The sequence below is a fragment of the Nisaea sp. genome, from assembly GCF_039990255.1.
Taxonomy (GTDB): Bacteria; Pseudomonadota; Alphaproteobacteria; order Thalassobaculales; family Thalassobaculaceae; genus Nisaea.
Genome location: NZ_JBDXGG010000007.1, coordinates 1 through 55749, shown reverse-complemented (window position 1 = coordinate 55749; position 55749 = coordinate 1). Strand labels below are relative to the sequence as shown.

Annotated in this window: 62 protein-coding genes (1 of these 62 only partly in view); 26 read left to right on the top strand and 36 right to left on the bottom strand. The window is 59.7% G+C overall.

The features are described 5' to 3' along the window. Positions 1 to 35 carry the 3' portion of a hypothetical protein gene (locus ABJ076_RS05010; protein ID WP_348187247.1) on the top strand. It extends 352 nt beyond the left edge of the window, so 35 of the gene's 387 nt are visible here — the last part of the coding sequence; the start codon falls outside the window, past its left edge; the stop codon is at positions 33 to 35. A gap of 29 nt (positions 36 to 64) precedes the next feature. On the opposite strand, the gene ABJ076_RS05005 is transcribed toward ABJ076_RS05010, so the two are convergent. From ABJ076_RS05005 to ABJ076_RS04990, 4 genes are all read right to left on the bottom strand, one after another. Beyond that, entirely contained in the window at positions 65 to 709 is a 645-nt protein-coding gene (locus tag ABJ076_RS05005) for a hypothetical protein (protein WP_348187249.1), read from the bottom strand. 204 nt (positions 710 to 913) lie between these two features. Then, complete coding sequence (locus ABJ076_RS05000) at positions 914 to 1291, bottom strand: hypothetical protein (protein ID WP_348187251.1); 378 nt, start codon at positions 1289 to 1291, stop codon at positions 914 to 916. Between the two features lie 67 nt (positions 1292 to 1358). Then, on the bottom strand, positions 1359 to 1808 hold the full coding sequence (locus ABJ076_RS04995; protein WP_348187253.1) for a hypothetical protein: 450 nt from the start codon (positions 1806 to 1808) through the stop codon (positions 1359 to 1361). Positions 1809 to 1866: 58 nt separating this feature from the next. Continuing rightward, complete coding sequence (locus ABJ076_RS04990; protein WP_348187255.1) at positions 1867 to 2352, bottom strand: response regulator; 486 nt, start codon at positions 2350 to 2352, stop codon at positions 1867 to 1869. A gap of 353 nt (positions 2353 to 2705) precedes the next feature. On the opposite strand from ABJ076_RS04990, the gene ABJ076_RS04985 reads away from it, so the two are divergent. Next, entirely contained in the window at positions 2706 to 3401 is a 696-nt protein-coding gene (locus ABJ076_RS04985) for a gamma-glutamylcyclotransferase (RefSeq protein WP_348187257.1), read from the top strand. A gap of 123 nt (positions 3402 to 3524) precedes the next feature. Here the strand turns inward: ABJ076_RS04985 and ABJ076_RS04980 are convergent, their stop codons facing one another. Next, a complete protein-coding gene (locus ABJ076_RS04980) occupies positions 3525 to 4337 on the bottom strand; it encodes an alpha/beta hydrolase (protein WP_348187259.1) in 813 nt (270 codons plus the stop codon). A 52-nt stretch (positions 4338 to 4389) separates the two neighbouring features. Between ABJ076_RS04980 and ABJ076_RS04975 the strand changes: the two genes are divergently transcribed. Beyond that, positions 4390 to 4716 carry a metalloregulator ArsR/SmtB family transcription factor gene (locus tag ABJ076_RS04975; RefSeq protein ID WP_348187261.1) on the top strand — a complete coding sequence of 109 codons (327 nt, stop codon included), beginning with the start codon at positions 4390 to 4392 and terminating at the stop codon, positions 4714 to 4716. On the opposite strand, the gene ABJ076_RS04970 is transcribed toward ABJ076_RS04975, so the two are convergent. Beyond that, complete coding sequence (locus ABJ076_RS04970) at positions 4713 to 5729, bottom strand: GNAT family N-acetyltransferase (protein WP_348187263.1); 1017 nt, start codon at positions 5727 to 5729, stop codon at positions 4713 to 4715. The genes ABJ076_RS04975 and ABJ076_RS04970 overlap by 4 nt on opposite strands. 74 nt (positions 5730 to 5803) lie before the next feature. Here ABJ076_RS04970 and ABJ076_RS04965 point away from each other — a divergent pair, with 74 nt between their 5' ends. Beyond that, positions 5804 to 5980, top strand: a complete 177-nt coding sequence (locus ABJ076_RS04965; protein ID WP_348513293.1) for a hypothetical protein — start codon at positions 5804 to 5806, stop codon at positions 5978 to 5980. Here ABJ076_RS04965 and ltnD read toward each other — a convergent pair whose 3' ends face one another. From ltnD to ABJ076_RS04945, 4 genes are all read right to left on the bottom strand, one after another. Beyond that, positions 5981 to 6892 carry an L-threonate dehydrogenase gene (gene ltnD / locus ABJ076_RS04960; RefSeq protein ID WP_348187267.1) on the bottom strand — a complete coding sequence of 304 codons (912 nt, stop codon included), beginning with the start codon at positions 6890 to 6892 and terminating at the stop codon, positions 5981 to 5983. A gap of 9 nt (positions 6893 to 6901) precedes the next feature. Then, positions 6902 to 7651 (bottom strand): SDR family oxidoreductase, encoded by a 750-nt coding sequence (locus ABJ076_RS04955; protein ID WP_348187269.1) that lies wholly within the window; start codon positions 7649 to 7651, stop codon positions 6902 to 6904. A gap of 93 nt (positions 7652 to 7744) precedes the next feature. Further along, positions 7745 to 8230 carry an isoprenylcysteine carboxylmethyltransferase family protein gene (locus ABJ076_RS04950; RefSeq protein WP_348187271.1) on the bottom strand — a complete coding sequence of 162 codons (486 nt, stop codon included), beginning with the start codon at positions 8228 to 8230 and terminating at the stop codon, positions 7745 to 7747. Between the two features lie 45 nt (positions 8231 to 8275). Next, on the bottom strand, positions 8276 to 8860 hold the full coding sequence (locus tag ABJ076_RS04945; RefSeq protein ID WP_348187273.1) for a nucleotidyltransferase family protein: 585 nt from the start codon (positions 8858 to 8860) through the stop codon (positions 8276 to 8278). Between the two features lie 166 nt (positions 8861 to 9026). Here ABJ076_RS04945 and ABJ076_RS04940 point away from each other — a divergent pair, with 166 nt between their 5' ends. From ABJ076_RS04940 to ABJ076_RS04930, 3 genes are all read left to right on the top strand, one after another. After that, on the top strand, positions 9027 to 10064 hold the full coding sequence (locus tag ABJ076_RS04940) for an AbrB family transcriptional regulator (protein WP_348187275.1): 1038 nt from the start codon (positions 9027 to 9029) through the stop codon (positions 10062 to 10064). 86 nt (positions 10065 to 10150) lie between these two features. Further along, on the top strand, positions 10151 to 11341 hold the full coding sequence (locus ABJ076_RS04935; RefSeq protein ID WP_348187277.1) for an acyl-CoA dehydrogenase family protein: 1191 nt from the start codon (positions 10151 to 10153) through the stop codon (positions 11339 to 11341). A 277-nt stretch (positions 11342 to 11618) separates the two neighbouring features. Next, entirely contained in the window at positions 11619 to 12167 is a 549-nt protein-coding gene (locus tag ABJ076_RS04930) for a peroxiredoxin (protein WP_348187279.1), read from the top strand. Between the two features lie 110 nt (positions 12168 to 12277). Here ABJ076_RS04930 and acs read toward each other — a convergent pair whose 3' ends face one another. Continuing rightward, complete coding sequence (acs, locus tag ABJ076_RS04925) at positions 12278 to 14218, bottom strand: acetate--CoA ligase (protein ID WP_348187281.1); 1941 nt, start codon at positions 14216 to 14218, stop codon at positions 12278 to 12280. 132 nt (positions 14219 to 14350) lie between these two features. Next, a complete protein-coding gene (locus ABJ076_RS04920) occupies positions 14351 to 14956 on the bottom strand; it encodes a RecX family transcriptional regulator (RefSeq protein ID WP_348187283.1) in 606 nt (201 codons plus the stop codon). A gap of 116 nt (positions 14957 to 15072) precedes the next feature. On the opposite strand from ABJ076_RS04920, the gene ABJ076_RS04915 reads away from it, so the two are divergent. Together ABJ076_RS04915 and ABJ076_RS04910 are read left to right on the top strand one after the other, a co-directional pair. Then, on the top strand, positions 15073 to 15909 hold the full coding sequence (locus ABJ076_RS04915) for an ABC transporter permease (RefSeq protein WP_348187285.1): 837 nt from the start codon (positions 15073 to 15075) through the stop codon (positions 15907 to 15909). A gap of 74 nt (positions 15910 to 15983) precedes the next feature. Next, complete coding sequence (locus ABJ076_RS04910) at positions 15984 to 17129, top strand: 2'-deoxycytidine 5'-triphosphate deaminase (RefSeq protein ID WP_348187287.1); 1146 nt, start codon at positions 15984 to 15986, stop codon at positions 17127 to 17129. Between the two features lie 62 nt (positions 17130 to 17191). Here ABJ076_RS04910 and ABJ076_RS04905 read toward each other — a convergent pair whose 3' ends face one another. Further along, the gene (locus ABJ076_RS04905; protein WP_348199367.1) at positions 17192 to 18514 is read right to left on the bottom strand and encodes a hypothetical protein; all 1323 of its coding nucleotides are present in this window, start codon (positions 18512 to 18514) and stop codon (positions 17192 to 17194) included. A gap of 305 nt (positions 18515 to 18819) precedes the next feature. On the opposite strand from ABJ076_RS04905, the gene ABJ076_RS04900 reads away from it, so the two are divergent. Then, complete coding sequence (locus ABJ076_RS04900; protein WP_348190229.1) at positions 18820 to 19002, top strand: hypothetical protein; 183 nt, start codon at positions 18820 to 18822, stop codon at positions 19000 to 19002. Positions 19003 to 19016: 14 nt separating this feature from the next. On the opposite strand, the gene ABJ076_RS04895 is transcribed toward ABJ076_RS04900, so the two are convergent. After that, positions 19017 to 19187: a hypothetical protein gene (locus ABJ076_RS04895; RefSeq protein WP_348190231.1), complete on the bottom strand. Its 171-nt coding sequence runs from the start codon at positions 19185 to 19187 to the stop codon at positions 19017 to 19019. 376 nt (positions 19188 to 19563) lie between these two features. Between ABJ076_RS04895 and trpS the strand changes: the two genes are divergently transcribed. From trpS to ABJ076_RS04870, 5 genes are all read left to right on the top strand, one after another. Beyond that, entirely contained in the window at positions 19564 to 20607 is a 1044-nt protein-coding gene (gene trpS / locus ABJ076_RS04890) for a tryptophan--tRNA ligase (protein ID WP_348190233.1), read from the top strand. Between the two features lie 165 nt (positions 20608 to 20772). Beyond that, positions 20773 to 21945 (top strand): aspartate aminotransferase family protein, encoded by a 1173-nt coding sequence (locus ABJ076_RS04885; protein ID WP_348190235.1) that lies wholly within the window; start codon positions 20773 to 20775, stop codon positions 21943 to 21945. Positions 21946 to 22010: 65 nt separating this feature from the next. After that, positions 22011 to 22913, top strand: coding sequence for an ornithine carbamoyltransferase (argF, locus tag ABJ076_RS04880; RefSeq protein WP_348190237.1), 903 nt, complete (start codon positions 22011 to 22013; stop codon positions 22911 to 22913). A gap of 28 nt (positions 22914 to 22941) precedes the next feature. After that, positions 22942 to 23904, top strand: a complete 963-nt coding sequence (locus ABJ076_RS04875; protein ID WP_348190239.1) for an Hsp33 family molecular chaperone HslO — start codon at positions 22942 to 22944, stop codon at positions 23902 to 23904. Between the two features lie 76 nt (positions 23905 to 23980). Further along, positions 23981 to 24565 carry a hypothetical protein gene (locus tag ABJ076_RS04870; RefSeq protein ID WP_348190241.1) on the top strand — a complete coding sequence of 195 codons (585 nt, stop codon included), beginning with the start codon at positions 23981 to 23983 and terminating at the stop codon, positions 24563 to 24565. Positions 24566 to 24622: 57 nt separating this feature from the next. Here the strand turns inward: ABJ076_RS04870 and ABJ076_RS04865 are convergent, their stop codons facing one another. Both ABJ076_RS04865 and ABJ076_RS04860 read right to left on the bottom strand, forming a co-directional pair. Continuing rightward, entirely contained in the window at positions 24623 to 25105 is a 483-nt protein-coding gene (locus ABJ076_RS04865) for a peroxiredoxin (protein ID WP_348190243.1), read from the bottom strand. 105 nt (positions 25106 to 25210) lie between these two features. Then, positions 25211 to 27310, bottom strand: a complete 2100-nt coding sequence (locus tag ABJ076_RS04860) for a protein-disulfide reductase DsbD domain-containing protein (RefSeq protein WP_348202628.1) — start codon at positions 27308 to 27310, stop codon at positions 25211 to 25213. A gap of 181 nt (positions 27311 to 27491) precedes the next feature. Between ABJ076_RS04860 and ABJ076_RS04855 the strand changes: the two genes are divergently transcribed. After that, the gene (locus ABJ076_RS04855) at positions 27492 to 28082 is read left to right on the top strand and encodes a YqgE/AlgH family protein (protein ID WP_348188793.1); all 591 of its coding nucleotides are present in this window, start codon (positions 27492 to 27494) and stop codon (positions 28080 to 28082) included. 8 nt (positions 28083 to 28090) lie between these two features. Here ABJ076_RS04855 and ABJ076_RS04850 read toward each other — a convergent pair whose 3' ends face one another. The 5 genes from ABJ076_RS04850 to thrC form a co-directional block, all read right to left on the bottom strand. After that, on the bottom strand, positions 28091 to 28438 hold the full coding sequence (locus tag ABJ076_RS04850; protein ID WP_348188791.1) for a GFA family protein: 348 nt from the start codon (positions 28436 to 28438) through the stop codon (positions 28091 to 28093). Positions 28439 to 28486: 48 nt separating this feature from the next. After that, on the bottom strand, positions 28487 to 29689 hold the full coding sequence (locus tag ABJ076_RS04845) for a M20 aminoacylase family protein (protein WP_348188789.1): 1203 nt from the start codon (positions 29687 to 29689) through the stop codon (positions 28487 to 28489). A 102-nt stretch (positions 29690 to 29791) separates the two neighbouring features. After that, positions 29792 to 30475 (bottom strand): GNAT family protein, encoded by a 684-nt coding sequence (locus tag ABJ076_RS04840; RefSeq protein ID WP_348188787.1) that lies wholly within the window; start codon positions 30473 to 30475, stop codon positions 29792 to 29794. 60 nt (positions 30476 to 30535) lie between these two features. Beyond that, positions 30536 to 31807: a pitrilysin family protein gene (locus tag ABJ076_RS04835; protein WP_348188785.1), complete on the bottom strand. Its 1272-nt coding sequence runs from the start codon at positions 31805 to 31807 to the stop codon at positions 30536 to 30538. Further along, the gene (gene thrC, locus ABJ076_RS04830; RefSeq protein WP_348188783.1) at positions 31804 to 33228 is read right to left on the bottom strand and encodes a threonine synthase; all 1425 of its coding nucleotides are present in this window, start codon (positions 33226 to 33228) and stop codon (positions 31804 to 31806) included. Before thrC ends, ABJ076_RS04835 begins: the two co-directional genes overlap by 4 nt. Positions 33229 to 33337: 109 nt before the next feature. On the opposite strand from thrC, the gene ABJ076_RS04825 reads away from it, so the two are divergent. Then, entirely contained in the window at positions 33338 to 34234 is an 897-nt protein-coding gene (locus ABJ076_RS04825; RefSeq protein ID WP_348188781.1) for a DUF1932 domain-containing protein, read from the top strand. Here the strand turns inward: ABJ076_RS04825 and ABJ076_RS04820 are convergent. Both ABJ076_RS04820 and ABJ076_RS04815 read right to left on the bottom strand, forming a co-directional pair. Next, positions 34231 to 34815 (bottom strand): GNAT family N-acetyltransferase, encoded by a 585-nt coding sequence (locus tag ABJ076_RS04820; RefSeq protein WP_348188779.1) that lies wholly within the window; start codon positions 34813 to 34815, stop codon positions 34231 to 34233. The two genes, ABJ076_RS04825 and ABJ076_RS04820, sit on opposite strands and share 4 nt — an antisense overlap. Before the next feature lie 27 nt (positions 34816 to 34842). Next, positions 34843 to 35310, bottom strand: coding sequence for an Lrp/AsnC family transcriptional regulator (locus tag ABJ076_RS04815; RefSeq protein ID WP_348188777.1), 468 nt, complete (start codon positions 35308 to 35310; stop codon positions 34843 to 34845). A 129-nt stretch (positions 35311 to 35439) separates the two neighbouring features. Here ABJ076_RS04815 and ABJ076_RS04810 point away from each other — a divergent pair, with 129 nt between their 5' ends. Then, positions 35440 to 35697 (top strand): DUF6356 family protein, encoded by a 258-nt coding sequence (locus ABJ076_RS04810; RefSeq protein ID WP_348188775.1) that lies wholly within the window; start codon positions 35440 to 35442, stop codon positions 35695 to 35697. A gap of 26 nt (positions 35698 to 35723) precedes the next feature. Here the strand turns inward: ABJ076_RS04810 and ABJ076_RS04805 are convergent, their stop codons facing one another. From ABJ076_RS04805 to coxB, 9 genes are all read right to left on the bottom strand, one after another. Beyond that, positions 35724 to 37217 carry a carboxypeptidase M32 gene (locus ABJ076_RS04805; RefSeq protein ID WP_348188773.1) on the bottom strand — a complete coding sequence of 498 codons (1494 nt, stop codon included), beginning with the start codon at positions 37215 to 37217 and terminating at the stop codon, positions 35724 to 35726. Further along, on the bottom strand, positions 37210 to 37941 hold the full coding sequence (locus ABJ076_RS04800; protein WP_348188771.1) for an SURF1 family protein: 732 nt from the start codon (positions 37939 to 37941) through the stop codon (positions 37210 to 37212). The genes ABJ076_RS04805 and ABJ076_RS04800 overlap by 8 nt, the downstream gene beginning before the upstream one ends. A 99-nt stretch (positions 37942 to 38040) precedes the next feature. Then, positions 38041 to 38415, bottom strand: coding sequence for a DUF983 domain-containing protein (locus ABJ076_RS04795; protein WP_348188769.1), 375 nt, complete (start codon positions 38413 to 38415; stop codon positions 38041 to 38043). Positions 38416 to 38448: 33 nt separating this feature from the next. After that, complete coding sequence (locus ABJ076_RS04790) at positions 38449 to 39234, bottom strand: cytochrome c oxidase subunit 3 (protein ID WP_348188767.1); 786 nt, start codon at positions 39232 to 39234, stop codon at positions 38449 to 38451. A 47-nt stretch (positions 39235 to 39281) separates the two neighbouring features. Continuing rightward, a complete protein-coding gene (locus tag ABJ076_RS04785) occupies positions 39282 to 39893 on the bottom strand; it encodes a cytochrome c oxidase assembly protein (protein ID WP_348188765.1) in 612 nt (203 codons plus the stop codon). 3 nt (positions 39894 to 39896) lie between these two features. Then, entirely contained in the window at positions 39897 to 40034 is a 138-nt protein-coding gene (locus tag ABJ076_RS04780; protein WP_348188763.1) for a hypothetical protein, read from the bottom strand. Between the two features lie 4 nt (positions 40035 to 40038). Then, a complete protein-coding gene (locus tag ABJ076_RS04775; RefSeq protein ID WP_348188797.1) occupies positions 40039 to 40935 on the bottom strand; it encodes a heme o synthase in 897 nt (298 codons plus the stop codon). A 77-nt stretch (positions 40936 to 41012) separates the two neighbouring features. Next, positions 41013 to 42599, bottom strand: a complete 1587-nt coding sequence (ctaD, locus tag ABJ076_RS04770; protein ID WP_348188761.1) for a cytochrome c oxidase subunit I — start codon at positions 42597 to 42599, stop codon at positions 41013 to 41015. Between the two features lie 28 nt (positions 42600 to 42627). Next, positions 42628 to 43485: a cytochrome c oxidase subunit II gene (gene coxB / locus ABJ076_RS04765; RefSeq protein ID WP_348188759.1), complete on the bottom strand. Its 858-nt coding sequence runs from the start codon at positions 43483 to 43485 to the stop codon at positions 42628 to 42630. A gap of 298 nt (positions 43486 to 43783) precedes the next feature. Here coxB and tldD point away from each other — a divergent pair, with 298 nt between their 5' ends. From tldD to ABJ076_RS04750, 3 genes are all read left to right on the top strand, one after another. Then, complete coding sequence (tldD, locus tag ABJ076_RS04760; RefSeq protein WP_348188758.1) at positions 43784 to 45217, top strand: metalloprotease TldD; 1434 nt, start codon at positions 43784 to 43786, stop codon at positions 45215 to 45217. 128 nt (positions 45218 to 45345) lie between these two features. Next, positions 45346 to 45684, top strand: a complete 339-nt coding sequence (locus ABJ076_RS04755) for a hypothetical protein (protein WP_348188756.1) — start codon at positions 45346 to 45348, stop codon at positions 45682 to 45684. A gap of 2 nt (positions 45685 to 45686) precedes the next feature. Continuing rightward, a complete protein-coding gene (locus ABJ076_RS04750; protein WP_348188754.1) occupies positions 45687 to 47141 on the top strand; it encodes a methyl-accepting chemotaxis protein in 1455 nt (484 codons plus the stop codon). Between the two features lie 21 nt (positions 47142 to 47162). Here the strand turns inward: ABJ076_RS04750 and ABJ076_RS04745 are convergent, their stop codons facing one another. The 3 genes from ABJ076_RS04745 to ABJ076_RS04735 all read right to left on the bottom strand — a co-directional run bounded on the left by ABJ076_RS04745 (position 47163) and on the right by ABJ076_RS04735 (position 50349). Beyond that, on the bottom strand, positions 47163 to 48098 hold the full coding sequence (locus tag ABJ076_RS04745) for a DMT family transporter (protein WP_348188752.1): 936 nt from the start codon (positions 48096 to 48098) through the stop codon (positions 47163 to 47165). Between the two features lie 61 nt (positions 48099 to 48159). Beyond that, positions 48160 to 49527: a glutamate--cysteine ligase gene (locus tag ABJ076_RS04740; RefSeq protein ID WP_348188750.1), complete on the bottom strand. Its 1368-nt coding sequence runs from the start codon at positions 49525 to 49527 to the stop codon at positions 48160 to 48162. A 51-nt stretch (positions 49528 to 49578) separates the two neighbouring features. Beyond that, positions 49579 to 50349 carry a 16S rRNA (uracil(1498)-N(3))-methyltransferase gene (locus ABJ076_RS04735; RefSeq protein WP_348188748.1) on the bottom strand — a complete coding sequence of 257 codons (771 nt, stop codon included), beginning with the start codon at positions 50347 to 50349 and terminating at the stop codon, positions 49579 to 49581. A gap of 83 nt (positions 50350 to 50432) precedes the next feature. On the opposite strand from ABJ076_RS04735, the gene ubiA reads away from it, so the two are divergent. Further along, on the top strand, positions 50433 to 51344 hold the full coding sequence (gene ubiA, locus ABJ076_RS04730; RefSeq protein ID WP_348188746.1) for a 4-hydroxybenzoate octaprenyltransferase: 912 nt from the start codon (positions 50433 to 50435) through the stop codon (positions 51342 to 51344). Further along, positions 51341 to 52066 carry a 50S ribosomal protein L11 methyltransferase gene (locus tag ABJ076_RS04725; RefSeq protein ID WP_348188744.1) on the top strand — a complete coding sequence of 242 codons (726 nt, stop codon included), beginning with the start codon at positions 51341 to 51343 and terminating at the stop codon, positions 52064 to 52066. The genes ubiA and ABJ076_RS04725 overlap by 4 nt, the downstream gene beginning before the upstream one ends. Here ABJ076_RS04725 and ABJ076_RS04720 read toward each other — a convergent pair. Then, complete coding sequence (locus ABJ076_RS04720; RefSeq protein ID WP_348188742.1) at positions 52047 to 52784, bottom strand: hypothetical protein; 738 nt, start codon at positions 52782 to 52784, stop codon at positions 52047 to 52049. The two genes, ABJ076_RS04725 and ABJ076_RS04720, sit on opposite strands and share 20 nt — an antisense overlap. A gap of 245 nt (positions 52785 to 53029) precedes the next feature. Here ABJ076_RS04720 and ABJ076_RS04715 point away from each other — a divergent pair, with 245 nt between their 5' ends. From ABJ076_RS04715 to ABJ076_RS04705, 3 genes are all read left to right on the top strand, one after another. Next, positions 53030 to 53485, top strand: coding sequence for an ABC transporter substrate-binding protein (locus tag ABJ076_RS04715; RefSeq protein WP_348499763.1), 456 nt, complete (start codon positions 53030 to 53032; stop codon positions 53483 to 53485). A 66-nt stretch (positions 53486 to 53551) separates the two neighbouring features. Continuing rightward, the gene (locus ABJ076_RS04710; protein ID WP_348188738.1) at positions 53552 to 53767 is read left to right on the top strand and encodes a hypothetical protein; all 216 of its coding nucleotides are present in this window, start codon (positions 53552 to 53554) and stop codon (positions 53765 to 53767) included. Positions 53768 to 53859: 92 nt separating this feature from the next. Further along, on the top strand, positions 53860 to 55749 hold a 1890-nt coding region (locus ABJ076_RS04705), incomplete at its 3' end, for a HAMP domain-containing protein (protein ID WP_348188736.1).

Genomic DNA, 55749 nt, shown 5'->3' with positions numbered 1-55749 from the left:
TGGCCGCCGCGTTCAAACCGAACGGCAAATCCTGAAGCTGAACCAATAAAGATCGAGGCGGTTCTTACTTGGGCCGCGCCTCAACCATGTTCTCATAGAGATTGGCAAGGTAGGTCGGATCCGCGCCGATGCTGAGCTGCTGATTTGTCTGATTGCGGATTTCCGCAGTCTCAGCAACCCCAGCCGAGACCATCTCGGGAGTCGGCTCGTCGGGAACGACAACCTGACCATTCTTGATCAGCCCGGCCAGCATATCCTGGGAATGCTTGCGGAAACGCTGGAACGATGAATCCATTGCACCGCTGTCGCGGCGGGCCCTCGGATTGGACGCCCGGGACAGGGCCATCGAAAAGATATCAAGGATCAAATTGGGATTGTAGGTCTCCAGCCAGCCGTCAACCATGGCCGAGAAGACTGCCTCGACATAGACTCTCGCACCGCGTTGCCCCATCAGGCCGCCGGCAAGCGTCTTATCGGCTGCCCCGATCATGCCGTCCGTCGGCTCTTTCGGGACAATTGCAAAGCCTGCCAGTTCAAGTGATTGAACGACACCTTCACTATCTTTCTTGTATTTTTCCCACTCGTTCTCGATCAGGAACGACCCTAGGATATCGACCTGGTCATTCTGTACACGGTTCAGGAACCGCGCGAATTCTTTGGCAACATGTTCAACAACAATGAACTGTTGCACCGGCTCCCTGCCGCGCATGGTCAAACTCCTCAACTGGACCGGCTCGCTCAGCCGGTCAAATACCAGCCCCATTTCAAATGGACCGCGATTACTTCCAGAAAACCTAAAATAAAGTCAAATTACGCCAAACATTAGCCGATCCGAGCATCGAAAAACAATGCCGATCATTCAAAACAGCTATATCTGGAAAGCGTGCATCTAGCAAAAAATTTGCCAAATTCGCTAACGGGTTGTGCGGCTGAGGAAGCGCGGCGGTGATTGCATGTCCCCACTGGCATCCTGTTTGGTTACCGGACGCGCGCGGCGCTGCGGTGAATCCATATCGCGCCAGTCACGCTCCGTCCCGAACGGCGCACCCTCGCCGAGCTCTTCCCGGATGATCGCATGAGCAAGATGTTCAGCGGCCGAGCCGATGTCGCTCCGCTGCCAGTCCGGCAGAGCATCGAACGCTGCACGAGCCATAAAACGATCGATCTGCTTGCCTGACGTGTATGCACGCCGGATCTCCCGTGTGACCTTGTCGGACGGTCCCAGTTTCTCGGAAACCGTATCCGAAAGGATGCCCAGCGCTTTGCGGTCCGTTCTGTCGAAATTGGCCATCGGAGGCTCCAGTTAAACACGTACTCCCAAGATAGGGGTATGGCGTCCATCTGTCACGGGTTTGCGCTCAGCTGAATTTCCGGACCGCTGTCCTGAGCCCGCTGAGCACCTGATCTTCCAGTATCCCGCCATTGTCCGTGATGCGGTCCGCGATCACGACATACATGGCATCGATATGCAGCTGCAATATCTCAAACTGGATACGTCCCAGCGTCTGGCGACCGGTCACGAAATCGTTCAGGGTCGTAGCGATCAGACTAAGCACCTGATAGCCAATCGTGCCACCCATCCCCTTGATCTGCAGGCTTTCCTCGAACACCAGATGCAGCAGATCTACATCACTCATCTGTCCATCGGTCCGGGCCTGCGTGCTTGCACGCAGTTTGCGCAGCCGCGCGGCGAGATCGACCACGAACCGTTCACGGGACTTATTGACGACTTCTTCAAGACGGCGCAGCACGCCGGGACTGAGGCGTAGGTCCATCCCTGTCGTGCTGTTGGCCGCGCGCTGGGTCAAGTCCTCCGCCGGAGGCAAAAGCTTTGATTTTGCCACAGTCAATTCGACATCCTAGCTGCTAACCCCGCCGGTCCGGCCCGTCATAAGGCACCTGACGGCGACGCCTGTCGGGACCAAAATACTCGTTACTGTCTACGAAAGTACGCGGTCGCGCAACGATACCGACCATTCTCCGGTAAAAACCCTCTACTCCGTAAGGTTTTGCAATGAATTCCGTAACGCCTGCATCACGGGCTTCGAAAACATGCTCCTTGGCCGACATAGCGGACATCACCAGGATCGGCATCTGCTTATGCGCTTTGGTTTTACCATCGCGTATCGTGCGGATTAACTCGAGGCCGCTGCGTGGAGGCAGATGGAGTTCAGTCAGCAAAACGTCGACGGAGTCAGAGCCAAGGATCTCAATCCCCTCATCAAAGCTGTGCGCCACGAAAACCGTTTCCGCTCCCATTGTCAGTAACAGGTCACGCGCCAGGTCAGCCGAAAGTGCGTTACCGTCGACGATCAAAAAATGGACGCCACTGAAATCTACTTTGTCCGCCATGAACGGATATGCCTTCCCTTGAAAAGCTGACCTATACCTCAAATTCGATGCGAGCGCGCGAATGGACTTTGGCAGAGATCAAAGCCGATCCACCAGAATCGCACGCACAATCCGTACCATACGCACTGCCAGCCTCAAGCATCGGACGCTTGCACAAGCCGATCAGCAATAATTTCACGTATATGAAGCAGAGAGAACACGCGTTTGTGATCGGCCATCCGGACCATTTTCCGTCTTCCGGTATCCCCCGCCACCAAGCAGACATTTAGCCTGTTTCATTCTACCTGAAATCGCACAAGACCGATCCGACTGTTGGACTTGCCCGGCTCGCCAAGTCCGCTAGGCTCATGTCCATGGTAGACCAGCAAAATATCCCCCTCACGCGCGATACGATACGTTCGGGTCATATCCGTGACCTGATCCGGAATAACGCCGTTTCCTACAAGGTACTCAGCGACGAGGAACTCCATGCATCTCTCGCTTCGATGTTTCCTGACGGCGCCCCTGACACGGATGTCTGGCTGTTTGGCTACGGCTCCTTGATCTGGAACCCGTCTATTCATTTCGCCGATAAATGCTGCGCCACGGCGCGCGGCTATCATCGGCGCTTCTGCATGCAGACGCATCTTGGGCGCGGATCACCTGAAGTGCCGGGCCTGATGCTCGCACTTGACCGTGGCGGATGCTGCCGCGGCGTCGCTTTTCGTATCTCGAAGGAAAAAGCCGCAGAGGAACTGGAAATTGTCTGGCGGCGGGAAATGGTTAGCGACGCCTATATTCCGCGCTGGCTTTCCATGACCGGGCCTGACGGTCCCTTTAAAGCCATCGGTTTCGTGATGAACAGAAAACACGAACGCTATATGGGCCAGCTTCCCGAAGAGGAGATGGCCCAGACCATAGAGCGGGCCAGCGGCTTTCTCGGTCCCTGCGCAGATTATCTTTTCAATACGGTAGAACATCTGGATGAGTTGGGCATGCCAGACCAGGGCCTGACCAGACTGCGCGACAGGGTGATGGAAATTCGCGGCGGCGGAGACTCGTCCGCATAGCGGTCGGTGGCCGAAAAGCTCACCGGCCTCGGCTGAACAGGAACGCCAACACATGTTCATCACCTGACTGGTTGGTCCATCAGAGACTGCGCCCGAGATCTGGGACTGGTCGCGAGGCAACGTTCAGGGAATTTGCCGGAGCATTGCAGCGACGATGGCTTCCGGCCGGTCTTCCTGCACGAGATGCCCCGAACCGGGCACACAAACCAGCGCCCGATCGGAAATCCTGCCCGCCAATTCCTCTCCCTTCGCCAAGGGTATCCATTCATCTTCCTCACCCCAGAGCACTGTCACCGGACAATCCAGTGGGCGGTAAACATGCTCGACCTCATCGGTGAAGCGTTGATCCATCTGGGCGATCTGGCGATAGAAGGCCGGCTGCCCGACCGGCCCACGCCAGGGCGCGGCATAGACGTCCAGCGCCTCTTCCGAAAGTGGCTGGTGCGCGGCGGTCTGTAGGTAGGCCCGCAGCATCGCTTCGTGCATATAGGCAGGCATGCCAGAGAAAGCCGCCTCGTGCTGACGCACATGTTGCACGAATGGCGAGCCCCAGGGCGCGAGCGCCACCGCATCGAAGATTGTCAGAGAGGCATAGCGGAGGCCGTTCAGGAAATAGCCCCGCAACGCGGTCGCCCCACCGAAATCATGCGCAAGAACATGCGGGCGCTGCAGCCCCCACTCCTCAAGCAAAGCGGCCAGCACGCGGTTCTGGACGCCGAGCGAAACATCCTGCCCGTCACGTTTTTCCGACAGGCCATAACCAACAAGGTCGAAATAGTGGACGGTCCAGCGATCCGTCAGAAGCGGGATGATCCGGCGCCAGACTTGCGAGGAAAAAGGCGTGCCATGGATAGCTACGAGCGCGGGCCCACTACCGGCACGGCCCCATCGGATCATATCTCCATTCACCATTGTGCTTTCAGGCAGGTCAAGCATCACTGATATTTTCCATATAGTCATTTCGCTAAATGACTATATGATGCATTACATGAACCGTACAGCCCAGATCAAGGCATTGGCCAGCGAGACCCGGATGAAGATCCTCAGCTTGCTGGCGGAACCAGACACGCATTTCGGCGCGCAATGGTCCGCCGACCCGGTGGAATTCGGGGTTTGCATGACCCTGATCGCTGAAGCCATCGGCATTGCCCAACCAACGGCCAGCAGACATCTGGACCTGCTGCGGCAGGCCGGATTCATCACCGTTCAGCGACACCAGAAATGGTCCTACTGCAAACGGAATGAAGCGGAAATCGACAGCTATCTAAGCTGGCTGCGACAGGAACTGAGCGGCGCCAGAAAGCAGCCTGTCTAGAGGTAAGTCCCCGCCAATGTTACCAACTCGCCGCCAACGCCGAGCTTGAAGCGGGAGACGCCGGGCATGTGCAAACCGTCGACACCGCCGAGATCGAGCCATTCGACACCGGTTTCCTTAAGCTTGGTGATGGCTTTCCACAGCAGCAGATTGTGGGCCTGCTTCTGGCGCCCCTCCACGCCGGTCCAGCCGACATAGTAGGTGGCGGAATTGCCGTGCCGGATGGTCAGGATCGCGGCGATCGGCTCGCTGCCGACATAAGCGGTGAAAACCTGCGTCGCCCGCTTGTCCCGTCCACTATCGGCAATGGCGGCGACGAAAGCCCCTGCCGGCGCCCGGAACTTGCGCCGCGTGCGATGCTGATCGTGCCGGGACAGTAGCCATTCCATCGGCGCCCCGCCAAAACCGCTACGCACCCGGATCGGCTCCGCTTCCGCCAGTTTGAGTTGGTTGCGCCATTTCATGTGCAAACCTGCTCGTAGCGTCTCCAGGTCCGGACGCAGATCCAGCCAGACGGTACTGTAGCCGGTCACCATCGGGCGCATGCCGATGCCGCGAAGAAGCGCATCGCTGGCCGCTCCGGAGGACAGTTCCGGCGTCATGAAGAAAAGATTGAGCTTTGCGATCGGATAGCGCTGCTTGATCAGCCGGAAGATCGCCGCGCGTTCCGCACCGGATACATCCGTCAGGAAGACAGGCCCGCGCGTCAGCTTGGCAATCCGGAAGCCCCCCGGAAAGCGCCATTCGAGGATCAGGGCAAGCGCGACCCGCTCCGGGCCGCGCATGAAAACCACCGTGACCGGGGTATAAGCAGAGGCGCGCGACATGGCCATGCCATACGCAGATGATTGCTCCAGCGCCGAGCGGTCCGCCTTCCCGATCAGATCGTCCCAGCGCCGCTGATCGACCGCGTCCCAAAGCGCTACGATACCGTCCTGCTCCTCACCACGCTTGTCTATCGATGGCCGGTCGCTTTTCTCTTTGGCTTTCTGGGCTTTGGCGGTAGCCGCCATTCAAGGTTCCCCCATCCCCGTTCCGCAGCTAGTCTTAGCCCATGTCCGTGCTCGCACAATTCAAAAAGCCGCCCGTGATTCACGGCCACCGTATTCCCGGCCGCCGCTTCACACGCTGGGCCGCGCTCTACTTCATTGGCTTCGTCGCCTTGCCGATCCTCGGCGTGACCTTGCTGCTCGACCTGATCGGCTATCTGCTGGCGGTTAAGCTGTTCGGCGCATCCTGCTATGGGCTGCTCTGTCTGATTTGATCAATCGTCCTTGCTTTCCGGTAAATCGATCCCGGAGAGCTTCTGAAACACCTTGATGACGGCGGAATCATCCTCGGTTCCCAATCCGGCTGCGGCCGCGCCGAGGAATTGCTGGTGTGCCGCCGCCGACAATGGCAACGGGAAGGTCAGCTCCTTGCCGGTCTCCAGCACGATGCCGAGATCTTTCACGAAGATGTTCACGGCGCTGAGCGGCGCATAATCGCCATCAAGAATGTGCGGCACCCTGTTGTTGAACATCCAGGACGCGCCGGCGGAATTGGAAATCACCTCGAACAGGTCGGCCGGCTCTACACCCGCCCGGATACCAAGCGCCATGGCTTCAGCCGCTGCCGCGATATGAACACCCGCAAGCAACTGGTTGATGGTCTTCACGGTCGAGCCCGGCCCGGCCTGATCGCCAAGCTGGTAGACCTTCATCGCGATGGCCTTCAACAAAAAGTCCGCCGCCTCGAATGCCTCCGGCGTACCGGAGCCCATCACCGTCATATCACCGGTCGCCGCCTTGGCCGCACCGCCACTAACCGGCCCATCGACCATCAGCAGGCCGTGCTCCGCCAGCCGGCCTTCCAGCTCCCGCGCATAGGCGGCCGGCACCGTGCTGCTGGCAACGACGACCGCGCCCTTTCTCATGTGTTTGACCGCGCCGGTCTCGCCGAACAGCACGCTTTCAGTCTGAGCCGCGTTGACCACCAGCACCAAAAGCGCATCCACCTTCGATGCCAGTTCAGCCGGGCTTGCCGCGCCCTTGCCGCCGTTCGCCACGAAATCCGCGACGGACTCGGCGCGCACATCTGTGCCCCAGGTCTCGACCCCGGCCGCAACCAGAGAGCGGGCCGCGCCCATTCCCATGGAGCCAAGGCCGATGACCCCGGCGATACGTCCCTCACTCATCACTTCCCCCTAAATCAAACCGCCATTCACATGAATGACTTGTCCTGTAACGTAGCTCGCTTCGCTGGATGCGAGAAAGCCGATCACGGCCGCCACCTCTTCCGCCGTGCCTCGCCGTCCCATCGGAATACGGGCAAAGAGTGCCGCCACACCCTCCGGCGTCATGGCCGAACGCGTGCCCGGATCTTTCTCGATGAAGCCTGGCGCCACGACATTCACGGTCGCCCCTGACGGCGCCAGCGTGAGAGCGAACGCGCGTGCTGTTGCCTCGAGAGAGGCTTTCGCCGCTGCGGTCGCCGGGAAGGCCGGAAGATCGGTGCGCCAGACATGCGGCCCGAAAGCCCCCACCGCGATAACCCGGCCCTCTGTCGAGGCTTCCAGAAGCGGTAGAGCCGTCTCCGCCATCTCAAAAAAGGATCGAGAAATGGCATTCTGCGCCTGCTCGAACTTCTCCGTCCCAGCTTCGCCGATAGGTGCCTTGTCTGCGTAACCGGCATTAGCAACGAGGATGTCGAGCCCGCCGAAACGTTCTGAGCAGGTCTCGATGAGATACCGGCCCGCGCCCGGCTCAGCCAGATCCTTCAACAGGATTTCAACGGTGGCGCCTTTCGAACGCACCTGCTCGGCAACGCGGGTGAGACCATCCAGGTTCGCACGCGTATGCAGCAGGAAACAGTCGCCGCTCTGCGCCAGCTTACGCGCTGCCGAAGCGCCGATGCCGCTGGCTGCGCCCGTTATCAGGATTATCCGTTCGCCCATGGCGGTGCCCCCGCAGAAGATGAGACAAGACTTTCGCACGCAGGTACCGCTCGAAAAAGCGATAGTGGTCGTCAATCGTGGAAAGACAGCCTTCTAGATCCAGCGCCGGACCCGTACCTTGTAGTCCGTATAGGCCGCGCCGAAGAGCCGTTCGAGATAGGCTTCCTCACGCAAAATCACGCCGTAATGCATGACGCCGACAAAACCGACGGTGGCGGTCAAAATCCAGAGCGTGTTCCCGGCAAAAGCAAGGCCAAACAAAAGGACGACCATTGCCGCATACATCGGATTGCGGCTGACAGAGAATAACCCGGTGGTGACGATGGCTGTTGTCGGCACCCAGGGCTTAACGCTGGTCCCGGCGCGCTTGAACTGCCGCTCTGCGATGATGGCGACAGCGACTGCACCGACGACCAGAGCGGGGCCGAGATAGGTCTGCGCCCAGTCCGACGCAAAGGGTCGCGGTACAAAAATTTCCAGTACGGCACCTAAAACAATGAAAACCAGCAAAATCACCGGCGGCGGCAAAATCACGCCTGCCGTGTCTGGCGCATCGCCGGGCTGTTGATTTTCATCCATACCTGTCCCCTTTGTATCTGCACATGGACTAGCACAGCTTCTGGTTCAAGCGGTATGCGCGGTCGTTTCCTCTTCCACAACTTTCAGCCATGGCCAGCGCTCCCGATAACTCCCGCATTTGAACTCAAACTGATGCGGAGTCGGGTTCATCGGGTTGTAGCGAAGAAGCCCTGCGAACATATCCTCGAAGCCAAAGGGCGCATGCACCTCGCCCGCTTGCGAGATGCCACAGCAGGTGCCCGCGACGACAAAACGATCAATTCCCGTCCGGGATTCGGAAATCGGCGGATACGGCACCCCGAACCGTGCCTCGTACCAGAGCGGGACCCGAGCCTGATTGCGGATCTCGACCTCGACACCAAGATCGGAGAAGAGGGCCGCGCCGCGCCGGATCACAGCATCCTCTGCCTCATAACTCGTGTCCGGGTGGTAATAGAAAATATCGTAATCCCGGATGTTCTCGGTCAGCGGGCGGTCCGACAGCGCATTCCAGACAGTCCCGAACAGGCAACCGGCCACCAACCAGGTATCCTCGACGCCGAGATCGGGCATCCGCTCCAGGATAGCGCGGTTCACCGGGTTATTCAGCACCACCCCAAGAAACCGCTCCTGCAAGCTCTCTTCGGTCATCGAACGGGCCCCTGTTTTCGGCTATGTGGAATTCATCCCATGCACCGACACCAAATCGCCGTCAACCGATTGACCGAAACGCGGCAGCCTGCCTAAGTGCAGGCAACACTGCATCCGATGGCCGCGCGACCGACTCCGGAAACCGGCCAAGTCAGGCCTGTCCGCCATGTCCATTTCCACGCCCGTCCGCCATCTCGCCAGTTTCGCCGTCGCAGCAGGTGCTGGCTGGGCATTCGCCTTCATTGGCGTGCCTCTGCCGTGGTTACTCGGCCCCATGCTCGCGGTCGGGGCGCTTAGTATGTGCGGCGCCACCCTTTCCATGCCGAAAGGCGCAAGGCAGACCGGCCAGCTCCTGCTCGGCTGCGGCATTGGCCTGAATTTCACCCCCACCGTCGCCGCCTTCGTAGTGGACCATGTCGCGGTGATGGTGATCTGCGCCCTGGCCTCGATTCTGTTCGGACTGCTCTCCGCGCTCTATCTGCGCAAGGTGGCAAAGGTGAACATGGCCACCGCCTATTTCGCCAGCGTGCCCGGCGGCGTGGTTGAGATGGCCCTGCAAGCAGCGAAATGGGGCGGCGAGGTTGCACCGGTCTCGCTCGCTCAGTCCCTGCGCATCCTTTGTGTGGTCACCACCATTCCGACCGCACTGATCCTGATGGGAGCGGTCGGACATTCGCCGTTCGAGGTGCAAAACCTCCCGTTCGATATTCAGGGCTTTACCGTCCTGATCGCCCTATCGGCCCTGTTCGGCGGGCTGATGGCCTGGCGCAGGATAACAAATGGCTGGCTGCTTGGACCGCTCGCCGCGGGCGCTCTCGTGACGGTGCTGGAACTCGACCTTTCCGGCATGCCGCGCGAGTTGCTCAATCTTTCACAGGTGCTTATCGGCTGCTTCATCGGTCTGCGCTACCGCCGCGAACTCGTGCTGCCACTGCGGCGCTTCCTGCCCCACGCCTTGCTCAGCACGCTTGTTCTGATCGGGCTCAACATTCTGTTCGGCCTTGGCGTGGCGGAAGTGACCGGTCTACCGGCCGCCACCATGGTGCTGTCGGTCTCCCCCGGCGGGATGGCGGAAATGAGCATTACCGCCGCCGTGCTGGAACTCGGCGTTCCACTGATCGCGGCCTTCCACATAATCCGGATTTTTCTGGTTATTGCCCTCTCGGGACTTATCTTCCGCTATATTCTGAGTTCAAAGACCTAGAACAATCGATATCTCGATTGAAAAACAAGAGGGATGGCGTTCTGCCATCGCCCAAAAAACCGGGGCTCTCCCGGGAGGAAAAATCAATGACCGCAGCCATCGCCGCGAACCAGTCCGGCCTTTCGCTTGAAGAGCGTGCCGAACAGGAACGTATGATTCTGGACGCCGTCGAGCGCTTCCTTGCCCGCGATGTCGCACCCTATGCCCACGAGCTGGAAGCCCAGGATGCCTGGCCGGAGGACATTGTCGGCAAAATGGCAGAGCTTGGTCTGTTTGGCGCCACCATCGGCGAAGAATGGGGCGGACTTGGGCTGACGGCCTCAACCTATACCCGGATCGTCGAGCGGGTCAGCCGGGTCTGGATGTCGATCTCAGGTATTTTCAACTCTCACCTGATCATGGCGGCCGCAGTGGAACGTTCAGGCACCGAAGCGCAGAAGGCGGCCTGGCTGCCGCGCTTCGCCAGCGGAGAGCTGCGCGGCGGTATCGCCCTGACAGAACCCGACGCTGGCACCGACTTGCAAGCCATACGCCTGCGCGCCAACAAAGTTGAGGGCGGCTACCGGCTGAACGGCACCAAGATGTGGATCAGCAACGCCTATCACGGCCACATCATCGCCGTGCTGGCAAAAACCGATCTCGATGCAACACCCCGCCACAAGGGCATGAGCCTGTTCCTTGTCGAAAAAGGCGACGGGTTCAACGTCACCAAGAAGCTGGAAAAGCTTGGCTATAAAGGAATTGATTCCGCCGGCTTCACCCTCGACGATTATTTCGTGCCGGACGCCAATCTGGTCGGCAATGTCGAGGGCCGCGGCATGCAGCAGATTCTGGGCGGGCTGGAACTTGGCCGGATCAACGTGGCTGCGCGCGGTGTCGGCATCGCCCGGGCCTGTCTTGAGGAGTCAGTCCAGTACTCACAGGTCCGCAAGACTTTCGGAAAGCCGATCGCGGAGCATCAGGCCATCCAGCTGAAGCTGGCAGACATGGCGACCCAGGTCGAAGCCGCCCGGCTTCTGACCGAGCAAGCCGCCGCCGCCTATGACCGGGGCGAGCGCTGCGACATGGAGGCCGGCATGGCGAAGCTCTTCGCCACCGAAGCCGCCCTTCATAACAGCCTGGAGGCCATGCGCCTGCACGGTGCCTACGGCTATGCCAAGGAATACAATATCGAACGCTATTACCGGGACGCGCCGCTGCTCGCCATCGCCGAGGGAACAAACGAGATGCAGCGCCTGATCATCGCCAAGCAACTGGTCCAACGGAACCCCGCCTGAGCCGCTACAGAACAGCACCCACATCCTGCGACGTTCTGTCGCAATGCAGTAAAGCTCCAGTCTCCCCGGCGCTTTGCACTTTAGAATCAATTGAATCACCCGCTACCGCACCGCAGCATAATCATGTACGATTTGATTCAACAGGGTTCCGGGAAGATTCCTTGCCCGGAGCCGTCACTCGGATAAAAACGAGGCAATAATCCCGCACTGGCCGACCTCAGGCAGCTCTGCCGGGGCGGTGTTTTTCCGCAAACGCAAACCGATTCCGGATAGAAACATGCTTGGAAAAAAAGTCCCCTTCGTCACGTTCCGAACCCGCGTCCGCGACGAGTCCATCGAAGGTCCGAACCCGTTCACATGGGAAGACAAGACCACCGACGATTACTTCAAAGGCAAGAAGGTCGTCCTGTTCTCGCTTCCGGGTGCCTTCACACCGACCTGCTCCACCTTCCAGCTTCCTGACTTCGAGAAGCTCTACAGTGAGTTCCAGGAAAAAGGCATCGACGAGATCTATTGCATCTCCGTCAACGACGCTTTTGTCATGAATGCCTGGGGCAAGTCCCAGGGCGTCGAGAACGTGAAGCTGATCCCGGACGGCTCCGGCGAATTCACCCGCAAAATGGGCATGCTGGTCGCCAAGGACAATCTCGGCTTCGGGATGCGCTCCTGGCGCTACGGCGCCGTCGTGGATGACGGTTTGGTTGTCGGCTGGTTCGAGGAAGACGGCTTCGAAGACAATTGCGGCACCGACCCGTACGGCACATCCTCCCCGCAGAACATTCTCGAGAATGTCGAGACCGTCCTGAAGCGGAATGTCGCTGCCTGATCGGTTTTTTAAGCAGAACAAGAAAAGCCCGGCTGTAGCCGGGCTTTTTTATTGATCGAGAAGCAGAGGTGCCGGGCCCGACGCATCGACCTCGGCGAAAGCTTCAACTCCTATTTATTCATCCGGTTATCGACCAGATCGTCGACCACAGCCGGCTCGGCCAGCGTCGACGTGTCGCCGAGAGAGTCCTGCTCGTTGGCGGCGATCTTGCGCAGGATGCGGCGCATGATCTTGCCGGAGCGGGTTTTCGGCAGCCCGGGCGCCCACTGGATCAGGTCCGGCGAGGCGATCGGGCCGATTTCCTTGCGGACCCAGGTCACCAGCTCCTTGCGCAGCTCTTCCGTCGGCTCCAGCCCGGCATTCAGCGTCACATAGGCATAGATGCCCTGCCCCTTGATGTCGTGCGGATAGCCGACGACAGCCGCCTCGGCGACCTTGTCATGCGCGACCAATGCGCTCTCGACTTCGGCGGTGCCCATGCGGTGACCGGAGACGTTGATCACGTCGTCGACGCGGCCTGTGATCCAGTAATAGCCATCCTCGTCCCGGCGACAGCCATCGCCGGAGAAATAACGGCCGGGGAAGGTGGTGAAGTAGGTCTGGATAAAGCGCTCATGATCGCCATAGACCGTGCGCATCTGACCGGGCCAACTGTCCGCGATGCAGAGATTGCCCTCGGTCGCACCCTCCAACACATTGTTGTCACCATCGACAAGGATCGGCTCGACCCCGAAGAAGGGCAGTGTCGCGGAACCTGGCTTAAGTGTGGTGGCGCCCGGCAAGGGCGTAATCAGAATTCCGCCGGTTTCCGTCTGCCACCAGGTATCGACAATCGGACAGCGTTTGTCGCCGACCACCTCGTGATACCACATCCAGGCTTCCGGATTGATCGGCTCGCCGACCGAGCCGAGGATGCGCAGGCTCTTCCGGCTGGTCGCCTTGACCGGCCCGTCGCCCTCGCGCATCAGCGCCCGGATCGCCGTCGGCGCGGTATAGAAAATCGATACATTATGCTTGTCGCAGACCTGCCAAAATCGGCTGAAATCCGGATAGTTCGGCACGCCCTCGAACATGAGGGTGGTGGCACCGTTGGCCAGCGGTCCGTAGATAATGTAGCTGTGCCCGGTGACCCAGCCGACATCAGCCGTACACCAGTAAACTTCGCCGTCCTTGTAATCGAAGACATATTCGTGGGTCATCGAGGCATAGACCATGTAGCCGCCAGTGGTGTGCAGCACACCTTTCGGCTTACCTGTCGAGCCTGACGTATAGAGGATGAAAAGCGGGTCTTCCGCGTTCATCTCCGTTGGCGGACAGTCATCGGACGCAGCCTCGCAGATCTCGTGATACCAATGGTCACGGCCCTCGACCCAATCGATCTTGCCCCCGGTGCGCTTGACGACGACGACGGTGCCGCAATCCGGGCAATTTTCCAGCGCCTTGTCGGTATTCGCTTTCAGCGGTACCGGCCGGCCGCCACGAAGCCCCTCGTCCGAGGTGATGACAATTCCCGATTCACAGCCCTGAACACGGCCCGCCAGCGCGTCCGGCGAGAAACCTCCGAAAACGATGGAATGCACGGCACCGATCCGGGCGCAGGCCAGCATGGCAACCGCAGCCTCCGGGATCATCGGCAGATAGATCGTTACCCGGTCGCCCTTTTTGACGCCGAGATCCTTCATGGCATTCGCGAATTTGCAGACATCGCGATGCAGCTCGCGATAGGTGATCTTCTTGTCGTCCTTCGGATCGTCGCCTTCCCAGATGATGGCGACCTGGTCCCCGCGCGTTGCCAAATGCCGGTCCAGGCAGTTCGCAGCCGCGTTCAGGGTACCGTCATGGAACCACTTGATGTGCAGATCCTTGGCGTCATAGGAAACGTCCTTGATCTTGCTGTAGGGCTTGATCCAGTCAATCCGCTTGCCGTGCTCGGCCCAGAAGCCTTCCGGGTTCTCGACAGACTCTTTGTACATCTTCTCGTATTTGGCTGAGTCCGCATGGGCCGTTTTGGCGATGTCCGCCGGCACCGGAAAATCATGCACGTCCCACATTGTTACCCCCTCGAGTATTGCGCGGTCTGACCACCGCATTCGTTATGTTTAATTGGCCGTAACTATAACAAGCGTTTCGCTGTGGTTAAGCGATTTTTGTGCGCTGCGTCGTCGCATCCCCTGGCGCGTGCTCTATCGTTCATCCGCACCGTCGATCTCCGCCTCCAGCGCCTCCGGGCTCTCGGCGTCAACCACCTTTGCGGCGATCCCGAAACCGAACCCCTGCCGGGCCAGCGCCGCCATGTCTCGGTCACGGTTCTCGTCCCGCTTCTCAATCAGCCGAAACGGGCCGATCCGCCGCCGCCGAGCATAGCGTGCCGCCGAAGCCAACTCGCCATTTTGCTGATCGACGACCTCGGCCAGCGCAGCCTCTATATCGTCAGGCGAAACACCCTTTTCCATCAGCTTGCGCCTGATCATTTTGGCCGAGGTGCCGCGCGCGACAAGAGACCGGACCCGGGTCTCGGCGAACAGCCGGTCGTTCAGGATACCCGCCTCGCAATAGCGCTGGACCACGGCATCGACCATCACCGCGCCTTCTGCCGGGTCGCTGCCATGATAGGCGGAGGACAATCGGACCCGCCGCATCAACACCACCTTCAGGTTCGCGGCGGAGCTGGCATAGCGCTCCATGTACCAGAGCGCGACATTACGCAGGTAGCTCTCGGTGATCGGCTTCGGCGGCTTTTTCTCGCGCCGTTTTCTACCGGCACCGCCATTTTCGGTATATTCACTCATTCTGGCTCCGGGTCGGCGCGACTTGCATCCCGCACCGCATGCCCCATTTGCTTGCTGTCACATCGCCTTGGCGCCTATTGTGCGCGCCCAGCGCAACCTAAGCCATCGGCCCGTACATGTCAGACCGTCCTTTCGCCTCGAATCTGAATGAGAACGATATTCCTGTTCCGGCCGTGCGCAGAGTCGGCATGGTCAACTGGATCGGAGTCTGCACGCTTTATGAAAAAGAGGTGCGCCGTTTCCTGAAGGTGATCACCCAGACCGTGTTCGCCCCGGTCGTCACCTCTCTGCTGTTCCTGGCCATTTTCACATTCGCTCTGGACCGCTCCATCGATATCGGCGACGGGCTTTCCTACTCGGAATTCCTCGCGCCCGGCCTGGTCGTGATGGCGATGATGCAGAACGCTTTTGCGAACACCTCTTCATCGATCATGATCTCTAAGATACAGGGCAACATCGTCGATATGCTGATGCCGCCTCTTGGTCCCGGCGAACTACTGGCCGCTTTCGCACTCGGCGGGATAACCCGGGGCATGATCGTCGGTGTTTCCACCGTCGTCACCATGTCGGTCGTGGTCGGCTTTCACGCCGCGCACTGGCCGGTCGCCATCTTCTTTGCCGTATCCGCGTCGCTCGCCATGGCCTTGATCGGCATTGCCGCCGGCATGTGGTCGGAAAAATTCGACCACTTGTCCTCGGTCACCAACTTTGTGATCCAGCCCCTCGCCTTTCTCTCGGGCACCTTCTATTCGATCGACCGGCTGCCCGGCATCTGGAACCAGATCGCCCACATGAACCCGTTCTTCTACATGATAGACGGCGTGCGCTATGGCCTGATCGGCTGGTCCGACAGCGACCCGCTGGTGGGTGCCGCAGTGCTGACGGTGATGAACGCTGTTCTGATGGGGCTGTGCTACCTGCTGCTGAAGCGCGGCTACAAGATCAAGAGCTGATTCACAAAACCGCTGGTCCCTCGGGCGCTGTCTGCTATTTTGCGCCGATTACGGTTCACTTGGCGGATTGAGACATGACCGCAGACGCCTCAACGGCAGCAACGGACAGCGGCACGCGCGAAAAGCGCACCACCGGGATTCTGCCGAGCCAGACCATCCGGGAAATGATCAAGGGTGGTCAGATCGCCAGCGATACGCCGGTAATCGACGGCCAGATTCAGCCCTCCAGCATAGACTTACGGCTTGGCGACGAGGCTTACCGGGTGCGTGCCAGCTTCCTGCCGGGTCGGAACGCCACCGTGGCCGATCGGCTCGAAACGCTCGCCATGCACAAGATCGACCTGCGAGACGGTGCGGTGCTGGAAAAGGGCTGCGTTTATATCGTCCGCCTGCAGGAAGGCGTCTCGCTGCCGCCCAAGGTCTCTGGCACCGCCAACCCGAAAAGCTCCACCGGCCGGCTTGATATCTTCACTCGGCTGATCACGGATTACGGCACCGAGTTCGAGAGCGTGCCGGAAGGTTATGAAGGCCCGCTCTATGCCGAGATCAGCCCGCGCACCTTCAGTGTGCTCGCGCGCACCGGCTCCCGATTGAACCAACTCCGTTTCCGGCGCGGCCATCCGGTCGCCAGCGACGCGGCGATGCGGCGGTTGCAGGACAGCGTGGTGCTGGTACATGGCCAGGACGCGGACATCAAGGAAGGCGTCGCGGTCAGTGTCGACCTGACCGGCGAGCCGAAATCCGGCCTGATCGGGTACAAGGCCAAACAACATACCGGCCTGATCGATATCGACCAGCCGGGCAGCTACGAGGTATCGGATTTCTGGGAGCCGCTCTACCGCCAGAAAGACCGCCCGGCGGAACTGGTACTCGATCCGGACGAGTTCTACATTCTCGCCTCGAAGGAATATCTCTCCGTTCCACTCGATTATGCGGCGGAGATGCGGGCCTACGACACGAAGGTCGGCGAGTTCCGGGTGCACTATGCCGGCTTCTTCGATCCGGGCTTCGGCATGCCCGAGGCAGGCGGCGAAGCGACCCGCGGCGTGCTTGAGGTGCGCTCCCACGACGTGCCATTCGTTATCAGTGACGGACAGATCGTCTGCCGCCTGGTCTATGAGCCGCTGATCGAGATTCCTGACAAGATCTACGGTGCCGGCGGTATTGGCTCAAACTATCAGGGCCAGGGCCTGAAGCTCGGCAAGCATTTCCGCGGCTGATCCTTCACGTAAACAACCACGCTCCGAGGTGTGACTGGCAGCGTAACGGCGCGCCCGTCCTTTCAGAGATGATGGTTGCGCGTGTCATAGGTCCGGTAATCGAAATAGACCATCTCGGCGCTGTAATCGTCCCAAAGCAAGAGCTGGTAGTTCGGCGGGAAATGCTGCCAGAGCAGCTGATTTAGCGAGGACTTCAGATCCGGGTTTTTCTGCCCCTGGGCGATCAGGAAGGCACGCATGGTCTCGAAGCTCGGCAGTTTGCCGTTCAGCTTCATGTTCGCCATGCCGCCGAGCACCGGGCGTTCGAAATCGAGTGCCTCCACATCGCGCCCGCCAATGTCGAGCGCTACCTCCAGCATGTCTTTCGCGGGCAAAGGAGGCCCCGCCTCAGCCGGGTTGGTTTCCGGCCAGTTATACTGGCTCCAGAAATTCCTGATCGCCCAGGCGATGGCCAGCTTGAATTTGTAACCATCCTCCGCGCCCGGCAAGTAATCGGAAAGCGGGCCGTAGCCGCAGGGAACGAAATCGAGAGAGTTCCACCAGAAACATCCGGTGGAGAAAGCTGCCTGTTTCGCGAAATTCGCGTCCCCGGCGGTCGAAGGGGCAAATGGATGGCCGATGACTTTCTGGTCCGGGAATTGCCAGGCCAGGTAGGAGGTCATGACCTGCGTCTGACATCCGCCAAGACTGTGCCCCGTGACGACAATGGGAACCTTCGCATCCCCGAGCAGGTATTTCAGAGCCGCCGCCACCGGGCAATCCGGTTTGTTCAGATCGCCGTCACGATGGAAGCGGGCGGACAGGCCCGCGATCTTGTCGAAGCCCTGGATCGTTCCCGTCGCGACGTCACCCGCGATAGCGGCCTTCCCGGCCCCTACATTCGGAGGCGGTCCCACCTTTTCTTTCTCGATCCAGCCGATTTTCACACCGTTGTTCAGGTAATCAGACCACGGGTGGGTGGAGAAAGAGCGCAGATCCTGATCGACCTGGTCGAGCAGACCGTGAATGCCCGTGCTGGTGTCCGTGCCCCGGATGCCGACGACATAGAAAAGCGGTGCACCGGTCTGGTCCGGTCCGCTGCGGTAGGAGGCAAGATAGATAAGATTGCTCCAGTCGGACGCAATCGCCGGCCCCCAGTCAAGCGACCACGACCCTCCCAGCGTCGGGGCGTCTTTTTTACCTGCATTGCCAGGCTCGGGGAGGGGAGGCAAGAAGTTCGGGTCCTGGATAGCCTGCTTCAGGTCTTCCGTCATGCTCACCGCATCGTGCTTCCACTCACTTGTATAAGCAGCATTTGCGAGCCCCAGCCAGACCATCCCGTAATACGCGCCTGGTAACAAATCCCTTATCTCATCGATCCGAGCCTCTCCCTGCACACCTACCATCCCGCAATCCCTCACCGCTTATGTTTGAGTAAAAGAATATAATTAATTTTCTACTATAAGATGTAATATTTTGTAAAGTGTGAGCGACGTTTGCAGGAGGCACGCTACACAGCGCACTAACCGATCTCCGGATACGTCACCCAGATGGTCAATCCGACGAAAAGGAGGGGGGAGGCAAGTGGGACAATAGCTGCTTCATCCTGATCAACGAGGATCCCGGCCGATCATCGGCCCCAAAACTGAAGCATAACGTTTTGGCGAAAACCCACTCCAGAAGCCAACAGCTCAAATGCACCGGCAAGGCTATGCAGGTGCTGATCAACAAGCTGGACCGCAGCACGCTGGACGAGCAGGAACGCCACGCGATAGAGGCGTTCGAAGTGCAGCTCCGGGAGATCAATCAGCTGAAAAACGCCGGGGCTAGAAACAAAACCGGCGCGGAACAGGGGATGAAAAAGCCCGCATACCGCGCCGGTCTGATTTTTTGAAGTTAGATCTGGTCTCAGACCGTAATGTCGACACCTGATGAGGAAGCGCTCTGCGTTCCTGCCGACTGGGCGATCTGCTTGGCCGTTTCAACGGCACTGGAGACGACCTGTGTCTGAACCAATTGCTGCTGCTTATCTGCTTGGAAAGCAAAGACAGCGAGGCTGGACTGCACGGGTGCGGTCATGGCGGATTCCTTTCTGGTAATTCCGCTTCTCAAGTGAACTAACTATAGTAGCCAGAGGTTTACGAGTCATGAAGTATCGTTTTGGATTTTATGGAATTTTTCATCTTTCCGGGACCGAAAGGGCCTGAATTTACTACGCGTTAGAGATTTCAATCCCGTCGTCCTGCTGAAGACCATTGCATTGCTGGTCTGGAAAATGGCATCAGTCTCTCATGAATAACCACGCGCAAACTCAGACTCGATTTTACTGGCCCTCCTCTTAGGAGCGGCACGTCGTTATTCATTTTTCGATCCCTGCCGCCGCGATCCGGCGAGCATGGGACGGCTATTCTGACATCTCTCCGAGTTACGGCGTCTTCTTCTCCCGGAGCAGCCAATGAACATCGCCACCAATCATATCCCTGACAGGGTCACCGACACCCAGCCCGTCATTCTCACCGGAGACCGGACCACCGGACCTCTGCACCTTGGCCATTATGCGGGGTCTCTCAGAAACCGTGTCGCACTCCAGCATTCACATCGGCAGTATCTGCTGCTCGCTGACGGTCAGGCCATGACGGACAATGCAGCGACCCCTGAAAAAGTCGCCAGCAATGTCCTGGAGGTTGCGCTTGACTACCTAGCCGTCGGAATCGACCCGGAACTGACCACAATCGCCGTCCAGTCCTCCCTGCCCGCGCTTGCCGAGCTGACAATGCTCTACATGAACCACGTCACCGTCTCCCGGCTGGAACGGAATCCGACGATCAAGACGGAAATCCAGCAGCGCGGCTTCGAACGGGACGTTACGGCTGGTTTTCTCTGCTATCCGGTCTCCCAAGCCGCCGACATCACCGCTTTCAAGGCGTCGCTGGTGCCGGTCGGCGAGGATCAGGCGCCGATGATCGAGCAGACAAACGAGATCGTCCGCCGATTGAACCGGCTGGCTGGCGAGCCCCTACTGCCAGAGGCGCGCGCCCTGATCCCTGCTGTCGGCCGCCTGCCGAGCATCGATGGTATCAGCAAGATGAGTAAATCGGCAGGCAACGCAATCCCGCTCTCCGCCTCTCCGGACGAAATCCGGAACGCTGTCCGGCGCATGTATACGGACCCCGATCACCTCACGGTCAGCGATCCGGGAAAAGTCGAAGGCAATGTTGTCTTCACCTATCTGGACGCTTTCTCGGACGACCCGGGCACAGTTTCAGACCTGAAGGCCCGATACCGGCGGGGCGGCCTCGGTGACATGCAGGTGAAAAACCATCTTGAGGAGATCCTGCAAACCCTGATCTGGCCGATACGGGAGCGCCGCGCCCGGCTCGCGGACGATCCCGGCGAGGTGATGCGGATGCTGCGCGACGGCACCGACAGGGCGCGGAAGGTCACGCAAGAGACGCTGGACGATGTTCGGGCCGCGCTAGGCCTCTTCCACTGGACGTGATGCGCCTGCCGGGGGAGGAGGTCGGAAGTCCTCCTCCGGCTGCGATTCGGATGAATCCCGGCGGGAGCGCCATATTCCCCTTGGCGTCCCCCGGATTCCGTGCTTTTTTCGTTTTCCGGCGGCGCCGGTTTTCGGTGCCGCCATTTTTTATGGTGGAGAAGGACGTTGGTTACCACGGTGATGCCCACATACGGGCGTATAGATATCGCTTTCGAGCGGGGGGATGGCCCTTATCTGTATAGCACCGAAGGCCGACGATATCTCGATTTCGCATCGGGGATCGCCACCAACTCCCTCGGTCACGCGCACCCGCATCTGGTCGAAACACTGAAGAGCCAGTCTGAAAAGCTGTGGCATGTTTCAAACCTCTATGAGGTTCCGGAACAAAAGCGGTTGGCGGACCGGCTGGTGCAGAATTCCTTTGCCGATACCGTGTTCTTCGCGAATTCCGGTGCCGAGGCGAATGAAGGCGCTTTGAAGATTGCCCGCAAGTACCAGTGGGAACTCGGTGAGAAGGAGCGGAACGAGATCGTCTGCTGTACCTCGGCTTTCCATGGTCGGACGCTGACCACCCTGTCGGCAGGCGACAACGAGACCTACCGGACTGGCTTCGGCCCACGCCCGGACGGCTTCCGTCATGTCGCTTTCGGCAACATGAACGAGATGCGCGAGGCGATGGGCGAGAAAACCGCGGCCATCCTCGTTGAGCCGATCCAGGGCGAAGGCGGCATCAACACCGCTGATGTCGAGTACCTGAAGGCGCTCCGCCAGGCGGCGGACGAGTTCGGCGCCCTGCTGATCTTCGACGAAATCCAGTGCGGCATGGGTCGGACCGGCAAGCTCTGGGCCTATGAATGGGCCGAGGTCGCGCCGGATATCATGACGCTTGCAAAAGGACTTGGTGGCGGCTTCCCGGTCGGCGCCATTCTGGCGAACGAGAAGGCGGCATCCGGTATGGCGCCAGGCACCCATGGCTCGACCTTCGGCGGTAACCCGCTGGCGATGGCAGTCGCGAATGCGGTGCTGGACGTCTTGCTGGAGCCGGGCCTGCTGGATCGCGTCGCCAAACTCGGCGATGATTTCCAGAAGCGCCTCGACGCGATTGCATCAAGTCATCCGAAGATCTTTTCGACGGTCAAGGGTAAGGGCCTGATGCTCGGCCTGGCCTGCGAGGTCACGAATGCGGACCTCCAGGGCAAGCTGCGCGAAGCAGGCCTGCTGACCGTCGGTGCGGCTGGGAACGTTCTGCGTATCCTGCCGCCGTTGATCATCGACGAAAACCATGTCGCCGAAGCATGCGGCATTATCGAGAAAGTCTGCGCGGACTGGAACGCCTGAAAAGGCAACCGGCCGGTCCACAAGATGGACCGGCCGGCGTCCGCCCCCGATTCTGGAACTCCGATATGACCAAACAGAACCATTTCCTCGATCTCGACCAGATCGATGCGCTGACCCTTCGGTCTATTGTAGATGAAGGCATGGCCATGAAACGCGGTGAGGCAGGTACTGAAAGACCGCTGGCCGGTAAAACTCTGGCGATGATTTTCGAGAAACCGTCGACCCGTACCCGCGTGTCTTTCGAAGTCGGCATGAAGCAGCTCGGCGGCGACGTCGTGGTGCTGAACGCGGCGGACCTGCAGCTCGGCCGCGGCGAGTCAGTCAGCGACACCGCGAAGGTGCTGTCCCGCTATGTCGACTGCATAATGATGCGGACCTTCGACGAGGCAACCATCCGCGAGATGGCGGAACACGCAACCGTTCCCGTCATAAACGGACTGACCGACAGCTCGCATCCCTGCCAGCTCATGGCAGACATGATGGCCTTCGAGGAACATCGCGGCCCCATCAAAGGGAAAGTCGTCGCCTATAGCGGTGACGGCAACAACATGGCCTCCTCCTGGATTCACGCGGCAACGAAATTTGGTTTCGAGCTTCGCATCGCCTGCCCGGCGGAACGCAGCCCGGACCCGGCCCTGCTGGAATGGGCGCAGAAGAATGGCGGCAACGTCACCCTGACACACGATCCGGAAGAAGCCGTCAAGGACGTGGATTGCGTGGTGACCGATACCTGGGTCTCCATGGGCGACGACAGTTCCAACGTGCATAATCAGCTCGGCCCGTATCAGGTGACCGAGGATTTGATGGCGAAAGCCAAACCGGATGCGATCTTCATGCATTGCCTGCCGGCACATCGCGGCGAGGAAGTGACGGCAGAGGTCATCGACGGTCCGCAATCCATTGTCTTCGACGAGGCAGAGAACAGGTTGCATTCACAGAAGGCTGTCCTCAACTGGTGCCTTTCATAGAACCGTTACGCCTGATCCGGAGATCAAGATGAGCACCGCCGACATTTTCGCAGAGTCGGGTCATGACGATCTATTGCTGCCGTTTCAGCTCGACCCGTTCGGCCTGCGCGGCCGCATGGTGCGTTTGAACTCCGCCGCCCACACCATTCTGGAGCGGCACGATTATCCCGAGCCGGTATCCAAAATGCTCGGCGAGGTCATGACCATCACGGTCTGCCTCGCCGGCGCACTGAAATACGAGGGCGTGTTTTCCCTCCAGATCAAGGGAGACGGGCCGATCCGCACCATGGTCGCGGATTTCACCAGCGAGGGACATCTGCGCGGCTATGCCGCGTTCGACGAAGATGCTGTGAAGCAAGTGGCCGAGAGTGGCGAAGCAACTGTTCCCCGGATGATTGGCGGCGGCTACATCGCCTTCACGGTCGACCAGGGCGCGGATACGGAACGGTATCAGGGCATCGTGCCGTTGGCCGGACAGACCCTCGCCGAATGCACCCACGACTATTTCCGACAGTCCGAACAACTCGAGACCGGCATCAATGTCGCCGTGCGCAAAGACGAGTTCGGCATCTGGCGCGCGGGCGCCCTGATGCTGCAACGCATGCCGCTCGACGGCGGTGAAGCGCCGGAGCCGGGCAAAGCCCGCACCGTGCATGACATGGACGCTTACGAGGATGCCTGGCGCACCGCCATGGTGATGCTGAGCAGCGCCAGCCCGGACGAGATCGCCGGCACCCGCGTCGCACCGGACCGGCTGTTGTTCCGTCTGTTTCATGAAAGCGGCATCCGGGCCTATCCGGCCCATCCCGTGGCGGAGCGCTGCCGTTGCTCGAAAGACCGGGTTGAGAGTGTGCTGAAATCGCTGTCCGACGAGGAAATCCAGGATATGACGGTGGATGGTCTGGTTTTCGTCGTTTGCGAGTTCTGTAAAACGCGCTGGGACTATGACGAAGCCGGCATTGAGGAACTTCGCGCCAGCACTGAAAATTGATCACAATGCTGCCCCATCACTTGGGCTAGAGTGAGCCTCTAGGCTCATTTATCCTTTAAAACCTCGGGGGCCCTCAATGCGAGTCCGGCTTGCTTTTCTGCTTTTCGCGTTCGTCGCACCGCTACTCGGTGCCTGCGCAACGCCGCCGACGGCGGACTTTCCAGAGCTGACCTTCCGGCACAAGACGCCGATCCGGCTTGCTGTCGGTTCCGTCGAAGTCATAAACGAGTTTCGTATGCCTTTCGCCGCGCCCAATGTGGAGCACAAGATGCCTGTCGCGCCCGGCCCGGCGGCCGAACGTTGGGCCGAGGACGTGCTGCAGGCCACAGGTGGCGCCGACAAACTGGTGATGGTCATCACCGATGCCTCGGTGACCGAAACAAAGCTCAAAGTGAAAACAGGGCTCAAGGGCGCTTTTACGACCGATCAGACGGAGCGGTATGCAAGCCGTATCGCGGTGCGACTGGAGATCCGCTCGCCAGATAACAGACGCCGGGCCGTGGCTGAAGCTTTCGCCACCCGCAGTGCGACCATTGCCGAAGATGCCACCCTGGCAGACAGGGAAGCTCTTTGGTACGGCCTGACGGAAAAGCTTTTGGGTGAATTCGACACCGTGATCAGACCACAGGTCAGCGCGCATCTCGGAGAATTTCTCCGCTAGCGCATCCGTGTTACGAACCGGAGCGGCAGACACAGCTCCGGTTCGAATTTGGTATCGTCAGATGTTTGCCAGCACGTGTTCGACACTGGACACTTCGAAAGCGCGTGGCTCTTCAACAAAAAGCTTGGTGACGGTGCCATTCTCGACAACCATCGCATAGCGCTGGGAGCGCGTGCCGAGACCGGCGGCGGAGACATCCATCTCAAGACCGAGCGCCTTGGCGAGGTCGGCGTTACCGTCCGCCACCATGGTCACCGAGTCGCCAGCCCCCTGATCCTTTGCCCAGGCACCCATCACGAAAGCATCGTTCACAGAGGTGCAGGCAATCGCGTCGACGCCCTTTGCTTTAAGATCGCCCGCCTTCTCCACGAAACCCGGAAGGTGTTTCACGGAACAGGTCGGCGTGAACGCCCCCGGTACCGCGAACAGGACAACCTTGCGGTCCTTGAAAAACTCTGCCGTATCGAGATCGTCGATCCCGTCTGCGGTATTTGTTTTCAGCGTCAACGCCGGAAAAGCGTCCCCAACTTTAATGGTCATTGCTTGTCCCTCTCCTGGGTGTTGCCGGCCGCATTGGCCGAGAAAAATCAATGCTAGAAAATACGCTGCTTGAGGTCGGGCAGGCCAGCCCGAATTCCAAAACCATCAGCTGCCAGCTTCCGCGATAGCGGATTGAACCGCCTCCAGGCTGAGCAACTCCGGCAAAGCCAAACCGGCAGGCGCTCCCGGGCCGTAAACGGCGTTGAACGGAATCCCGTATCGGCCGAACGATGCCAGATAATCCGCGATCTTTGGATCGGGGGTTGTCCAGTCGGCCCGCATCGCAACGAGGTCGTCAGACTCAATCAATCCAGAAATTTCATTAGTTTCCAAAACCAGCGACTTGTTGACCTTGCAGGTCAGACACCAATCCGCTGTGACATCCACCAGAACTGTCTTGCCTTCCGCCACCAGACGGGAGATCTCCCGTTTGTCAAAGGGCCGCCAAGCAGTTTCGATTGCAGATGCTTCCGGCACGGTTCCCTCTCGCACCGTCGCCTGCACACCGACGGCCAGGACGGCCATCATCGCTGCCAGAGCAAGAGGCGCGCCAGCGCGCCGGCCAAGCATTCCGTTCCGCGCTCTCCAGGCCAATGCCGCCGTCAGCACCAGCGCCACGCCACCGAGCAGAAAGACATGCAACATTTCAGTCGTCGCCGCGAAGACGGTAAAGAGCCACACGGCCGTCGCCAGCAGCGCCAAACCGAGGACACGGCGTAGCCAGATCATCCAGGCACCCGGCCGCGGCAGGGCGCGCGCCAGCCCCGGCAGCGCGGCAACCAAGAGGTAGGGCGCGGCCAGTCCGAGCCCCATGACGAGGAAAACCACGGCAATCTCCACCGCCCCGCGCGACAGCGCGAAACCGATCGCCGTGCCGAGAAACGGCGCGGAGCATGGCGTCGCCAACAAGGTAGCGAACGCACCGGTCAGAAAATGGCCCGACAGGCTGGTCTCGTCCGCATGACCGCCCGCTCCGGAAACCGAAAGTCCAAGATCGGAGACGCGTTGCGGCAACCCGATCTCGAACAGGCCAAGGAGATTGCCCGCGAACAGCATGAGTATGGCCACCATGAGCGCAAGGAACAACGGTTGCTGGAACTGGATTCCCCAGCCGACCGCCATACCCGCCTCTTTCAGTGCGATGGCACCCCCCGCCAGCAATAGGAACGAGACGACAATACCCGCGGCCGAGGCCAGAAACCCCGCCCGGATTGTGCCCTTATCCGCCCCGCCATATTTCACCGCCCCGACCAGCTTCAGGGACAGGACCGGCAGTACACATGGCATCAGATTGAGGATAAGGCCGCCAAGAAAGGCAATGCCGAGCACAGCGACCAGCGCCGCCCAGCGGTTGGTCACTCCGCCCTCGCCCCCTTCCGATACCATGAACTTCCGCTCAAGGAACCGGTCGCCGTCGACCAGCGTCAGGGTTATTGCCTCACCGGTCAGCCTGCTTCCCGCCGGCAGCGAGGCGGGAATAGTCAGCACGGCAGAGCGCCGATCCGCGGAGAAAGCAATATCCGGCTTGCCAAAGGCAAAGCCCGGCCGCGCTTCCGGAAAGATGTCGGGCGTGTCGAGCGGGCGCGTTGCATTAATGGAGATGGCGAGCGAGTGCGGCTCTGGTGTCCCGACTGCTGTAACCGTGTCGATATCGAGGCCAAGCCCGCTCAAGTTCTTGGGAACCCGGGCACGGAACCTGTCGATCAGTTGGGCGAAAGCCGTCGGACGCGCTTCTGTTCCCCCAAGATCAAGCGACAGACTGGCCGTCAGCGGGACGCAGATATCGCTGCAGGCAAGCGCGTTCATCTCCGCCCTCAGCGCCACCGGCGCTCCCGGCTGGGAAAGCGTCGCCCGAATCGGTATCACCACCTCGCCGTGATATCCGTAGGTCTCCAGCCCGAACAGGCTGAAACGCTCCGGTACTGGCCAGCGCCAGGCCGTCCCGGCGAGATTATCTGAGCCCTGCCATTCGATTTCCGGCGGATAACCGGCATCGCCCGGCGCGCGCCAATAGATTTTCCAACCGTCGTCCAACCTGAACTGAAGGCCAAGCGGGACACTGTCCTGGCCTTTGGTTCCTGCAACTGCGGAAATCAGCCGGACATCGGCGAATTCCGTTCTCACCCAGTCGGACGCGCCCGTCACAGCGGCCGCCGGTCGCGCAAAAACGCCAAGCGCCATGATGACGCCCAGAATGGCGGTCACGATTGGATTTCTGGGGCGGAAAACCCAACTCATAATCAGATGCCCGAGGTTGTTGCAGGGGTTTCATACCCTTTGCGTCCCGCATATATAGTGGACCGGAGCCGCCACGTCGGTCACATTTTCTGGAATTGACGGAAAGATTTGGTGGACCAAGCGCCGCCAAGGATCAGGACAGCCAAGAATGCCCACTACTGTTACCGAGGAAACCCAGGAAGGCTATCTTACCGGACAGCTTCTTGTGGCCATGCCCGCGATGCGCGATCCGCGTTTTGCCCGTTCCGTGATCTATATCTGCGTGCACAATGCCGAAGGCGCGATCGGTCTGGTCGTCAACCGTCTCGCCGGCTCGATTGAATTCGGCGACCTGATCGAACAGCTCGATATGTCGCTCGGCGAGATGGAGATCGTCACCAACCCGCCAGTCCATTTCGGCGGGCCGGTCGATACCGAACGCGGTTTCGTTCTGCACAGCGCCGACTATCAAAGCGAAGAGACGCTGGATATCGACGAGGAATTCGGCCTGACCGCCACAGTCGATATCGTCCGCACCATCGCATCGGGCAGCGGGCCGAAAAGCCATCTTCTGGCACTCGGCTACGCGGGCTGGGGACCGGGCCAGCTCGACGGGGAGATTCAGGAAAATGCCTGGCTCAATGTCGATGCCGACAACGCATTGGTCTTCGATAAAGATCTCGACAGCAAATGGGACCGGGCGCTGGCCAAACTCGGCGTCGATTCCGCACTGCTCTCGACCGAGGCCGGACGGGCCTGATTAGTTGTTCATGACAATCGGCTGCCATGCACTCGTTCAACCGGAAGCGCTTCTAAATCGACACCCTCAAGGCAACGCACGTTGACCGACCATAAATGCGGTGCGGTGCGCGGTCTACGGAACGGGAGGATGCCGCAACACGGGCAAAAATAGTCCGTCGCCTGCTTCGTGTTGAACTGATACGTCGTGAGATCTTCGAGCGGCGTGAGCAACTCCAGCGCCTTTTCTTCCACCCGATGCAGCAAAGCGCCCCGCTGTCGGCAAATCGAGCAGTCGCACACCCGGACATGATCAAGATCGGCCTCCACCTTAAAACGCACCGCGCCGCAGTGGCAGCTACCTGAATAAACGGTCATCTTCTGCTCCCCGGTCAGCCACGAAAAACCAAAGCATAAGGCGTTCGCCTAGGCGTTTTCCGGCAACAACTTGTCCACCAGCGCAAGCCAATACCCGATGCCGAGCGGAATCGACGCATCGTTGAAGTTGTAGTCCGGGAAATGCAGCTTGCCCGAGGCATGATTCGGCGATGCGGTGCCCATCCAGATATAGTTCCCCGGGCGCTCGTTCAGCATGAAGGAGAAATCCTCGCCCGCCATGCAGGGATCATGCTCCCGGATGACCTTGTCAGGGCTAACCAGCGACCCGGCAACTCCGGCGGCGAATTCCGCTTCGGCGGGCGGGTTGATGGCCGGGGGATAGTTCTTGCGGTAGTCGATCACCGCCTCGCAGCCGAAGCCCTCGGCGATACCAGTTGCCAGTGAACGAATGCGTGCCTCGGCGAGATCGCGCACGCCCGGCTCGAAATAGCGCACCGAGCCACCGATCACCGCTTCGTCCGGCATCACCACATAGGCGTCCGAGCCCCTGAACATAGAGACCCCGATGGTCGCGGTCTTATGTGGCGAGACATTGCGTCCCGGCACGCTCTGGATTGCGGTCACCAGGTGGGCCGCCGCCAGTACCGTGTCCACGCCGTCATGGGGCATCCCAGCATGGGTGCCCTGCCCGCGCACGGCGATGTCGAAATAGTCGATCCCGGCCATGGTCGGCCCGGCCAGCGGGCAGAAGGTTCCGAGTGGCAGATCCGGCCAGTTGTGCAGGCCCCAGACCGTCTCGCAATTCGCCTTCTCGAACAGGCCTTCCTCGACCATCACCCGGCCGCCGCCGCCGCCTTCTTCCGCCGGCTGAAAGATCAGCGCGACCGAACCGGCAAAATCCCGGCTCTCGGCCAACAGTTTAGCCGTCCCAAGCAGCATCGCGGTGTGCCCGTCATGCCCGCAGGCATGCATCTTTCCGGGAACTGTCGACTTGTAGGGCACGTCGCCGACTTCCTGCATCGGCAGCGCGTCCATATCCGCGCGGAGCCCGATCATAGGCCCCTCGGAACGGCCGCGAACAATACCGACCACGCCCGTGGTCGCAATCCCGATCAGCACCTCGTCGACCTCGAAGGCCCGCAGCTTCTCGGCGACAATCCCGGCAGTGCGCACCTCCTCGAACCCGGTCTCGGGATGAGCGTGCAGATCGCGGCGCCATTCGGTGACGTCCCCATGCAGGGCGGCAATACGGTTGTGATGGCGCGATGAAAAGGCGGGAATATCGGTCATGGAAGCTCCGGTGATTTCGCCGGATCCGGACGGTCTGGCGGGATACGGAACAACAATGCCAATCCGAAACGCTCTCGTCGAGTTGAACCGGAAGGAGCCCGCCTAGAAGTGCTTCAACTCATCCGCGAAGCTTGGGTAAAACTCCTCACGCAGCAGCGCGAACAGGACGTGGTCCTGCCAGCGGCCGTCGATCTTCAGATATTTCTTTGCAAGCCCTTCTTCTCGGAAGCCGACTTTGCGCAGCACGCCTTGGCTCGGATAATTGCGCGGCAGGCAGGCCGCCTCGACGCGGTGCAGAGACAACTGATCGAAACCAAAAGAGCAGGCGCCATGCACAGCCTCTGTCATATAGCCGTTCCGGGCATACGGGCGACCGATCCAGTAGCCGATGGTACAGCACTGGGCGACGCCCCGGCGGACATTGGCGATGGTGATTCCGCCTACCAGCGCATCGTCGCTGCGCCGATATATGAGGAATGAATATCCCTGGTCCCGCGCCCAATCTTCGGCATAGCGGGCAAGGCGGCGTCTAAAGGCGGCGCGTGTCAGGGCGTCGTCCGGCCAGCGTGGTTCCCACTCGACAAGAAAGTCCCGGCTGATTGCGCGCAGCTCGGCCCATTCACGCCAGTCGTTCTTATTCGGCTGTCTGAGATAAAGCCGCGGCAGAGATACGCGCGGCTCGATCTTGGACGGCGGAAAAAACGTCAGGACCAATTCGCCAATCCCCTCGAAGCCCGTTACAGCGCCATTTTTCCCGTTAACCGTACGGATGGCAAGCAGAACCACCGTACGGCAACGCTTGCCGTACGGGGCCGGAAGACCTGAGAGAACGCCGACGCCGGTTCGTCAGTTCAGCCGGGCGCAAATCTTGTCGTAGGATTCAAGACTTTTGGTCGGGCCGAGAGCAGCCAGAGTCGGCGTACTCTTGAGCAACCTTTCTGCCACCCGTCGGATCGCCGCCGTGTCGACCGCATCGACCTTGGTGACAAGCTCCTCAACCGAGACTGGACGGCCGTAGACCAGCATGTGCTGGGCCAGTTGCTCACACCGGTTCGACGTGCTCTCCCGGCTCATAAGCAGACCGGAACGTAGCTGCGTACGGGCGCGCTCCACCTCTTCTTCGCTTACATTTGCCGCGACATCCATCAGCTCATCGCAGACCACCGGCATCAGTTCGACAGATTCCTTCTCGCCGGTCCCGGCATAGATCGAGAACATGCCGCTATCGTGGTAGGCCGCACTGAAGGAATAGATGGAATAGACTAGCCCGCGCTTCTCCCGTATTTCCTGGAAAAGCCGTGAGGACATGCCACCGCCGAACAGCATGGAGAGAACCTGCTGGGCATAGAAGTCCGGGTCATGAAAGCCCATTCCCTCGAAGCCGAGCAACAGGTGCAGCTGTTCCAGATCCTTCTCGACCCGGGTCTCGCCGCCCTTGTATGCGGCGGCCTCCGTCTTTGCTGCAGTTTGCGCTCCGAGCGCGCCGAAGCCGCGCTCAACCTCGGCCACTACCGTGTCATGATCGACGGCGCCCGCCGCAGAGAAGATCAGGCTGTCGCCCGCGTAATTCTCGTTGATGAAGGCCATGATGCCGTCCCGGCTCATCTCCTGGACGATTTCGCTGCGGCCCAGAACCGGGCGGCCCATTGCCTGCTCCGGGTAGGCGGTCTCCTGGAAATAATCGAAGATGATGTCGTCCGGCGTGTCCGCCGCCTGACCGATCTCCTGGATGATCACGGACCGTTCGCGGGTCAGTTCCTGCTCGTCGAAGGTTGAGTTCACCAGAATGTCCGAGATGACATCAACACCCAGCGACACGTCTTCCTTCAGCACCTTGGCGTAATAGGCCGTCTGCTCACGCGCCGTGTAGGCATTCATGTGCCCGCCGACCGCCTCGATCTCCTCGGCGATCTGCAGCGCCGAGCGGCGCCGGGTGCCCTTGAACACCATATGCTCCAGCAAGTGCGCCACGCCGTTCTCGGCCGCGACCTCGTGCCGGGTGCCAACATTCAGCCATGCCCCGAGAGAGACACTCTCGACGCTGGCCATCTTGTCGGTCACGACGCGGGCGCCGTTGGCGAGTTCGGTGATCTTGATTCCGTCCATGTCGCCGCTCATGCAGCGTTCTCCTTGGTCTTGACGATGCCTGCTATATGGGTGCTGACAGTCCCGTAGTCATTAGCGAGCACGGTCATACGCTCTTCACGCTCAAGCAGGTCGGCGAGCCGTGGCGGCAATGCCGGGCGCAGACCGATGGCGGACTCCACCGCATCCGGGAACTTCGCCGGATGGGCACAGGCAAGAGAGATCATCGGCATATCGGTGCCGATGGCGCCGCTGTCGCGGGCCTGACGTGCGGCACCAAGAGAGACCGCCGAATGCGGATCGGTAATCTCGCCCGTCTCCTCGTAAACCGCCTTGATGGTCGCTTTGGTCCCGGCCTCATCGGTCCGGAAGCCGTCGAACTCGGCACGAGCACGTTCCAGCATGCCCTGCGAAATTGAAAAGCTGCCAGTCTCGCGAAAGCTCGAAAGTGCATCGGTCACCGCAGCGCCATCCCGGTGAAAGAGATCGAACAGGAAGCGCTCGAAATTGCTGGAGACCTGGATATCCATGCTCGGGCTGATCGAGGGCTGCACGCCTTCCAGCGTCATCTCGCCGGAAGCGAGGAAGCGGGACAGGATGTCGTTCTGGTTCGTCGCCACCACCATGCGGTCGATCGGCAGCCCCATCTGCTTGGCGGCATAGGCGGCGAAGATATTGCCGAAATTCCCGGTCGGCACGACGAAAGAGACAGGCCGCTCCGCCGTGGCCCCGATGCTGAGCGCCGAGGTCACGTAATAGACCACTTGCGGCAGGATGCGCGCCCAGTTGATCGAGTTCACGCCGGACAAATTGTGCTCGTCCCGGAAGGCGATGTCGTTGAACAGCGCCTTCACCATGTCCTGGCAATCGTCGAAGGTGCCTTCCAACGCAATGGCGTGGACGTTCGGCGCATCGACCGTCGTCATCTGGTGCTGCTGCACCGGAGAGACCCGGCCTTTCGGGAAGAAAATGAAGATCTCGGCATTGGCGCTGTCGCGGAACGCCTCGATGGCGGCCGAGCCGGTATCGCCCGAAGTGGCACCGACAATCGTGACCTTCTCGCCACGTTTGGTCAGCACATGATCGAACATCCGGCCGAGGACCTGCATCGCATAGTCCTTGAAGGCCAGCGTCGGTCCGTGAAACAGCTCCATAACCCAGAGATTGCCGTCGAGCTGCTTCAGCGGCGCGACGGCGCTGTGCTCAAAGCTGCCATAGACCTCGTCCATGATGCCCTTTAGCGTCGCGTCGTCGAACGCATCGCCCGTAAACAGGCGGCAAACCTCGAACGCGGTCTCGGCATAGGACAGCCCGGCGAGCCGTTTCAGATCCGCCGGAGTGAGTGTCGGCCATGTCTTCGGGACATAGAGCCCACCGTCGCGGGCGAGGCCCGTCAGGAGTACGTCTTCAAAACCGAGTTCAGGGGCCTTGCCCCGGGTACTGATATAGCGCACGTCCGCCGTCTCTTTTTCGCCGTTCGAAAGGACGCAACCTAGCGGTGGCGCTGGGTTCTTGCAACAATGCCGGCTCTGTCGGGATATGATGCAAACCGGGACGCTTTACATGACCATCGAAACTGTCGGAATCATGACGCCCGGGGACATGGGACACGCCATCGGCCAGCGGCTTGGCGAAGCCGGAATTCGGGTCGTCACCAACCTCGAAGGCCGCTCCGATCGCAGCCGCGCTTTGGCGAAAAAAGCAGGCATCGCGGATCTAGGCTCCGACGCGGCTTTGCTCACCGAATGCGATGCAATCTTCTCCATCATGCCGCCGGATCAAGCGGGGGGCTTCGTTACACGGATGGCTCAGGCGGCGGGAACGCTCGGCACGAAACCGAAGGCGCTGATTGCCGACCTGAACGCCGTCGCTCCCTCCACGGCGCGGCAGCTTCAGGCGACAGCGGAAGCCGCCGGTATCGGCTTTCTCGACGGCGGCATCATTGGCGGCCCGCCCTATCCGGGACGGCCGAGCCCGCGTGTTTACCTGAGCGGCCTGGGCGCCGAGGCCCTTACGTCCCTCTGCCCCGCCCTCGACATCCGCCCGCTCGGCGATGAAATCGGTGCTGCTTCCGCCCTGAAGATGTGTTTCGCAACCATGACCAAGGGTGTCCAGGCCCTCGCCATACAGAGTTTCGTGACGGCAGAGCTGGAAGGGGTCGGACCCGCCCTGAAAACCGAGATGAGCAACGTTCTCGCACCGTTGCGGGCCAGCATGACCAGCAGCCTCCCCGGCATGCCGCCGAAAGCCTACCGCTGGGTCGGCGAGATGGAGGAGATCGCCAAGACTTATGGCGATGCAGGCCTGACACCTAAGACCTTCGAGGGCGCAGCCGATATCTACCGCTTTATCGAAAGCACCCCGCTGGGAAAGGAAGTGGTCGAGAACCGGACCATGGGCACCGATCTGGACGATCTTGTGGCACGGCTTGCGGATGCGCTCCGGGAGCGGCGTGCCTAACGCGTGGTCTTTTGCGCCAGCCATTCCTCGCGCGTAATTTCCCAAACCTCCGTCGGCAGGCGCCCGGAGACATAGTCTTTCTCGCCCGTCGCAACCAGACGCATGCCGGTCTTCTCCGAGATACGGCGGGACGCGAGGTTCGGCGCCGCCTTCGGGATGCGCATGAGCAATCGACCGAGGGTGACGAACCAGAAATCCGTCACCACCTCCACCGCCTCCGACATCAAGCCTTTGCCCTGCCATTCTGGTGCCAGCCAGAAACCGCGATTGGCTTCCGACTTGTCATAGAGACCGATCAATCCGATCAGTTCTTCCGACTTCGATCTGGGCCGCAATGACCAAGTCCACTCGGTGCCCGCACGCTGGGCAGGCAGGGCAAAATCACGAATGAATGTCTCCGCCCCGTCCGGTGGATAGGGCCATGGGATAGACGCGCTAGAGAGGTGCTTCACGATATCCCATTGCGGGAAGGTTTTCTGCACCGAGGGTGCATCGGCGAGCTCAAGCGGCCGAAGGATTAGTCGCTCCGTTTCCAGCACTGGGATATCTGGGATATCCAGAATTTCCGTTACCTCACCCATCGCTGCCTCTCTCCGCGAAATCTCCCCTCAACCAGCATAACCAAGCGGCAAGGCCGTCGTATACTTGATCTCTTCCATCGCGAAACTGGAGCTGACTTCGGCCAGATCCGCGATCGAGATCAAACGCTTGTAGACCGCGTCATAGGTCTCCACGCTCGGGACCACGACACGGAGCAGGTAATCGACGGTCCCGCTCATGCGGTAGAATTCGAGAACTTCCGGGATATCCGAAACGCCCTTGGCGAATTTCTCCAGCCAGACATCGCTATGCTGGCTGGTACGGATCATGACGAAGACAGTCAGTGGCACGTCGACCGCGCGGCGATCCAACAACGCCACCTTCTTGCGAATCACGCCCTGCTTCTCGAGGTTCTGGATACGCCGCCAGCAGGGTGTCGAAGAGAGGCCGACACGGGTGCCGATCTCCGCCACGGAGAGATCAGCATTCTCTTGCAACAGGGCGAGGATACGCCGGTCTGTCTCGTCGATCTTCATTCCACATTACCCGACTATGTTAGAATAACATTCTAACACACAGCCGATTCTTGAGGAAAATAGCAAACTTTTTGCCACGATTTCGGGCCAGAATGAATGCGACTTCCACATTCAATCCGGGGCGCCGCCATGATCTTCAAAATCTTCACCAGCCATCCGCAATCGGTCGGCGAGAGCTACTGGCAGCATTTCGGGTTCGCGACCTCGACCGGCGGTGCGATGATCCTTGGCGGCCTCGCATGCATGGTGCACGGCCTGTTCCCGTTCCTCTGCACCCGGACCGGAAGCAAGACCATCGCGCAGCTTTATGGCCGTATGTCCGGCGGCGCGCGGCATGCAGTTATGGAAAAGAACCACACCGAACTCAGCCAGCAACCGGCTGAATAGATCTCTTTGCGAGGCAGAGTGACCGGTTAGAGATATCGCTCATTCAGGTGGTCCAGGAATGCGTCCGCTGAGAGTGGCACACCGGTTGCGGCGCTGATGATTTCGTCCGTTGTCTTAGCGCTGCCAACCGAATGAACATTCTCGATGAGCCAAGTCAGCAGGCCGGAGAAATCGCCGGCTGCAACACGTTCATCCAGGTCGGGCAAAGCGCTGTGTGCCGCCTTGAAGAGTTGGGCTGCCGCCAGGGCACCGAGGGTATAGGTCGGGAAATAGCCGAAAGAGCCGTGATACCAGTGGATATCCTGCAGGCAGCCGTCCCGGTCGTCCTCGGGCGCCACACCGAGCGACGCCTTCATCCCGTCACGCCAAGCGCCCGGCAGATCCTTCAGCGCGAGATCACCGGAGAGCATAGCTCTTTCCAGATCGTAGCGCAGCATGACATGCAGCGGATAAGTCACCTCGTCCGCATCGACCCGGATCAGTCCGCGCGCCACTCTGTGGCCAAGCAGGTTCAGATTCTCCGGCGTCATTGCCGGACCGCCCGTTTCCAGAACATCGGCCGCTAGCGGCGCAAGGAACCGATAGAAGGACGGCGCGCGGCACGCCTGCATCTCCATCAGCAGGGACTGACTTTCATGCATCACCATACCGCGTGAGGAGCCGACCGGCTGGTTGCGCCATTCCACCGGCAGCCCCCGCTCATAGAGAGCGTGACCGGTCTCGTGGATCACCCCCATCAGGGCGCGGCTGAAATCATCCTCGGAATAGCGTGTCGTGATACGGACATCGTCCGGAATTCCGCCGGTGAAGGGGTGTGCGCTTTCATCGAGCCGGCCATGCGCAAAATCGAAACCGAGCGCGTGCATAACCCGCGCGCCGAGTTGCTTCTGCTTCGCAGCGGGGAACGGGCCTTCCGGGTTCAGGGGCGCCGGACCCGAGGCCTGCCGCTCCAGAATTTTCTCCATCAAACCCGGTAACTCAGCCTTCAATCGTGTGAAGACCGGATCGATCCAGGCCATCGTGCCGTCAGGCTCGTAGCTGTCGATCAAGGCATCGTAAAGACCGCAACCGAGCGTCTCGGCTTTGATCGCGCCATATTCGCGGGTCAGCTCAAGCACCGTGGCGAGCTTGCCAGCGACAGCTGAGAAATCGTCCTTCGCGCGGGCATCACGCCAGGCGACGACGCAGGCGGATGTGGCCCTGGACCGGGCTTCCACCAGATCGGCAGGCGCCACGGTCTCGTTGGTATGGACCCGGCGCATTTCCCGCAGGTTTGCCTGCTGCATCGGATCAAGCGCAGCGTTGTCCGCTTCCGCCTGCGCCAGCTCGTCGGAGACAGCCGGAGTAGCCAGCAATTCATGCTGCAACACATCGAGCGTCGCCAACTGCTCTGCCCGCGCTTCCGCACCGCCGGACGGCATCATGGTCTCCTGATCCCAGCCGAGAACGCCACTTGCTCCCGAGAGAGCGGAATATCGTCTGAAACGTTTCTCCAGGGCGGCGTAGGCGCTATCAGTCACGGTCGGGCTCCGTCTCGTCTTCGGGTTTGAAGTGATAGATCACATAGATGACGATCAGGGTCAGCGCGAGCAAGGCCCAGGTGGCGGCATAGGTCAGATGCTCGTTCCGGACATGAATTTTGCCTTCGGCGCCGATTGGCATGATCAGCGGTCCCGAGTCGCGCAGCTTGTCCACATAGAAGGGCAGCACCGGGCCAAGGCCCCTTTCGGCCGCCATCTCCGCCGTGTCGATATACAGCCAGACCTCATTGTCCGGCTCGTTGTCGGGCACGAAATAGCCTTTCAGCCGATCCTGCCGGATCAGGCCGTCGACCGTCTGAACGCCCTCGACATGCATGGGAGTCGTATCGACGGGGCCTTGCCGCTTGAGCTGAATCCATCCCCTGTTCACGAGCACGGTACGACCGTCCACCAGCGTCATAGGCGTGATCAGATGGAACCCGGCATTCCCCTTGAACGGCTTGCCAGTTACCAGCAATTCCTTGTCATGGAGGTAGGTTCCTTCGAGCCGAACGCGCTTGTAGCGCCAATTCTCGATGTCATCGATGCTGTCCGGCAGAGAAACTGGCGTCGCCTCGACTCGGCTTTCGAACTGCTCGATCAGGTTGGACTTCCAAGCCAACCGCTGCAGCTGCCAATAGCAAAGGCTCAGCATGAAGGCGACGGAGATTATCGTGAAGAAGGTTGCCCAGAAAGTGGGACGGAACCTGCGATTGCCGAACATTCTTTTTCCAGACATTTCACGCAAACCGGGGAAACTGGGGTCGGATTGGACCGTAGACCCCAGGCGGTATTTTGCCCAGTTCCGAACGAGCCGCTCCAACTAATCGCCCAAGGGACCACTCGGTGTCTTATGTTTGTATTGCAGGGCGATTGTGAAGGCCTTCAAGGGGCGCAGAAGGGCAATCGTGCCACCCAGGACAACCACGCTCCAGAGCAGGGCATGAACCCAGAGCGGAGGCGCGAACAGAGTTTCGAACCAGAGAGCGATGGGCACAATTGTGCCGCCCAGAACGAAAATAATGAAGACAGCCGGACCATCGCCGCTGTCTTCACTTTTCAGGTCAAGACCGCAGCTCGAACACGTCTCCCGAACGGTCAGAAATCCCTCGAACAGGCTGCCCTTGCCACAGCGCGGACATCGGCAGGCCAGCCCGGTCGAGAACGGCGACTGCGGAGGATAATAAGGCTCGCTCACGGCGTCTCCTCCGCTATCCCCAGCTTTGCTGGATCAGCCGCCCCACCAGTAAACACAGACGAACAGGAACAGCCATACAACGTCAACGAAGTGCCAGTACCAGGCAGCCGCCTCGAAGCCGAAATGGTGGTTCGGCTTGAAATGGCCGGCACGGCCACGGAACCAGCAAACAGCAAGGAACGTGGTGCCGATAATAACGTGGAAGCCGTGGAAGCCCGTGGCCAGATAGAAGGTCGAGGCATAGATGCCGTCGGTAAAGCCGAAGGCGGCGTGGCTGTATTCGTAAGCCTGCAGGGCAGTAAAGAGGATGCCGAGCAAGACCGTGAGGCCGAGACCGAGCTGGAACTGGTCGCGCTTGTTCTCGATCAGTGCATGATGCGCCCAGGTCACGGTACAGCCAGACAGCAGCAAAACCATGGTGTTGATCAAGGGCAGGTCAAAGGCATTGAACGTCACAATGCCTTCCGGTGGCCAGACACCAGTGTCCGGATACAGCGCGCTGTCGAAGAATGCCCAAAAGAACGCGGCAAAGAACATCACTTCGGAAGCGATGAACAGGATCATGCCGTAGCGCATGCCGAGCTGAACAACGTGGTTGTGGTGCCCCTGGAATTCGGCTTCGCGCACGATATCGCGCCACCAGAAATACATTGTCGCCATGATGGCCAACAGCCCGGCGATCAGGATATAGCCGCCGAACGCCTGCTCATGCATGTACATGATGCCGCCGACAGCGGCCACGAAGCCAGACATAGCGCCGACAAAGGGCCATGGGCTGGGCTCGACCAGATGGAAGGAATGTTGTGGATGTCCGCTCATTATCTTTCCCCTTCAGTCCGGCGCTTATCGCGCCTTACTCTCCTCGATTATCCCTTGATATCCGCAGTTCCGCGAGTCCCGGCATTTGCCTGGTCCCGGGCGGCTTTCGCCGCAGATTGATCCTGGGCCTTGTAGAAGGTGTAGGACAGAGTGATCGTGGTCACTCCATCCATCTTCACGTCCTTGTCCATATCCGGGTCGATATAGAACGAAACCGGCATATCGACTCGTTCCCCCGGCTTCAGGATCTGTTCGGTGAAGCAAAAACAATCGATCTTGTCGAAATAGAGCCCGGCCTTGTCTGGAGACACGTTAAACGTCGCCGTCGCGACAATAGGCTCGTCGCCAAGGTTCACCGCCTCGTAAAACGCGAGCTGGGTTTCGCCGACCCGCGTTTCGATGGCTCTCTGCTCAGGTTTGAAGCGCCATTTGAGGTCCGGCTGCACACTGGCATTGAACCGAACCGTCACCTTGCGTTCGAGAATCTCTGCCGCGTCCTGATCGGCGACCTGTGTGGTCCCGCCGAAACCGGTCACCCGGCAGAACAGGTCATAAAGCGGCACCGACGCAAACGAGACACCCACCATGCAGACCACCACACCCGCCAGAAGCAGGCCGGTGCGGGCGTTACTACGTTGCTGCTGGGACGACTTTCGCATTGCTCAGCCTCCCATCCTCAGGATGGTGATCGCATAGAACAGAACAGCAGCGACAACGATACAGGCAAGAATTGCCAGATTTTTGCCGCGCTTGCGGGCGTAGAGTTCTTCGCGTGTATTCGACTTTTGCTCCTCGCTCATCGCCTTAAACTCCCGCCGCCTGATCGATGATCAGCAGCGTAAAAAGAACAAACAGATAGAGGATTGAAAAGCCGAAAAGGCGCCGGCAGTTCTTCTCGGTGGCGTCGCGGAAAACCTGCCAGGCGGAGAGAATGAACACCACCCCGAACGCCGCCGCGGGCAGGCCGTATGTGAGCATCCCAACCGACTCGAATGCTACCGGGAGCAGCGTGATTGGCACCAGCAGCAAGGTGTAGATCAGGATCTGCTTCTGGGTTTCCCGCCGACCGGAAACAACCGGCAGCATGGGCACGCCCGCTGCCTCGTAATCGCCGGAGCGATAGAGCGACAGTGCCCAGAAATGCGGCGGGGTCCACATGAAAATAATCAGGAACATCACGAGCGGCAGCGCCGTAACGTCGCCGGTCACCGCGGCCCAGCCAATCACCGGAGGCAGGGCTCCGGAAGCGCCGCCGATCACAATGTTCTGCGGCGTCCGCCGCTTCAGCCACATGGTGTAGATGAAGACATAAAATGCGATTGTACCGGCCAGCAATGCCGCAGCGACCCAGTTGGTCGCCAGCCCCATGATCATGACCGACATGCCGGACAGGATGACGCCGAAGGCAAGCGCCTCGTCCGCCCCGACCTTCCCGGTAGGGATCGGCCGCCCGCGGGTCCGGGTCATCACGGCATCGATATCCCGATCATACCACATGTTGATAGCGCCAGAGGCACCGGCGCCGATCGCAATGCACAGCACCGCCACGGCCGCGAGGCCCGGGTTGATTTCTCCGGGCGCAAGAAAGAGTCCCGCAAACCCGGTGAAGACAACCAGCGACATCACGCGCGGCTTCAGCAGCGACAGGTAGTCCCGTATCGCCTGAGACGCGGAAGCGGCGGTTGGCGCCGCCGCTTTCATTTCGATGGAAGTGTCAGACACGCAAGGAACCTTTCTTGCTCCGGTCCGTCTTCATAACGACGCCGAGGCGCCGCGGATCACTTGATCCGCGGCAGCTCGTCGAAGGTGTGGAACGGCGGCGGAGAGGACACAGTCCACTCGAGCGTGTCCGCACTTTCACCCCACGGGTTGGCTTCCGCCTTGCGCTTCGTGATGAAGGCCTCAATCACGACGATCAGGAAGATGATGGTCGCAAGGCCGCCCATGTAAGCACCATAGGATGCCACCGTGTTCCAGCCATGCAGGGCATCCGGATAGTCGATATACCGGCGCGGCATACCTGCCAGCCCGAGAAAGTGCATCGGGAAGAAGGTCACGTTGGCGCCGATGAACATCAGCCAGAAATGGACGCGAGCCAGCAGGCCGCTGTAGTGGTAGCCCGTCATTTTTGGGAACCAGTAGTAGAACCCGCAGAAGATGGCAAAGACCGCGCCCAGCGACAGCACGTAGTGGAAATGCGCGATCACATAATAGGTGTTGTGCAACACCACATCGACACCGGCATTAGCGAGCACGACACCCGTCACACCGCCAACAGTGAAGAGGAAGATGAAGCCGATCGCCCACAGCATTGGGACGCGGAAGGAAATCGAACCGCCCCACATCGTGGCAATCCAGGAGAAGATCTTCACGCCCGTCGGCACCGCGATGACCATGGTCGCCGCGGTAAAGTAGGCCCTCGTGTCGACATCCAGCCCCACCGTGTACATATGGTGCGCCCAGACGATGAATCCGACAAACCCGATCGAGAGCATTGCATAGGCCATGCCCAGATAGCCGAAGATCGGCTTGCGGGAGAACGTCGACACCACGTGGCTCACGATACCGAAAGCCGGCAGGATCATGATGTAGACTTCCGGGTGCCCGAAGAACCAGAACAAGTGCAGGAACAGGATCGGGTCACCACCACCTGACGGATCGAAGAAGGCTGTACCGAAATTCCGGTCCGTCAGAAGCATGGTGATGGCACCGGCCAGAACCGGAAGCGCCAGCAGCAGCAGGAAGGCGGTGATCAGCATGGACCAGACAAACAGCGGCATCTTGTGCAGCGTCATGCCCGGCGCACGCATGTTGAAAATCGTGGTGATGAAGTTACTGGCACCGAGGATCGAGGAGGCACCGGCAAGGTGCAGCGACAGGATCGCCATGTCCATGGAGGCGCCAGGCGTTCCAAGCTTGCTCGACATCGGAGGATAAATGGTCCAGCCAACCCCAGCACCACCGTCGGCAAAAACAGACAGGAGCAGCAGCAGGAAGGCCGGGATCAGAAGCCAGAAGCTGATATTGTTCATCCGGGGGAAGGCCATGTCCGGCGCGCCTATCATCAGCGGTACGAACCAGTTGCCAAAACCACCGATCAGACCCGGCATGACCACGAAGAACACCATGATCAGACCGTGGGCCGTGGTGAACACGTTCCAGACCTGACCGTTATCCATATATTGTACACCGGGGTCCTGAAGTTCCATCCGCATATAGATGGACATGGCCCCGCCAATCAGCCCGGCGAACACCGAGAAGATGAGGTACATCGTGCCGATGTCTTTATGGTTGGTCGAATACAACCAGCGCCGGATACCCGTCGGCGCCCCATGATCATCAGCGTGAGCGTGAGCGGCACTCATATCGGTCTCTCCCAATAGCGTGATTGTTTTAGTTAGTGCTGAGCGCAACGCGGACCGGCGCGTCGTCGCTCATTGCAAAACGTTCTTTAGCTTCTTCCAGCCACTCCTTGTATGCCTCTTCAGAGACCGCCTTCACGACGATCGGCATATAGGCGTGACGGGGACCACAAATCTGATTGCACTGACCGTAGAAAGTGCCTTCCTTGTCGAACTGCATCCAGGTCTCGTTTGTGCGCCCGCCGACGGCATAGATCTGCACCACGGCAGACGGCACGAAGAACGAGTGGAAAACATCGTTGCTGGTCACCAGAACCTGGATCTTCTTGCCGGTCGGGACCACAAGCGGATTGTCGACGTCGAGAAGCCGGATTCCGTTCACCTCGGCAAGCTCGTCGCCCTCCAGAAGATAGCTGTCAAACGCGATTTCCTCGTCCGGATACTCATAATTCCAGTACCACTGGTTTCCGGTAACCGTGATCGTCATATCCGGGTCAACAGCTCGATCAAGATAATAAAGGTTCTTGAAGGAAGGGACCGCAATCACCACAAGGATAATAACGGGAACAGCAGTCCAAAGGATTTCAATCAAAGTGTTGTGCGACGTGCGGGACGGGTTTGGATTGGCGGAGGCACGATACCGAACGCACACATACACCAGCAGCAGGAAGACGAAGATTCCGGTGGCGAAGATCACCCACAGAAGAAAATCGTGGAATTCGTTGATCCGGACTCCGACGGGCGAGACCGGGTCCTGCAGGTTCAGCTGGTAGGGCTGCGGCAGACGGACTTCCTCGGCGCCGGCCGGCAAAACGAGCCCGGCGATCAACAAAAAGGGCAGCGCCGCGACATACGCGAGGCTGGAGATTGCCCGGTTGAAAAGCCTCATGATTTCCGCTCTCTCCAAGTTTCTTCGTACACGGGGCCGTTTTTAGCGCTTGGCGCGACCCTTCACAAGTTTATCGAAATACACTTTCCGACTCATTGCGGGAAGATAATTCGTCGGAATTGGATCTCACGGGTAGCCATCCGCGACGAAGTGACGCGCCCGTACACCGCTGTAGATCGACACAATGCCAAGGTGCGGGAAGCAGTGACTTTATCGCGATCCGGCCCATATGCTATCGGATAGATGTCAAACATTAGGCAGGCCCGGTTTTCGGGCGAGCCGAGAAGGAGCAGACGCCATGGGCGATCTCAGCAAGACCGATGAACTCTTCTTCCAGCGCGGAGGGCTAGATCTCTCGCGGGTCGGTCAGGTCGTAGACGATGCACTGCACGGCGCCGACGATGGCGAGCTCTTCCTCGAATACCGTCAGAGCGAGAGCCTCGCTTTCGATGACGGTCGCCTGAAAAACGCAGCGTTCGACTCGACCCAGGGCTTTGGTCTCCGCGCCATCGCCGGCGAGGCGCATGGGTATGCGCATGCGTCGGACATTTCGGAAGATGCCATAAAACGCGCTGCCGCCACGGTGTCCGCTGTCAGCAAGGGTTATGGCGGCACGCTTGCAGCGCCGCCAGCCGCGAGCAACGCGGCTCTCTATACTGAAGACAACCCGTTGGCCCTGACCGCCTTCGGCGACAAGGTCGACCTGTTAAAGGAAATTGATGCCTATGCCCGGGCAAGGGATCCCCGCGTCAAACAGGTGAGCGCGTCGCTGGCCGGCTCCTGGCAGGCCGTGCAAATTATCCGCGCAGGCGGTCATCGCGTTGCCGATATCCGGCCGTTGGTCCGGCTGAACATCTCCATCGTGCTCGCCGATGGCGATCGCATGGAGACCGGCAGCTGCGGCGCCGGAGGCCGTGTCACCTATGATCAGTACATGACGCCCGAAAACTGGAAGGCACAGGTTGAAGAAGCCTTTCGTATCGCCGAAGTGAACCTCGCGTCTGTCGCCGCGCCTGCCGGAGAGATGGAAGTCGTTCTTGGCAGCGGCTGGCCCGGCGTCATGCTGCACGAGGCTGTCGGACACGGGCTCGAAGGGGATTTCAACCGTAAGAAAACCTCGACCTTCTCCGGCATGATGGGCCAGCAGGTTGCCGCAAAAGGCGTGACAGTCGTCGATGACGGCACAATGCATGACCGCCGCGGTTCCATCAGCATCGACGACGAAGGCACCCGCAGCCGGCGCAATGTGCTGATCGAAGACGGTATCCTCGTCGGCTATATGCAGGATCGCCAGAATGCCCGGTTGATGGGAATGGAGCCGACCGGAAACGGTCGCCGCCAGAGCTTCGCCCATGCCCCGATGCCGCGCATGACCAACACTTTCATGGAAGCCGGCGACAAAGACCCGGGCGAAATTCTCGCCTCCGTCAAAAACGGGCTCTATGCGGTCAATTTCGCAGGTGGCCAGGTCGACATCACGTCCGGCAAGTTCGTGTTCTCGGCCAGCGAGGCCTATCTGATCGAGAACGGCAAACTCGGCGCACCGGTGAAAGGCGCGACGTTGATCGGCAATGGCCCGGACGCCATGGGCCGGATCACCATGATCGGCAATGACCTCGCGCTCGATGAGGGGATCGGCACCTGTGGCAAGAGCGGACAAGGCGTTCCCGTAGGCGTCGGTCAGCCGACCCTGAAGATGACCGGCGTGACTATTGGCGGCACCGCCATGTAGGAATACCCTTCATGGTTCCGCAGCGATAAATAATAAAAAAACTAAGGCTGTTTCCCTTATATTCCCGATACAATAGGTTTCAAAAATTAATTACCCTGACGGGAACAATATACTCACAGGAGCCGATTGTGCGGGATGCGCTGGCCGCGGTAACCTTGTTGCTGTGCAGTACTTTATTCATTTCCGGTTTGATGCTGACGACCCCGGTCGCCCCAGGTCAGGCCGTTGCGGCAATCTTCCCTCCCTGGCTCAACAAGACGGAAATTCTTGGCGCGGTCGCGACCACGGGCGGCCGCATGCTGCGCCATGGCGGCATCGACTCAGTCGCGCTCGTCAGACTGGAAACACCTGAAGATATCCAGCAACTGAAACATGCCGGAGCCTGGGCCGTTGTCGCCCCTGCCGGCCTATTCGGCTGCGCCGGTGTCACCGGCGCAGCGCGACGATTATTCCAAAAGGAGACCTGAGAATGAATGCGCTCCAGTTAATTCGCGCACGGGCGGTCAAGTTCATGACCCTTTTCATCGCCGCTCACGTTCTGCTGGTGATTGCCTTCGGGTTGCTGCTGGGCACACATTTGATTGCCCCGGCCATCGGTGCCCTGGCGATCGCTGCAGTTTGCGGAGCAGCAGCATGGACGTCACCGCACGCGGCATCGACACGCATGCTGCAAGCCGTTGGGGTCATGGTCATGGTCTCTTTGATCGTGCTTCAGTTCGAAGGTCACGCCTGGCAGATCGACGTCCATATGTACTATTTCGCCTGCCTCGCGATCCTGACGACGCTTTGCGATATCCGGGCAGTGATCGCCGCCACGGCGGCCGTTGCTGTTCATCATATCGGCCTGAACTTCGCCTTCCCGGCGTGGATTTTCCCCGATGGCGCCGATTTCGGACGGGTCATTGTTCATGCGGTGATCGTCATCGTCGAGGCCGTGATCGCCGGCTGGCTTGCAATCACTGTCGCCAAGGCCTTCACCACATCCGACGCGGCCGTGCGCGAAGCCGAAGCCGCGAAAGCGGAATCGGAACGACTCAGCCAGGAGCGGATGGAGCAGGACCGTCTGATGGCGGACCAGAAGGCCCAGGAAATGGCGGCTCTTGCCGATTCCTTCTCACAATCGGTCGGGACGATTGCCTTGACCGTCTCCAGCACCACGTCCGAGATTAGAACGAATGCAGGAGATATGAACACGGTCGCAAGCTCTCTGATCACGCAGTCGCAGTCAGCGAACGAAAATACCGCGTCCGCCGCCGACAATGTCCGGACTGCCGCCGAGGTTGCGAGCGAGTTGGCGCGTTCCTTCTCCGAGATCGGGCAGCGGGTCGCAGAATCCAGCGCCGTTACAAGACAAGCGGTGGATCAAGCCAATCAGACTAACGAATCCGTTTCCGGCCTCGCCAAGGCGATCGAAAAGATCTCCGAGTTCCTGAAGCTGATCACCGATATCGCCGAGCAGACAAACCTTCTGGCCCTGAACGCCACCATCGAGGCCGCGCGGGCCGGAGAAGCGGGCAAGGGTTTTGCCGTCGTTGCCACCGAGGTGAAGAACCTCGCCTCCCAGACGGCCGAAGCGACCGAAACGATTTCCGTCCAGATCCAGGCGATCCAGACGGAATCCAATCAAGCCGTGGACGCCATCTCCACAATCGTCGACACAGTAGCGAAGGTGGATGAAATTTCGGCCGGTATTGCCTCTGCTATCGAGGAACAGGTCTCCGCGACAAACGAGATCTCAAATCAGGTCACCATGGCCAGCGAGCGGAGCAACAATGCCTCTCAGGGTATGAGCATGCTCAATGGCGAAAGCACCCGCAGCGGCGAAGCTGCTCAACTGATGCTCTCGGCATCGGAAAAGCTTACCCACGATACGGGCCGGCTCCGTGCCGAGATCGACGGATTCCTGAGCAAAATCAAAGCCTAGACGAACCGAGCGCTAAATACATCATGGAGAAGGCTCCGGCATTACGCCGGGGCCTTTTGTCTTTTTACCCAAGCGTGTTTCCCGGTAGCCGATATAGAGCCCCGCCACAATCACGATGGCACCGCCAAGCAGGGTCATGCCATCCGGAATCTCATTCCAAAGCGCCAATCCAAACAATGTGGCCCAGATCAGCGCGGTATATTCGAAGGGCGCGATGATTGCTGCCTCAGCGTGCCGGAATGACGACGTCACAAGAAACTGGCCGACCCCGCCAAGCAACCCCAGCAGCAGGAACAATCCCCAATCGGCAGGCAAAGGCTCTATCCAGCCGGATGGCGTTCCGGAAGCCCAGAGCGTACCTGCAGTGCCAACAGCGAGACCGGCGAGGGTTGTATAGAACGTCATCGACACGCTGGTGTCTGTCGCGGATATCCGCCGTGCAAGCAACATGGTCATGGCAAAGCAAAACGAGGCCGCAATTGGAATCAGGGCATCAAACTTAAAGATTTCGGCGCCCGGCCTGACCACGATCAGCACACCGACGAACCCGACAACCGTTGCGGACAAACGCCTCGGTCCGACGCGCTCGCCCAATACCGGCATCGAGAGAAGCGTGACGAAGAGCGGCGACGAGAATGCGAGGGTTACCGTCTCCGCAAGCCCAAGCACGGAAAGCGCATGGAAAAACCCGACCATGGCGCTGGCGCCAAAAGCGGCGCGCAGCAGCTGAATGCCCGGTCGCGAGGTCCGCAAAGCCGCAATGCCGCCCCAAAAATATACGATAATCAAGAGCGGTATCAGGCCGAAAAGGGAGCGCAGCATCACAATCTGGATGCTCGGATACGAGTCCGTAAGCCACTTGATCAGAGCATCCATCACCGAGACCACGAAGATCCCGGCGATCATGAGGGCGATACCCCGGCCTGTCGCGACCCGGTCGTCCGGCAGTCCGGTCATGAAGTCCCCTCCAGGGCCGCAGCCCACAAATGCAGGCCGCGTTTACCGGACCTTGCCGAGTTTAGTAACGCTGGAACTCGAAAATCGGATCCACCGAGCCGTTCCAGTCACCATGATAGAGGTCGAGAAGACGGTCCGCTGACGTTTTGCCCGATTCGGCGACGTCCTGCAGCCAATTCAGAAAGCCGCTTTCGTCATTGCCTGCCGCATCAACATAGGCCCGTCGCTTCAGGCCATGCCGCGAAATCTCGATCATTCTTTTGGCGAGATCCTGCACGGTGCCTCCCCGGAACGGAGTCTGCAAGCCATGCTTCGGCACGCCATCGCGCAACGCCGACATTTCCTCAATGGTCCAGTCGGCGATCATGTCCGCCGCCGCCTGCTGGGAGTCACTGTTATAGAGGATACCGGTCCAAAGCGCCGGCAGTGCGCAGATATTGCGCCACGGGCCGGTGTCGGCACCGCGCATCTCGATATACTTCTTCAGGCGGACTTCCGGGAAACTGGTCGTCATGTGATCGGTCCAGTCACCCATGAAAGCGTTCTGGCCTTCATAGCCCTCGAGCTTGCCCGCCATGAAATCGCGGAAGCTCTTGCCCGCGACGTCCTGATAATCGCCATCCCGGTAGAGGAAATACATCGGTACATCGAGCATGTAATCGACATAACGCTCGAACCCGAAGCCGTCCTCGAAGACGAAGGGCAGCATCCCGCAACGATCCGGGTCCGTGTCGGTCCAGACATGAGAGCGGTAACTCTTGAAGCCGTTCGGCCTGCCTTCGGTGAAAGGCGAGTTGGCGAATAGAGCCGTGGCGACGGGCTGCAGCGCGACACTGATGCGGAACTTCTGCACCATGTCTGCTTCGCTCTCGAAATCGTAATTCCCCTGCACGGTACAGGTCCGCTTCATCATGTCGAGGCCGAGGGTGCCGACCTTCTGCATGTGAGCGCTCATGACCACATAGCGGCCCTTGGGCATGAACTCGATATCAGCGCGCGTCGAGGTCGGATCAAACCCTGCGCCCAGCATACCGACGCCCAGCTCGCCATTGACCTCCTTGATCTGCGCCAGATGCGTATGCACTTCGTCGCAGGTCTGATGCAGGGTCTCAAGCGGCGCACCAGACAGCTCGAATTGTCCGCCCGGCTCCAGCGTGATGGCACAGCCACCCTGCGTCAGCGCGATGACATTCCCGCCCTCATGGATGGGCTCCCAACCGAACTTCTCGACCAACCCGTTCAGAATGGCGCCAATGCCATCCTTGCCGAAATAGGGCAAACGCTTGTGATCACTGAGGCGGAACGGGAATTTCTCATGCTCCGTGCCGATGCGCCAGTCAGCACGCGGCGTGCAGCCGGATTCGAGATCCTCGACGAGCTGCGCCTTGCTCGCGATGGGTTCGCCCTGGGAGCCTGGGGGACGGGACATATTTCCTCCGGTAGGATCAACGACTCTGCGCCGCTTGGTACAAGTTCAGGTTTAGATATCAAGTCCGTCAGGACGTTCCATGGTCCAATCCCCCGCCACCGCCTGCCAACAGGCCAACGCTGCAAGCGCCGCCGTGTCGGAACGCAGCAACCGCGGACCGAGACTAACTGATGTAACAAAGGAACTTTGTCGGAGTCGGTCAAGTTCATGATCGGCAAAACCCCCTTCTGGACCTATCAGCAATCCGCAGGGGGTTCCCCCCTTGAAAGGCGGGTTCGACAACACATCGACGACGGGTGTTCCGGCTCCGGTCTCATCGCAGACGATCAGAGGCCGGTTCTGCGGCCAGGCTTCGAGCAACGCGTCGAATCGCATCGGTTCGCGGATTTCCGGGACGCTGAGACGCGCGGTCTGCTCGGCGGCCTCCGTCGCATTAGCCAACAGACGGTCTGTGTTCACCCGCTCGACCTGCGTGTGCTTCGTGAAAACCGGCCAGAGGACAGAAGCGCCAAGTTCGGTCGCCTTCTGTGCGGTAAAATCAATGCGGGCCCGTTTGATCGGCGCGAACACAAGCCAGATATCGGGCTCTGCGCGCTGCGGGCGGCGCTGCTCGACCAGGGAAAGCGAGGTCCAGCCCTTGCCGATACCGTCTATCCTGGCGGTCCATTCACCATCGCGCCCATTGAACAGTGCGACAAATGCGCCCGGCCCCAGGCGGAGAACATGTTTCAGATAATGCGTCTGCCCGGTCTCGAGCCCGACCGTGCCATCAGCGGCAAGGTCTGAACTTACAAACAGACGGGTCTCGATCTTCTCACTCATCCGGCCTCGCGTTCTGGGCGGCAATCTGCTGCCGCCGTCCGGTCCTTGCTCCGGAGTGCCGCCCGGTTTATGCAGAAGCCACCATGACCGCAAGCGATATTGCACGCAACGACTGGGTGGACCGGCTTCTACCCACGAGCGTCCGGCCTTATGCACGGTTGATGCGACTGGACCGTGCCATCGGTACCTGGCTGTTATTGCTCCCGTGCTGGTGGGGGCTCGCCCTTGGTTGGCAGGCGACGGAACAGGCCCTGCCATTGCTGGATCTGCTCTGGCTTTACAGTCTCTTCAGTGTCGGCGCCCTGATCATGCGGGGAGCCGGCTGCACCATCAACGATCTCTGGGACAGGGATTTCGACAACCAGGTCGCGCGCACCGTCGAACGACCGATCGCAAACGGTGATATTACTGTCCGGCAGGCTCTCCTGTTTCTCGTATTGCAGCTCTGCGCCGGGCTGCTGATCCTGCTGCAGCTCAACCAGACCTGCTGGATGCTCGGGGTTCTGGTGCTCGTGCTCGTGGTCACCTACCCGCTGTTCAAGCGCATCACCTACTGGCCTCAATTCGTGCTCGGCCTGACCTTTAACTGGGGCGCACTGATGGGCTGGGCGGCGGTCACCGGCGACGTAGGCATCGCCAATAGCGTTCTGTACTGCGCAGGCATCGTCTGGACGCTCGGATACGATACGATCTACGCCCATCAGGACAAGGAGGACGACGTCCTGATCGGCGTGAAATCCTCCGCCCTCGCCCTCGGCGCGCGGACCGTACCATTTCTATGGGTTGTCTATCCGCTGACACTTGCCGGGATCGCGACGAGCGGCTGGCTGGTCGGGCTTGGCTGGCCCTTCTGTCTCGGGCTCGCCGCTGCAGGCGCGCAACTGCTCTGGCAAATCCGGAGCGTCGATCTCGACAATCCCAAGGATTGCCTGACGAAATTCAAGTCCAACAGGTATTTCGGCTGGATCGTCACCGCGGCGATCCTGGCCGGATGACGCCCTCGGGACCGAAGCTGATCACACCGGATTTCATCCTTCGCAACACAGAACTTGTTTCTCCTCCGCTTGTCCCTGAACTAAAGCTGCATCTGGCAACGGAAGCGACACCACTCTGGCATGCCACTGAGACAGAGCTGGAGCAGAACGGTCTGCCGCCACCATACTGGGCTTTCCCCTGGGCGGGAGGACAGGCCGTCGCGCGCTATGTCATCGACAATGCCCCGCTCGTCGCTGGCAAGCGCGTGCTCGATGTCGGCGCCGGGTCCGGCATGGTCGGGCTGGCCGCGCTCTGGGCATCGGCAGCAACCGTGATCGCCAACGACACTGATCCCGTCGCTGCAACGGCAATCGCCCTCAACGCGGAAACCAACGGGGTGCAGGCGGGGCTGACCACCGCAATCCGGGACATGCTGGACGAGCCGACCATGGCGGAAGACGGCGGCCCGCTCTACGACACCGTTCTCGCTGGCGATATTTGCTACGAGCGCGCCATGGCGGACTCCATGCTGAGATGGTTGCAACGGCATGCGGACGCGGGCGCTTTGGTCCTGCTCGGCGACCCCGGGCGGGCCTATCAGCCGACTGGCGGTATCGCACTCTGCGCGCGCTATGACGTGCCGGTATCCCTTGAGATTGAGGACTCGGAACTCCGGCAAACAGTCGTTTGGAGGCTGACGGGCACAGCAGAGACCGCCACGCCTATCCCAAAATCACCCTGAAGCGCGGGTCTTCGAACAACACCGTGGTCTCGGACAACCGTTCCGTCAGATCTGCGCGGCGCAGCGCGTTCTCCTCCCCCAACAAAGACAGGACCCACGCGGCTTCATCCGGGTGATCGCCGAACATATTATGCAAGAGCGCTAGTTTTTCGGCTTGGAGCAGGCTTTTAAAGCGCCTCCCCCGCGCCTCGATCTCAGCCAGCGCGACCGGCACACCATCCAGCGCCAGCGCGCCGCGCTTGGTGATATAGCAGCCGGCCCGCACTGCGGGACGGCCATCACCGAGTTCTACCGCGTCCTGCTCAAATGTTCCGTAAACATAACTGGCGCCGACATTCTCGGTTTCGTGCATCCGCTCCAGTTGCTCCTCCGTCAGCCAGGTGACGGCCACCCGAACCTCGGTCCCGGGACTATCATGGAGCGTAGCCGGCACGGATCCGTATCCAGCAAGATGCGCGCAATAGACAACGTCGTAGCCATGCATCCAGCCCCAGGTGACCGGGATGTCACATACCGGGTTATCGCCAAATTTTCGGTGAAGCTGTTCCGGCGCCCGATTTGAGCCGACAGCAATAACGGGTTGCCGCTCCGCCAGGTCAATGTTTGCCGGCAGTCTGTTGGCACGGCCATCGCGGAAAAGGTAATCATGCGCTGGCGCCTGATAAGGATAGCTGTACGCTCGCGACAGTTTTCCCGCTTTCAGTTTTTGATCAAGCAACGATGGAGAACCTTCTACTTACTTTAAGAATACTTTTAGGTGACGATTTTTGAGTCGTAGAGTTAAGATGAATGATCGAATATCCATCGATTTTCAAGGCAAAGACTTAAAAAACTATTCTTACAGAGCGTCAACGATCGAACGCCTCTCCAGCACCTAAAGTGCGTCCATAAATTACAGTAAATGCCCATTAATAATTTTTGGCATCCTTAGAGAATTGTTAATTATTGAGTTGCAATTTTCGCATGGGAGATATGCACAAAAAAAGGACGCCTATCATGCACTTCGTGAGGAACGGCACGATTGCAGCGCTTTTAACCCTCGGACTTTCAGTTAATTTGGCAAAGGCGCAAACACCCGGCGTAACGGGCGAAAAAATCGTATTTGGCCAATCTGCGGCTTTCGAAGGGCCGGCCGGCGCGCTCACCGCCGCTAACAAATCCGGGGGGATCAACGGCCGGATGCTGGAGATCGTCAAGTATGACGACGGATATGAACCCGATCGCGCAATCGCGAATACGAATAAACTGATCGACCAGGACAAAGTCTTTTCCGTCATCGGCGCAGTCGGCACCCCGACATCCAAGGCAACTCAGCCGATCACAACGGAAGCAAAAGTTCCGTTCGTCGGACCGTTCACCGGCGCCGGTTTCCTCCGCGATCCGAAAAACTCGAACGTCATCAGCGTACGGGCGACCTAAGATCAGGAAACCGAGACTTGGATCAAACATCTGACAGAAGATCTTGGCGTTACCAACGAAGGATACATGGTCGGGCGTCTGATGATCATGGCGCTTGAGAAAGCGGGCAAGGACCTGACACGGGCGAATTTCCTGGACGCTGTCTACAGCACCGGCACATTCGATCTCGGTGGTGCGACACTTGAATATGGCGCCGGAGACAATCACGGCATGGGCGACGTCTTCCTAAGCGTCATTAAGGCCGACGGTAGCTTCAAGTCCGTCGAAAAACTGACTAAGTAGTTATGTAAGCAAAAAACTCTAAAACCGGCGGCCCCAAAGCCGCCGGTTTCTAAAATGGGGCAAAGAAAAAAGAATGGACCGGGGGAACAAGCATGTCATCGACTGAACAGACCTATCAACACGCCGATACGGCAGAAATATCTGCGCAAACCAGTAATCGCTCCGGCATCGGCGTTGGCGGTAAGCTCTATCTCTCGATCGGCAGCATGTTCGTCATAACCGTCGCGGCCGCGCTGGTCGCGATATGGGCGTTCGGGGAATTGAAGCGGGCCATGGATGGCTTTGCCGGCGAGGCGATTCCGGCCATCAAAACCTCGCTTTACATGTCTGCGGAAAGCGCCGCGATCGCCGCGAAAGCGCCGGAAATCGTGAACGCTCAAACCCAGGAAGAAAGGGCCGCGACGGAATCCGAAATCGAAGCGCTGATCGCTAAACTCAAAGAAGAAGTCCGCAGTCTGGGCGCTCTCGATGAAACCGCGAAAAAGCAGAAACTTGACCTGATCGCATCCTTCCACGGCGGTATCATCGCGCTCGGTGACAAGATGCAGGAGAAGGAAGCGATTGAAGCCCGTATCACGGAGAAAGTTACCGGGATGCTTCAGGCTCATCAGGAGTTCTTGAAGGTTCTCTCGCCGCTTGTGGACGATGCAAACTTCAATCTGGTGATCACCAGTGAAGACACTGTCGACAGCTCCTCCAAATTGATCAAGTCCCTCCTCGAGGGCGAAGTAAACGCCTTGCAAGCCGGGTTACGTGTCGGCACCAACGTCAGGGAACTCCTTGCCCTGATGGCACGCACTTCCGCCAACACCGATCTTGAAGGAATTAGTCCGCTCGCCGAAAGGTTTGAAGCCATTGTCGCAACCGTTCGGGAATACGAAACCCTCCTCCCCGAAACCGAAGCCGCTCAAGCCTTGAAAGATTACACGGAAATGCTGATTACGCTCGGAGAAGGCGACGATTCGGCATTTGCAATCCGGTTCAAGGAACTGGACTACAATCAGTCCCTGACTTTTCAGGAAACGCTTGACCTGAAGGCAAAGCGAGAAGCACTCGATGCGAAGCTCGCGGAACTGGAGGAGCTCTTCAAGGTCAAAGTTGAGCCAGTCATCGACGATGCAACGTTCAATCTTGCCATTGGTGGCGACGACTTGAATGCGAATATCAGCAAGACAATCAATGGCTTGGTCAATGGCGATGTCGCCCGCCTGCAATCGATGCTGCAGCTGGCAGCGGAAGCAAATCTCCTGGCAGGATTGTTGAATTCCGGCGCAAGCGCTCCGGATATCTCTGCACTCAATGTGCTTTCGGGCCGCTTCAGTGCGGCCAAAGGAGCTGTCGAAGCCGCCATAGCCGTCTTCAAGGAAAAGGTCGACAACGACGCGATTCCCGAACTCACAGCGCAAATCGTATCCTATGGGACCGGTGACAACAGCGTATTCGCACTTCGCCAATCACAGCTCGAAATCGATACTGCCTCTCTGACCGCTCTGGACGAAAGCAGAGCGGCTTCGGAGACAATCCAGAGAGAAGTTGCCTCTTTGGTCTCGGAGGCGGAAACGGCAGCAGCAACGAGCGAATCCGCAGCACTTTCAACGCTTGAAGAAAGCCAGAATTTGCTTTTTGTCATGGTCGGTATCAGCGCGGTCGCCGGAATCCTGATCGGCTGGCTGCTTGTATCCCGTCAGGTCGTGAGCCGTATTGCCGGCCTCGCAACGACAATGGGTGTAATCGCGGATGGCAATCTGGAAACGGACGTGGATACGTCCGGCAGCGATGAGATCACCACGATGGCCCGGACGGTAGAGATCTTCCGCGACAATGGCCGTGAGGTCGAACGCCTGCGCGAGGAACAGCAGCGCGCCGAGGCCCGCTCCGCCGAGGAACGCCGGCAGGCCATGCTGAACCTGGCCGATACGTTCGAGCAGTCGGTCAAAGCCATTGTCGATCAGGTCGGCCTCTCCGCCCAGAATATGGAGAAG

Coding starts and splice junctions, on each gene's coding strand:
- ABJ076_RS04970 (WP_348187263.1), bottom strand. CDS start 5,729: ATGGCGGCTACCGCCAAAGCCCAGAAAGCCAAAGAGAAAAGCGACCGG.
- ABJ076_RS04825 (WP_348188781.1), top strand. CDS start 33,338: ATGACCATCGAAACTGTCGGAATCATGACGCCCGGGGACATGGGACAC.
- ABJ076_RS04750 (WP_348188754.1), top strand. CDS start 45,687: ATGAATGCGCTCCAGTTAATTCGCGCACGGGCGGTCAAGTTCATGACC.
- ABJ076_RS04915 (WP_348187285.1), top strand. CDS start 15,073: ATGTCAGACCGTCCTTTCGCCTCGAATCTGAATGAGAACGATATTCCT.
- ABJ076_RS04865 (WP_348190243.1), bottom strand. CDS start 25,105: ATGACCATTAAAGTTGGGGACGCTTTTCCGGCGTTGACGCTGAAAACA.
- ABJ076_RS04955 (WP_348187269.1), bottom strand. CDS start 7,651: ATGGGCGAACGGATAATCCTGATAACGGGCGCAGCCAGCGGCATCGGC.
- ABJ076_RS04935 (WP_348187277.1), top strand. CDS start 10,151: ATGACCGCAGCCATCGCCGCGAACCAGTCCGGCCTTTCGCTTGAAGAG.
- ABJ076_RS05005 (WP_348187249.1), bottom strand. CDS start 709: ATGCGCGGCAGGGAGCCGGTGCAACAGTTCATTGTTGTTGAACATGTT.
- ABJ076_RS04870 (WP_348190241.1), top strand. CDS start 23,981: ATGCGAGTCCGGCTTGCTTTTCTGCTTTTCGCGTTCGTCGCACCGCTA.
- ABJ076_RS04985 (WP_348187257.1), top strand. CDS start 2,706: ATGGTAGACCAGCAAAATATCCCCCTCACGCGCGATACGATACGTTCG.
- ABJ076_RS04950 (WP_348187271.1), bottom strand. CDS start 8,230: ATGGATGAAAATCAACAGCCCGGCGATGCGCCAGACACGGCAGGCGTG.
- ABJ076_RS04740 (WP_348188750.1), bottom strand. CDS start 49,527: ATGTCCCGTCCCCCAGGCTCCCAGGGCGAACCCATCGCGAGCAAGGCG.
- ABJ076_RS04980 (WP_348187259.1), bottom strand. CDS start 4,337: ATGCTTGACCTGCCTGAAAGCACAATGGTGAATGGAGATATGATCCGA.
- ABJ076_RS04725 (WP_348188744.1), top strand. CDS start 51,341: ATGACGCCCTCGGGACCGAAGCTGATCACACCGGATTTCATCCTTCGC.
- ABJ076_RS04790 (WP_348188767.1), bottom strand. CDS start 39,234: ATGAGCGGACATCCACAACATTCCTTCCATCTGGTCGAGCCCAGCCCA.
- ABJ076_RS04735 (WP_348188748.1), bottom strand. CDS start 50,349: ATGAGTGAGAAGATCGAGACCCGTCTGTTTGTAAGTTCAGACCTTGCC.
- ubiA (WP_348188746.1), top strand. CDS start 50,433: ATGACCGCAAGCGATATTGCACGCAACGACTGGGTGGACCGGCTTCTA.
- ABJ076_RS04815 (WP_348188777.1), bottom strand. CDS start 35,310: ATGAAGATCGACGAGACAGACCGGCGTATCCTCGCCCTGTTGCAAGAG.
- coxB (WP_348188759.1), bottom strand. CDS start 43,485: ATGAGGCTTTTCAACCGGGCAATCTCCAGCCTCGCGTATGTCGCGGCG.
- ABJ076_RS04875 (WP_348190239.1), top strand. CDS start 22,942: ATGAGCACCGCCGACATTTTCGCAGAGTCGGGTCATGACGATCTATTG.
- ABJ076_RS04920 (WP_348187283.1), bottom strand. CDS start 14,956: ATGAGTGAATATACCGAAAATGGCGGTGCCGGTAGAAAACGGCGCGAG.
- ABJ076_RS04905 (WP_348199367.1), bottom strand. CDS start 18,514: ATGGTAGGTGTGCAGGGAGAGGCTCGGATCGATGAGATAAGGGATTTG.
- ctaD (WP_348188761.1), bottom strand. CDS start 42,599: ATGAGTGCCGCTCACGCTCACGCTGATGATCATGGGGCGCCGACGGGT.
- ABJ076_RS04945 (WP_348187273.1), bottom strand. CDS start 8,860: ATGACCGAAGAGAGCTTGCAGGAGCGGTTTCTTGGGGTGGTGCTGAAT.
- ABJ076_RS04850 (WP_348188791.1), bottom strand. CDS start 28,438: ATGACCGTTTATTCAGGTAGCTGCCACTGCGGCGCGGTGCGTTTTAAG.
- ABJ076_RS04835 (WP_348188785.1), bottom strand. CDS start 31,807: ATGAGCGGCGACATGGACGGAATCAAGATCACCGAACTCGCCAACGGC.
- ABJ076_RS04775 (WP_348188797.1), bottom strand. CDS start 40,935: ATGAAAGCGGCGGCGCCAACCGCCGCTTCCGCGTCTCAGGCGATACGG.
- trpS (WP_348190233.1), top strand. CDS start 19,564: ATGAACATCGCCACCAATCATATCCCTGACAGGGTCACCGACACCCAG.
- ABJ076_RS04745 (WP_348188752.1), bottom strand. CDS start 48,098: ATGACCGGACTGCCGGACGACCGGGTCGCGACAGGCCGGGGTATCGCC.
- ABJ076_RS04710 (WP_348188738.1), top strand. CDS start 53,552: ATGGTCGGGCGTCTGATGATCATGGCGCTTGAGAAAGCGGGCAAGGAC.
- acs (WP_348187281.1), bottom strand. CDS start 14,218: ATGTGGGACGTGCATGATTTTCCGGTGCCGGCGGACATCGCCAAAACG.
- ABJ076_RS04800 (WP_348188771.1), bottom strand. CDS start 37,941: ATGTTCGGCAATCGCAGGTTCCGTCCCACTTTCTGGGCAACCTTCTTC.
- ABJ076_RS04780 (WP_348188763.1), bottom strand. CDS start 40,034: ATGAGCGAGGAGCAAAAGTCGAATACACGCGAAGAACTCTACGCCCGC.
- ABJ076_RS04715 (WP_348499763.1), top strand. CDS start 53,030: ATGGGAGATATGCACAAAAAAAGGACGCCTATCATGCACTTCGTGAGG.
- ABJ076_RS04930 (WP_348187279.1), top strand. CDS start 11,619: ATGCTTGGAAAAAAAGTCCCCTTCGTCACGTTCCGAACCCGCGTCCGC.
- ABJ076_RS04810 (WP_348188775.1), top strand. CDS start 35,440: ATGATCTTCAAAATCTTCACCAGCCATCCGCAATCGGTCGGCGAGAGC.
- ABJ076_RS04895 (WP_348190231.1), bottom strand. CDS start 19,187: ATGACCGCACCCGTGCAGTCCAGCCTCGCTGTCTTTGCTTTCCAAGCA.
- ABJ076_RS04785 (WP_348188765.1), bottom strand. CDS start 39,893: ATGCGAAAGTCGTCCCAGCAGCAACGTAGTAACGCCCGCACCGGCCTG.
- tldD (WP_348188758.1), top strand. CDS start 43,784: ATGGGCGATCTCAGCAAGACCGATGAACTCTTCTTCCAGCGCGGAGGG.
- ABJ076_RS05000 (WP_348187251.1), bottom strand. CDS start 1,291: ATGGCCAATTTCGACAGAACGGACCGCAAAGCGCTGGGCATCCTTTCG.
- ABJ076_RS04940 (WP_348187275.1), top strand. CDS start 9,027: ATGTCCATTTCCACGCCCGTCCGCCATCTCGCCAGTTTCGCCGTCGCA.
- argF (WP_348190237.1), top strand. CDS start 22,011: ATGACCAAACAGAACCATTTCCTCGATCTCGACCAGATCGATGCGCTG.
- ABJ076_RS04975 (WP_348187261.1), top strand. CDS start 4,390: ATGAACCGTACAGCCCAGATCAAGGCATTGGCCAGCGAGACCCGGATG.
- ABJ076_RS04900 (WP_348190229.1), top strand. CDS start 18,820: ATGCAGGTGCTGATCAACAAGCTGGACCGCAGCACGCTGGACGAGCAG.
- ABJ076_RS04845 (WP_348188789.1), bottom strand. CDS start 29,689: ATGACCGATATTCCCGCCTTTTCATCGCGCCATCACAACCGTATTGCC.
- ltnD (WP_348187267.1), bottom strand. CDS start 6,892: ATGAGTGAGGGACGTATCGCCGGGGTCATCGGCCTTGGCTCCATGGGA.
- ABJ076_RS04910 (WP_348187287.1), top strand. CDS start 15,984: ATGACCGCAGACGCCTCAACGGCAGCAACGGACAGCGGCACGCGCGAA.
- ABJ076_RS04990 (WP_348187255.1), bottom strand. CDS start 2,352: ATGGCGGACAAAGTAGATTTCAGTGGCGTCCATTTTTTGATCGTCGAC.
- ABJ076_RS04820 (WP_348188779.1), bottom strand. CDS start 34,815: ATGGGTGAGGTAACGGAAATTCTGGATATCCCAGATATCCCAGTGCTG.
- ABJ076_RS04855 (WP_348188793.1), top strand. CDS start 27,492: ATGCCCACTACTGTTACCGAGGAAACCCAGGAAGGCTATCTTACCGGA.